Source organism: Flavobacterium sp. AC274 (genome assembly GCF_979258275.1).
The window spans coordinates 4,556,043-4,613,713 of sequence record NZ_OZ409852.1 but is presented as its reverse complement, the minus strand read 5'-3'; the positions used below and the strand labels follow the sequence as shown (position 1 = coordinate 4,613,713).

51 protein-coding genes and 5 pseudogenes (2 of these 56 cut by a window edge) are annotated in these 57,671 nt (G+C 32.6%); 26 read left to right on the top strand and 30 right to left on the bottom strand.

Annotated elements, in window-relative coordinates; all coding sequences use genetic code 11:
* Positions 1-18: the final stretch of an IMP dehydrogenase gene (gene guaB, locus ACZZZT_RS20945; protein ID WP_042566403.1), read on the top strand. The gene continues 1,455 nt to the left of window position 1, outside the view; only the last 18 of its 1,473 coding nucleotides appear in the window; its start codon lies beyond the left edge, outside the window; the stop codon is at positions 16-18.
* A gap of 61 nt (positions 19-79) precedes the next feature.
* Here guaB and ACZZZT_RS20940 read toward each other — a convergent pair whose 3' ends face one another.
* From ACZZZT_RS20940 to ACZZZT_RS20855, 18 genes are all read right to left on the bottom strand, one after another.
* Positions 80-583 (bottom strand): hypothetical protein, encoded by a 504-nt coding sequence (locus ACZZZT_RS20940; protein ID WP_042566402.1) that lies wholly within the window; start codon positions 581-583, stop codon positions 80-82.
* 77 nt (positions 584-660) lie between these two features.
* Positions 661-957 (bottom strand): helix-hairpin-helix domain-containing protein, encoded by a 297-nt coding sequence (locus tag ACZZZT_RS20935; protein ID WP_463461794.1) that lies wholly within the window; start codon positions 955-957, stop codon positions 661-663.
* Positions 958-1,079: 122 nt separating this feature from the next.
* On the bottom strand, positions 1,080-1,556 hold the full coding sequence (locus tag ACZZZT_RS20930; RefSeq protein WP_463462476.1) for a L,D-transpeptidase: 477 nt from the start codon (positions 1,554-1,556) through the stop codon (positions 1,080-1,082).
* Positions 1,557-2,104: 548 nt separating this feature from the next.
* Positions 2,105-3,079, bottom strand: coding sequence for an acyltransferase family protein (locus ACZZZT_RS20925; RefSeq protein ID WP_463461793.1), 975 nt, complete (start codon positions 3,077-3,079; stop codon positions 2,105-2,107).
* 45 nt (positions 3,080-3,124) lie between these two features.
* Positions 3,125-3,706 (bottom strand): NUDIX domain-containing protein, encoded by a 582-nt coding sequence (locus tag ACZZZT_RS20920; RefSeq protein WP_302095189.1) that lies wholly within the window; start codon positions 3,704-3,706, stop codon positions 3,125-3,127.
* Positions 3,707-3,759: 53 nt separating this feature from the next.
* The gene (locus ACZZZT_RS20915; RefSeq protein ID WP_042566398.1) at positions 3,760-5,031 is read right to left on the bottom strand and encodes an adenylosuccinate synthase; all 1,272 of its coding nucleotides are present in this window, start codon (positions 5,029-5,031) and stop codon (positions 3,760-3,762) included.
* 94 nt (positions 5,032-5,125) lie between these two features.
* Positions 5,126-5,584 carry a Fur family transcriptional regulator gene (locus ACZZZT_RS20910; protein WP_029268726.1) on the bottom strand — a complete coding sequence of 153 codons (459 nt, stop codon included), beginning with the start codon at positions 5,582-5,584 and terminating at the stop codon, positions 5,126-5,128.
* Positions 5,585-5,768: 184 nt separating this feature from the next.
* Positions 5,769-6,119: a hypothetical protein gene (locus tag ACZZZT_RS20905; RefSeq protein WP_463461792.1), complete on the bottom strand. Its 351-nt coding sequence runs from the start codon at positions 6,117-6,119 to the stop codon at positions 5,769-5,771.
* A gap of 52 nt (positions 6,120-6,171) precedes the next feature.
* The gene (locus ACZZZT_RS20900) at positions 6,172-6,309 is read right to left on the bottom strand and encodes a hypothetical protein (RefSeq protein WP_463461791.1); all 138 of its coding nucleotides are present in this window, start codon (positions 6,307-6,309) and stop codon (positions 6,172-6,174) included.
* A 24-nt stretch (positions 6,310-6,333) separates the two neighbouring features.
* Positions 6,334-8,556, bottom strand: a complete 2,223-nt coding sequence (locus tag ACZZZT_RS20895) for a RelA/SpoT family protein (protein ID WP_042566397.1) — start codon at positions 8,554-8,556, stop codon at positions 6,334-6,336.
* A gap of 306 nt (positions 8,557-8,862) precedes the next feature.
* Complete coding sequence (locus ACZZZT_RS20890; RefSeq protein WP_073393118.1) at positions 8,863-9,651, bottom strand: TrmH family RNA methyltransferase; 789 nt, start codon at positions 9,649-9,651, stop codon at positions 8,863-8,865.
* Between the two features lie 174 nt (positions 9,652-9,825).
* Positions 9,826-10,911 (bottom strand): phosphoglyceromutase, encoded by a 1,086-nt coding sequence (locus tag ACZZZT_RS20885; RefSeq protein WP_463461790.1) that lies wholly within the window; start codon positions 10,909-10,911, stop codon positions 9,826-9,828.
* A gap of 128 nt (positions 10,912-11,039) precedes the next feature.
* Positions 11,040-12,371 carry a DUF58 domain-containing protein gene (locus tag ACZZZT_RS20880; RefSeq protein ID WP_302095196.1) on the bottom strand — a complete coding sequence of 444 codons (1,332 nt, stop codon included), beginning with the start codon at positions 12,369-12,371 and terminating at the stop codon, positions 11,040-11,042.
* A 133-nt stretch (positions 12,372-12,504) separates the two neighbouring features.
* The gene (locus ACZZZT_RS20875) at positions 12,505-13,518 is read right to left on the bottom strand and encodes an AAA family ATPase (protein WP_042566444.1); all 1,014 of its coding nucleotides are present in this window, start codon (positions 13,516-13,518) and stop codon (positions 12,505-12,507) included.
* A 106-nt stretch (positions 13,519-13,624) separates the two neighbouring features.
* Positions 13,625-14,833, bottom strand: coding sequence for a DUF4350 domain-containing protein (locus ACZZZT_RS20870; protein WP_463461789.1), 1,209 nt, complete (start codon positions 14,831-14,833; stop codon positions 13,625-13,627).
* On the bottom strand, positions 14,826-15,455 hold the full coding sequence (locus ACZZZT_RS20865; RefSeq protein WP_463461788.1) for a DUF4129 domain-containing protein: 630 nt from the start codon (positions 15,453-15,455) through the stop codon (positions 14,826-14,828). The genes ACZZZT_RS20870 and ACZZZT_RS20865 overlap by 8 nt, the downstream gene beginning before the upstream one ends.
* Entirely contained in the window at positions 15,406-15,597 is a 192-nt protein-coding gene (locus ACZZZT_RS20860; protein WP_463461787.1) for a hypothetical protein, read from the bottom strand. Before ACZZZT_RS20860 ends, ACZZZT_RS20865 begins: the two co-directional genes overlap by 50 nt.
* A 13-nt stretch (positions 15,598-15,610) precedes the next feature.
* Positions 15,611-16,591: a stage II sporulation protein M gene (locus ACZZZT_RS20855; RefSeq protein ID WP_463461786.1), complete on the bottom strand. Its 981-nt coding sequence runs from the start codon at positions 16,589-16,591 to the stop codon at positions 15,611-15,613.
* Between the two features lie 20 nt (positions 16,592-16,611).
* Between ACZZZT_RS20855 and ACZZZT_RS20850 the strand changes: the two genes are divergently transcribed.
* The 8 genes and pseudogenes from ACZZZT_RS20850 (at position 16,612) to ACZZZT_RS20815 (ending at position 24,095) form a co-directional block, all read left to right on the top strand.
* On the top strand, positions 16,612-17,355 hold the full coding sequence (locus ACZZZT_RS20850; protein ID WP_073393130.1) for an RDD family protein: 744 nt from the start codon (positions 16,612-16,614) through the stop codon (positions 17,353-17,355).
* A gap of 100 nt (positions 17,356-17,455) precedes the next feature.
* Entirely contained in the window at positions 17,456-18,304 is an 849-nt protein-coding gene (locus tag ACZZZT_RS20845) for a hypothetical protein (protein ID WP_463461785.1), read from the top strand.
* A gap of 83 nt (positions 18,305-18,387) precedes the next feature.
* Positions 18,388-18,990, top strand: a complete 603-nt coding sequence (locus tag ACZZZT_RS20840) for a trimeric intracellular cation channel family protein (RefSeq protein WP_073393134.1) — start codon at positions 18,388-18,390, stop codon at positions 18,988-18,990.
* A gap of 109 nt (positions 18,991-19,099) precedes the next feature.
* On the top strand, positions 19,100-20,077 hold the full coding sequence (locus ACZZZT_RS20835) for a GNAT family N-acetyltransferase (RefSeq protein WP_463461784.1): 978 nt from the start codon (positions 19,100-19,102) through the stop codon (positions 20,075-20,077).
* A gap of 15 nt (positions 20,078-20,092) precedes the next feature.
* Positions 20,093-21,259 carry a DegT/DnrJ/EryC1/StrS family aminotransferase gene (locus ACZZZT_RS20830; RefSeq protein ID WP_463461783.1) on the top strand — a complete coding sequence of 389 codons (1,167 nt, stop codon included), beginning with the start codon at positions 20,093-20,095 and terminating at the stop codon, positions 21,257-21,259.
* A gap of 332 nt (positions 21,260-21,591) precedes the next feature.
* Entirely contained in the window at positions 21,592-22,596 is a 1,005-nt protein-coding gene (locus ACZZZT_RS20825; RefSeq protein WP_463461782.1) for a CDP-glycerol glycerophosphotransferase family protein, read from the top strand.
* A gap of 55 nt (positions 22,597-22,651) precedes the next feature.
* A pseudogene (locus tag ACZZZT_RS20820) lies at positions 22,652-23,556 on the top strand (lipopolysaccharide biosynthesis protein).
* Positions 23,553-24,095 carry a hypothetical protein gene (locus tag ACZZZT_RS20815; RefSeq protein ID WP_463461781.1) on the top strand — a complete coding sequence of 181 codons (543 nt, stop codon included), beginning with the start codon at positions 23,553-23,555 and terminating at the stop codon, positions 24,093-24,095. The pseudogene ACZZZT_RS20820 and the gene ACZZZT_RS20815 overlap by 4 nt, the downstream one beginning before the upstream one ends.
* Before the next feature lie 90 nt (positions 24,096-24,185).
* Here ACZZZT_RS20815 and ACZZZT_RS20810 read toward each other — a convergent pair whose 3' ends face one another.
* Both ACZZZT_RS20810 and ACZZZT_RS20805 read right to left on the bottom strand, forming a co-directional pair.
* Positions 24,186-24,509 carry a hypothetical protein gene (locus ACZZZT_RS20810; protein ID WP_463461780.1) on the bottom strand — a complete coding sequence of 108 codons (324 nt, stop codon included), beginning with the start codon at positions 24,507-24,509 and terminating at the stop codon, positions 24,186-24,188.
* Entirely contained in the window at positions 24,478-25,071 is a 594-nt protein-coding gene (locus ACZZZT_RS20805) for a glycosyltransferase family 2 protein (protein ID WP_463461779.1), read from the bottom strand. Before ACZZZT_RS20805 ends, ACZZZT_RS20810 begins: the two co-directional genes overlap by 32 nt.
* A gap of 173 nt (positions 25,072-25,244) precedes the next feature.
* Between ACZZZT_RS20805 and ACZZZT_RS20800 the strand changes: the two genes are divergently transcribed.
* Together ACZZZT_RS20800 and ACZZZT_RS20795 are read left to right on the top strand one after the other, a co-directional pair.
* A complete protein-coding gene (locus ACZZZT_RS20800) occupies positions 25,245-25,859 on the top strand; it encodes a glycosyltransferase (RefSeq protein WP_463461778.1) in 615 nt (204 codons plus the stop codon).
* Between the two features lie 215 nt (positions 25,860-26,074).
* Entirely contained in the window at positions 26,075-26,488 is a 414-nt protein-coding gene (locus tag ACZZZT_RS20795) for a sugar 3,4-ketoisomerase (protein ID WP_042566378.1), read from the top strand.
* On the opposite strand, the gene ACZZZT_RS20790 is transcribed toward ACZZZT_RS20795, so the two are convergent.
* The 4 genes from ACZZZT_RS20790 to ACZZZT_RS20775 all read right to left on the bottom strand — a co-directional run bounded on the left by ACZZZT_RS20790 (position 26,475) and on the right by ACZZZT_RS20775 (position 28,949).
* Entirely contained in the window at positions 26,475-27,407 is a 933-nt protein-coding gene (locus tag ACZZZT_RS20790; RefSeq protein ID WP_463461777.1) for a glycosyltransferase family 2 protein, read from the bottom strand. The genes ACZZZT_RS20795 and ACZZZT_RS20790 overlap by 14 nt on opposite strands.
* 188 nt (positions 27,408-27,595) lie before the next feature.
* Complete coding sequence (locus ACZZZT_RS20785; RefSeq protein WP_463461776.1) at positions 27,596-28,018, bottom strand: hypothetical protein; 423 nt, start codon at positions 28,016-28,018, stop codon at positions 27,596-27,598.
* 17 nt (positions 28,019-28,035) lie between these two features.
* Positions 28,036-28,266 carry a glycosyltransferase gene (locus ACZZZT_RS20780; RefSeq protein WP_463461775.1) on the bottom strand — a complete coding sequence of 77 codons (231 nt, stop codon included), beginning with the start codon at positions 28,264-28,266 and terminating at the stop codon, positions 28,036-28,038.
* Positions 28,266-28,949: a cell division ATP-binding protein FtsE gene (locus tag ACZZZT_RS20775; protein ID WP_042566438.1), complete on the bottom strand. Its 684-nt coding sequence runs from the start codon at positions 28,947-28,949 to the stop codon at positions 28,266-28,268. Before ACZZZT_RS20775 ends, ACZZZT_RS20780 begins: the two co-directional genes overlap by 1 nt.
* A 368-nt stretch (positions 28,950-29,317) precedes the next feature.
* On the opposite strand from ACZZZT_RS20775, the pseudogene ACZZZT_RS20770 reads away from it, so the two are divergent.
* The 10 genes and pseudogenes from ACZZZT_RS20770 (at position 29,318) to ACZZZT_RS20725 (ending at position 46,982) form a co-directional block, all read left to right on the top strand.
* Positions 29,318-32,331 (top strand): annotated as a pseudogene (locus ACZZZT_RS20770) (tetratricopeptide repeat protein).
* 121 nt (positions 32,332-32,452) lie between these two features.
* Complete coding sequence (locus tag ACZZZT_RS20765; RefSeq protein ID WP_463461774.1) at positions 32,453-33,316, top strand: PhzF family phenazine biosynthesis protein; 864 nt, start codon at positions 32,453-32,455, stop codon at positions 33,314-33,316.
* A 189-nt stretch (positions 33,317-33,505) separates the two neighbouring features.
* A complete protein-coding gene (locus ACZZZT_RS20760; RefSeq protein ID WP_463461773.1) occupies positions 33,506-35,260 on the top strand; it encodes a TonB-dependent receptor in 1,755 nt (584 codons plus the stop codon).
* 142 nt (positions 35,261-35,402) lie between these two features.
* The gene (locus ACZZZT_RS20755) at positions 35,403-35,852 is read left to right on the top strand and encodes a hypothetical protein (RefSeq protein WP_463461772.1); all 450 of its coding nucleotides are present in this window, start codon (positions 35,403-35,405) and stop codon (positions 35,850-35,852) included.
* A 403-nt stretch (positions 35,853-36,255) separates the two neighbouring features.
* Positions 36,256-37,933: pseudogene (asnB, locus tag ACZZZT_RS20750) on the top strand (asparagine synthase B).
* A 236-nt stretch (positions 37,934-38,169) separates the two neighbouring features.
* Complete coding sequence (asnB, locus tag ACZZZT_RS20745) at positions 38,170-39,786, top strand: asparagine synthase B (RefSeq protein WP_463461771.1); 1,617 nt, start codon at positions 38,170-38,172, stop codon at positions 39,784-39,786.
* Between the two features lie 313 nt (positions 39,787-40,099).
* Positions 40,100-42,039 (top strand): annotated as a pseudogene (gyrB, locus tag ACZZZT_RS20740) (DNA topoisomerase (ATP-hydrolyzing) subunit B).
* A 111-nt stretch (positions 42,040-42,150) separates the two neighbouring features.
* Positions 42,151-43,086 (top strand): malate dehydrogenase, encoded by a 936-nt coding sequence (mdh, locus tag ACZZZT_RS20735; RefSeq protein WP_073393161.1) that lies wholly within the window; start codon positions 42,151-42,153, stop codon positions 43,084-43,086.
* Positions 43,087-43,313: 227 nt separating this feature from the next.
* A pseudogene (gene secDF, locus ACZZZT_RS20730) lies at positions 43,314-46,285 on the top strand (protein translocase subunit SecDF).
* 85 nt (positions 46,286-46,370) lie between these two features.
* On the top strand, positions 46,371-46,982 hold the full coding sequence (locus ACZZZT_RS20725) for an acyloxyacyl hydrolase (RefSeq protein ID WP_463461770.1): 612 nt from the start codon (positions 46,371-46,373) through the stop codon (positions 46,980-46,982).
* 51 nt (positions 46,983-47,033) lie between these two features.
* On the opposite strand, the gene lgt is transcribed toward ACZZZT_RS20725, so the two are convergent.
* The 6 genes from lgt to ACZZZT_RS20695 form a co-directional block, all read right to left on the bottom strand.
* A complete protein-coding gene (lgt, locus tag ACZZZT_RS20720) occupies positions 47,034-47,966 on the bottom strand; it encodes a prolipoprotein diacylglyceryl transferase (protein ID WP_463461769.1) in 933 nt (310 codons plus the stop codon).
* A 65-nt stretch (positions 47,967-48,031) separates the two neighbouring features.
* Complete coding sequence (yidD, locus tag ACZZZT_RS20715) at positions 48,032-48,271, bottom strand: membrane protein insertion efficiency factor YidD (protein ID WP_463461768.1); 240 nt, start codon at positions 48,269-48,271, stop codon at positions 48,032-48,034.
* Between the two features lie 22 nt (positions 48,272-48,293).
* Positions 48,294-49,772 (bottom strand): cysteine--tRNA ligase, encoded by a 1,479-nt coding sequence (gene cysS, locus ACZZZT_RS20710; RefSeq protein WP_302095222.1) that lies wholly within the window; start codon positions 49,770-49,772, stop codon positions 48,294-48,296.
* Between the two features lie 79 nt (positions 49,773-49,851).
* Positions 49,852-50,217, bottom strand: a complete 366-nt coding sequence (locus ACZZZT_RS20705) for a four helix bundle protein (protein WP_463461767.1) — start codon at positions 50,215-50,217, stop codon at positions 49,852-49,854.
* Positions 50,218-50,303: 86 nt separating this feature from the next.
* Complete coding sequence (folE, locus tag ACZZZT_RS20700) at positions 50,304-50,975, bottom strand: GTP cyclohydrolase I FolE (RefSeq protein WP_042566362.1); 672 nt, start codon at positions 50,973-50,975, stop codon at positions 50,304-50,306.
* Positions 50,976-51,176: 201 nt separating this feature from the next.
* On the bottom strand, positions 51,177-52,376 hold the full coding sequence (locus ACZZZT_RS20695) for a pyridoxal phosphate-dependent aminotransferase (protein WP_463461766.1): 1,200 nt from the start codon (positions 52,374-52,376) through the stop codon (positions 51,177-51,179).
* 121 nt (positions 52,377-52,497) lie between these two features.
* Here ACZZZT_RS20695 and ACZZZT_RS20690 point away from each other — a divergent pair, with 121 nt between their 5' ends.
* From ACZZZT_RS20690 to ACZZZT_RS20670, 5 genes are all read left to right on the top strand, one after another.
* Positions 52,498-53,538 carry a pepsin/retropepsin-like aspartic protease family protein gene (locus tag ACZZZT_RS20690; protein ID WP_463461765.1) on the top strand — a complete coding sequence of 347 codons (1,041 nt, stop codon included), beginning with the start codon at positions 52,498-52,500 and terminating at the stop codon, positions 53,536-53,538.
* A gap of 5 nt (positions 53,539-53,543) precedes the next feature.
* Complete coding sequence (locus tag ACZZZT_RS20685) at positions 53,544-53,822, top strand: PDZ domain-containing protein (RefSeq protein ID WP_463461764.1); 279 nt, start codon at positions 53,544-53,546, stop codon at positions 53,820-53,822.
* A 132-nt stretch (positions 53,823-53,954) separates the two neighbouring features.
* Positions 53,955-56,588 carry a T9SS type B sorting domain-containing protein gene (locus ACZZZT_RS20680; RefSeq protein WP_463461763.1) on the top strand — a complete coding sequence of 878 codons (2,634 nt, stop codon included), beginning with the start codon at positions 53,955-53,957 and terminating at the stop codon, positions 56,586-56,588.
* A 28-nt stretch (positions 56,589-56,616) separates the two neighbouring features.
* A complete protein-coding gene (locus tag ACZZZT_RS20675) occupies positions 56,617-57,552 on the top strand; it encodes a PorP/SprF family type IX secretion system membrane protein (protein ID WP_463461762.1) in 936 nt (311 codons plus the stop codon).
* Between the two features lie 10 nt (positions 57,553-57,562).
* Positions 57,563-57,671: the 5' portion of a carboxypeptidase regulatory-like domain-containing protein gene (locus ACZZZT_RS20670; protein WP_463461761.1), read on the top strand. It continues 1,943 nt past the right edge of the window; 109 of the gene's 2,052 nt are visible here — the first part of the coding sequence; its start codon is at positions 57,563-57,565; the stop codon falls past the right edge of the window.

Here is a 57,671-nt window from a genome sequence, read left to right as displayed (position 1 = left end):
CCGAATTATTCAAGATAATTTTCAGCTTTCACTATAAAACAAAAGGCATAAGATTTAATTCTTATGCCTTTTTTGATTTTTATTGAATAATCGAAATCCCATTATTCAATTCATCAATTATACCTTGATTTGGTTCTATCGCTTCGGCCTGAGCGCCGTACTGCATTTGGATAGAACCACCTTTTCCGTTGTAGATAAAACCTTGGTATTTGTACAAAATATCATTGTAATCTAACTCACACTCAAAGTAATTAACGGTAATATCGTTTATTTTCTTTTTATAGATTTTCAGGTTTTTGATCTTTCCGAACTCTTTGTATTCATCCTGAATAGTACTTTTGAGATTTTTATCAGTAATAAAATAATCATATTCAATAAAGTACGCGTTTACTAAATTATACTTGTCATGAAATTGTGCATCCCAGTCTATAGAATCTGTATTTTTAATCCAATGATCAGGATTGTATTTAATTTGATAAATCTCTTTACGACTTGTATAAGTTTCTAGTTTTGAATTCTTTTTTGTTTGCCCTATCGAAATAAAACCCGATAGTAAAAATAGGAAAAGTAGATTTTTTGACATGTGATATTTAAATTTTGGCTAATAATATGAAACGAAAGTAGCAAATAAAAATTACTTACTGTAAAATATTTAATAGATTAATTTTCTTTAAAACTAAGTTTGTTTTTCTCTAATTCGGCTATTAGTTTTGGAATCGAACTTGCTCCAATTCCGTGTAAAGCCAGGATTTCGGCTTTAGAATAGTTGGATAAATCAAGAGCTGTTTTTATGTTTTTACTTTCTAATGCACGTCTTGCAGGTGCCGAAAGAAGCGACAATAGTCCTGTTTCGGGTTTGCGTTCTGCTTCACAAACAGGACAAGTAGGACAGTCACTCGTTTTAAAATATTGATGCCCTTTTTTGCAAATTTTATTATTTTTTGATGCTACAGTCATTTTAGATTTATCTTATAGCTAAATTATGAAAATTTAAAAATAGTTTAGACTTGCGGGAAATAAAAAAGCTAACACAATTTTTAAAATTGCATTAGCTTTTTCTGTGTAGAAATATATAATTTTTAAGGCGAAACAGCTTCTTCTCCTGCTCTTACTTTTTGATTATCTAGTATTTTTTGAATAAAAGGCTGTGTTTCTTTTTCAATATCAGATTCAGAAATATCTAATGCTTTTGGATCGTTAACTAATTCATACCAAGGTTTTGGACCGTCAAAATTATAGCTTCCAAAAACAATAACAGGAGTTCCTTTTACTTTTACGTTCTCTTTATCTTTCAAAACCCATTCATCTGCCCATTTATATAAATATTTTGCATCTTTTTCGAGCAATCGCAAACAAGAATGAGAGGCAGGATATCCCGGTAATTCATACTGATGAAAACCAACTCCGAGTTTATTCTCGATATTAAAATTCCATTTTAAATCCCATTCGTCGTTAAAAGTACTCGTTGTTTGTTCTGCTTTCCAATTGGTAAAAAATAATCCGGTTGGTGTTGGATCTTTTTTCTTCCCATATTTGTTGGACCGGTATAAACTAATTCTCCATTTTCGTAAGCAGCAAATGTTTGCGTTGGATAAGAAAAAATCAACACTTTTTCAACCTCTTCTAAACTCGAAACGTGAATAGGAAACGGAAGATAATAAGGCAAATCTCCACTAAAATCTGATGGAATCACAACAGAGTCCATTTTAGCAAAATTGGCTTTGTCAGTTCTGTTTATGGCGTATGCAATATCTAATTTAGTCGAATCACTTTTATTAGCCTCAAGCCATCCTTTTGTTTTTTCAAAATGAAAACTAACAGATGACGCAGGTTTTTTATATTCAATTTTTTTATGTGGTTTTGCTTCTTCCTCAGTTGTTCTTGTGGTTTTGCTTTCCTTACAAGAAACTATTAAGGTTAAAATTAATAGAAGCAAAATATTTGATGTGTAATATAACTTTCTCATAATTGGGATTTTTTAGTAGAGTAAAGTTATTTTTTTTACAGCTTAAACGAATTACAGAATTTTTGGAATTGTTTATTTTATTAACATTTTACTTTTTATAGATCTGAAGTGCATATAATTTTAAAATCATTAAACACATTACATTCCGAATATATACTTTTTAAAAAAATTAACCTTGACTAATATTTTATATAAAATTATAAATAGAACTTCAAGAATAGTAGTTATGAGATAAAATTTAATTAAAGATTGCGTTCCTACTAAATACTTGGAAATTAAGATTGGTAAAACATGCCATAGATAGATACCCAAAGAGTTTATTCCTAACCATTGAATCGATTTAGATTCAAATAAGGAATCTGTCAGGGCTAGTTTTAAGCAAAGATTCAAAATTAAAAGATTTAATAGAAAGAAATTTAGAATTGATAATATCACACTATCATAAAAAAATAAATAAACAACAAGGCCTAGAAAAATAAAAGGGGTTATAATTTCAATTAATCTTAATTTTTTTATAGTTTTATTTCTATAACTAATTCCAATAAGAAAAAATATATAAAAATAAGGTCTGAAGGTATATATGAGAATTGAAAATATTCTATTCAAAAAAGGGATTTGTGTATAGATTGAGGAATACTTATATAAAATAAAGAAGGTTATCGATATCAAAAGGCCTAAAATCAATATAATATTATAATTTGTGAAAAGTTTTTTAAAAAGCCATGTTAGTAGTATCCAGCTTAAAAAACCAGGAATAAACCATAAATGATAGAAGGGATAAATGATAGAATTTTTAAATTTTGCAATAGAAAATAAATTCGTTCCTAAAATGCAAGATATTATATAGTAAGATATTAAAGCAATAATCCATGGTAGTATTATTCTTAAAAAGTATTTTTTGAAGAGATCGTACAGATTTAATTCTGAAATTGTATTAATGTTTAGGAGGTATCCGGTTATTCCAATAAAAAGAGGCATATGAAAACTATAAATTAGAGTTCGCCAAATTGATTCACTTAATGCTCCCTGAATTATGTGGCCTATTATTACTAAAATAATTAATATACCTTTTAATAAATCAATATTTTTAATTCTTGTATTTTTTTCTCTCACTATAATGAGTTTTTTATTGCGGTTAAGTTAAGTATGTAAGTATATTTAAATCAGCCCTTTTATTTTTGCATGCTGCAACAACATAATAGTTTTAGCATCAGTAATCTCACCAGATTCAAACATCGCATAAGCTTCATCAAACGTATATTCCAGAACTTCGATATTTTCCTGTTCAGCATCTAATCCGCCACCATCGTTTACTTTCATAGTTTCATCGTATTCACCAACAAATAAATATAAAATTTCTGTTACAGATCCCGGCGACATATAAGTTTCAATAACTTTTTGAACTTTGCTTAAGCGATAACCCGTTTCTTCTTCCGTTTCACGAATAACTGCTTCTTCAGCATTGTCCTGATCTAAAAGTCCGGCGCAAACTTCAATCATCATTCCAGTTTTATTTCCGTTAAGGTAAGTTGGCAAACGAAATTGTCTCGTTAGAATTACGGTTTTTTTCTCGGTATTATATAATAAAATAGCAGCGCCATTTCCTCGGTCATAAACTTCACGAATATGCGATTCTACATTGCCATCTTTCTTTTGATAATCAAAAGTTACTTTGTTCAATACATACCAATTGTCTGATAATAACTTAGTTTCAGTAATTTTAATTTCTGGATTTTTCATGTGTGAAATATTTTGTATAAAAAAACGCTCTGGTATCAGAGCGTTTAGATGTATTATTTTGTTATTGTTTGCTTTCTGTCTGGTCCAACAGATACAATCTTGATTGGTACACCAACTTCTGCTTCAATAAACTCGATATATTCTTTTAGCTCGATTGGTAATTGATCATAAGTAGTCAATCCTGTTAAATCAGCTTGCCATCCTTTAAATTCTTTATAAATCGGAGTAACATTTTCAGGCTCGATGTTGTAAGGAAAGTGAGAAATGATTTGTCCTTTATAGTTGTATTCAGTACAAACTTTTAAAGTTTCCAAACCAGAAAGTACATCACCTTTCATCATCATCAATTGCGTAACTCCATTTACTTGTACAGCATATTTTAAAGCCACTAAGTCTAACCATCCGCAACGTCTTTGTCTTCCTGTAACAGATCCAAATTCGTTACCAACTCTTGCCATTGTAGCACCAACCTCGTCAAAAAGTTCAGTTGGGAAAGGTCCGCTACCAACACGGGTAACATACGCTTTAAAAATTCCGTAAACTTCTTTGATTTTGTTAGGAGCAATTCCTAAACCAGTACAAGCTCCTGCAGCAGTAGTATTTGATGAAGTTACAAAAGGATAAGTTCCAAAGTCAACATCTAATAAAGACCCCTGAGCTCCTTCGCATAAAATAGATTTACCTGCTTTTTGAGCCTGGTACATATATTCTTCACTGTCAATAAAATCTAATTTTTTTAATTCTTCAATAGCTTCAAAAAACTCTTTTTCAAGTTCAGCTAAGTTATATTGAATCGCTACATCGTAAAAAGCAATCATTGCCTCATGTTTATCAGCTAATGCTCTGTAACGTTCTTTGAAATCTTCTAATTCAATATCTCCAACACGCAAACCGTTTCTACCGGTTTTGTCCATATAAGTTGGGCCAATTCCTTTTAATGTAGAACCAATTTTTGCTTTTCCTTTTGATGCCTCAGATGCTGCATCTAATAAACGGTGCGTTGGTAAAATTAAGTGTGCTTTTCTTGAAATGATCAATTTGTTTTTGATGTCAAGGTTAAATTTCTCTAAACCTTCAATTTCTTTTTGAAAAACTACAGGATCAATTACAACCCCGTTTCCGATGATATTTACTGAATTTTTATGAAAAATTCCAGAAGGAATGGTTCTTAAAACGTGCTTAATTCCGTCAAATTCTAATGTATGTCCTGCGTTTGGTCCTCCTTGAAAACGTGCAATAATATCATAATTTGAGGTAAGAACGTCAACAATTTTTCCTTTACCTTCATCTCCCCATTGTAATCCTAGTAATAAATCTACGGTCATTCTGTTTTAATTTGCGTTGAGGCAATCTAAGTCGCCCTACTGATTAATGTAGTTAATTTTCTTTTTTTATTTTTATAAATAATTCCTTTCCGGATTATTGTTTTTGCTTTTTGTTTCCGTAGAAATAAAGTGAATGATTCGTGATTTCGATATCAAATATTTCTTCGATTGTTTTTTTGATGGTTTGAATTCTTGGATCACAAAATTCGATTACTTCGCCAGAATCAGTCATGATAATATGATCGTGCTGTTTGTCGAAATATGATTTTTCGTAGTAAGCCTGATTTTGCCCAAATTGATGTTTTCTAACCAATGCGCAGTCTAACAATAACTCGATCGTGTTGTATAAAGTTGCTCTACTCACACGATAGTTTTTGTTTTTCATTTTGATATAAAGGTTTTCTATATCAAAATGCTCTTCGCTATCGTAAATTTCCTGAAGTATAGCATAGCGCTCAGGAGTTTTGCGATGCCCTTTTTGCTCAAGATACATTGTAAAAACGTTTTTTACAATTTCTTGATTTCTAGTGTTGTCAGTTGAAATGAGTGTCATATCCGGCAAAGATAATTTTTTATTTTTAATGAATAAAAGTTTCGGGTTTAAAGTTTAACGTTCAAATCTATATTCAATTATGTATATCACATTAAATACAAGGTTTTACAACGATAAATTTTAGAAAGTTCACAAGAACATAATTAACATAATTATTTTAATTTATGATAAAACTAACAAATTTTTAGTTGGTTTTAGACATGTACATGAACCAGTTCCATTCCCAGGTTTTTCCTTTATCATCAGACATTGCCTGACTCCAAACCGGATTGTTTTCATCTCGTGCATCCCATCGAAATACCTGAATTACATTTTTTCCTTCAAATACATCTTTCGAGAAAAAATGCCCAACTTTATTTTCAAAAGAGCCCACAACAGGTTTGTCTAAAGTTCCTGAATTTGAATCAGCCCAATAAATGCTCCATAATTTTGTTTTCGGATTAAAAAGACGAACTGTCATTCCTTCAAAAGGTTCTCCGTCAAAAGTGGCAAGGAAATTATCGATATTTCCAATTCCGTTTAAAATCTTGTACATTTCCTGGGTCGAAGGGAATTCAATCCATTCGTTAGAATTCGCGAATCTTTTTTTAATTTTTTATTTCTAATAACAGATTTTCCCTGAAAAAATCAAAATCATCTTTGGATGAAGATTCAGAAGCGACTATTATAAGTTCTCCGTTTTCATCAAAATTGATTTCAGGAATTTCTATAGAATCTGTTTTCATAATATTTTTTTTAAAAGAAGAAATCTAGGTTCTGTATTCGCGAGTGACTTTATCAACACCATCTACCTTTTTAATAGCGTTAATCATTTTTTTCAAAATGGTATTATTTTTCACAATAACCGCAATCTGACCGTGAAAAATTCCCGCGTCAGTACTCAGCGAAATACTTTGAATATTAACGCTCATATTGTTCGAAATCACTTTTGTTAACTGATTCGTAAGTCCCAAAACATCCATTCCTGTAATGTTGATAATGGCTTTGAATTCTTCCTGAGAAGAGTCAATCCATTTGGCACTCATAATACGATATGCATAATTAGATTGCATTCCAATAGCATTCGGACAATCTTTTTTATGCACTTTGATTCCTTCATTAATGGTTACAAATCCAAAAACATCGTCACCTGGAATTGGATTACAGCATTGCGAAAGTTTGTAATCAAGTTTGTCATGCTCCGTTCCAAAAACCAGCATGTCATAATTACTGCTAATTACCGGTTTATGAATGTCTTCGGCGGCAGTTGTATCTTTATTTCGTTTAATTTTATTTTTAAAGAAATTGATAATCGTATTGCCTTTTTGCGCAGCATAATCTTTTAATTGCTGATTTTCGATAGCACCAATTCCAACTCTGTAAAATAAATCTAAACTTGTTTTAAGTTTAAAAAAGTTTACCAATTCATTGATAACCTGTTCGCTGATTGTTATTTTTAGATGTTTAAGTTTTCGCGTAAGCAGTTCTTTTCCTTCTTCGGCAATTTTTTTAGTATTCTCATTAAGAACGTTTTTAATCTTATTTTTTGCTCTCGAAGTTGTAACATATTCCAACCAGTTTACAGTTGGTTTTTGGTTGGCCGAAGTAATAACTTCAACCTGATCACCACTTTTTAGTTCATGATTTAAGGGAACAAGACGCCCGTTTACACGTGTTCCTCTGGTTTTAATTCCAATTTCAGAGTGAATACTAAAAGCAAAATCCAGCGAAGTTGCCCCTTTTGGAAGCGATTTAATTTCTCCTTTTGGCGTAAAAACAAAGATTTCTTTTGAATATAAATTCATTTTAAAATCTTCAACAAAATCTACCGCATTCGTTTCCTGATTTTCAAGAGCCTCGCGAAGTAAATTCAGCCAGACATCCAAACCACTTTCTTCGGTTGCTCCGTTTTTGTATTTATAATGAGCAGCGTAACCTTTTTCGGCAATTTCATCCATACGTTCGCTTCGAACCTGAACTTCGACCCAGCGGCCTTTTGGTCCCATAACGGTAATGTGCAAAGCTTCGTAACCGGTTGATTTTGGAGATGAAATCCAGTCGCGTAAACGGCTCGGACTCGGTCTGTAATGATCTGTTACGATCGAATAAATTTTCCAGGCCACAAATTTTTCGTCATGTGGGTCTGCTTTATAGACAATTCTAAGGGCAAATTTGTCATACACTTCATCAAAACTTACATTTTGAGCGCGCATTTTTCTACGAATAGAATAAATAGATTTCGGACGGCCTTTTATGATATAATCAATCTCTTCCTTATCCAAAGATTTTTTCAAAACATCCGAAATATCCTTGATATAAGCATCCTGTTCTTCTTTTGTTTCCCTGATTTTGCTTACGATATCATCATAAACAGCAGGTTCAGTGTATTTTAAGCCAAGATCTTCCAGCTTGGTTTTAATATTGTAAAGTCCCAAACGATGGGCGAGAGGAGCATAAATATATAAAGTTTCAGAAGCTATTTTGGTTTGTTTGTATTCCGCCATTGAATCCATGGTTTGCATATTATGCAAACGGTCGGCCAATTTGATTAGAATAACACGCACATCATCGTTCAAAGTCAGAATCATTTTCCTGAAATTTTCGGCCTGCATCGATGCATTCAAATCCTTTTGAACCATCGAAATTTTAGTCAGACCTTCAACCAATTGTGCCACTTTTGGGTTGAATAAACGTTCAATATCTTCAACCGTCATGGGGGTATCTTCAACAACATCGTGCAATAAAGCCGCAGCAATAGAGGTCGCTCCCAGACCAATTTCTGAGGCAACAATTTTTGCAACTGCAATAGGATGAAAGATATACGCTTCTCCAGATTTACGTCGCTGCTCTTTGTGTGCATCAACTGCAACATCAAAAGCTTTTCGAATAAGTTTTTTGTCAGTTGGGCTTAAAGTTTGGTAGCTAATTCGGAGTAATTCTTTGTATTCCTGCGCAATTGCTTTGTTTTCTTTTTCAATATCTATTTCTATCATAACGGCATAGTTCAAGTACTAAAAATAAGAATAAGTTCCAACATACACAAGGGAATGGAGTGTAGATTTATGATATTGGATTTTAGATTTTTAGCACGTTAAAGGGCTTCAATTCAACTCATTCTGACATATTAAATTAAATTCGAAGAATTTAATTTAATAAAATCTAAAATCTAAAATCTAAAATCTAAAATCTAAAATCTAAAATCTAAAATCTAAAATCTAAAATCTAAAATCTAAAATCTAAAATCTAAAATCTAAAATCTAAAATCTAAAATCTAAAATCTAAAATCTAAAATCTAAAATCTAAAACCCTCTCTGACGTTTCGCTTCAAAAATTAAAATCGCAGCAGCAACAGAAACATTCATGCTGTCAATTTCTCCCTGCATCGGTATTATGATGTTTTGTGTAGCGGCATCACGCCATTCCTGCGTTAATCCGGTTGCTTCGGTACCTACAACTAAAGCGGTTGGAGTTGTGAAATTTTGAGTGTGATATGAAGTTGAGTTCTGTAAAGTAGCGCAATAAAAATCAATCTTTTTTTCTTTTAAAAAAGCAATAATTTCGGCTGTAGTTCCCGTTGCAATTTGATTGGTAAACAAACAGCCAACGCTTGAACGGACAATATTCGGATTGTATAAATCGCTTTTTGGATTTGCAATTAAAACAGCATCCAGATTTGCAGCATCGGCAGTTCGCAAAAGTGCGCCGATATTTCCAGGTTTTTCCGGTGCTTCAGCTACTAAAATTAATGGATTTGCTGATAATTTTAAATCCGATAATTGCATTGATTTGGTTTTGGCGATTGCTAAAACACCTTCGGTAGTATCACGGTAAGCCAGTTTTTGATAGACTTCTTTATTGATTTCTATCATTTGAATTGGTGAATTTACCAATTTATTGATTTCATTTTCAGAAACCAATTCCGGTAAAAATAAAACCGTTTCTATTTCGTAACCGCCTTTTATAGCCAATGAAATTTCACGTAATCCTTCAATCAAAAAAGTTCCGGTTTGTTTGCGGGCTTTTGCTTTTTCCTGCAGTAAAACAAGTGATTTTATAAACGGATTTTGAATTGATGTGATTTGTTTCATTTTTTTTAAGGCTCAAAGTTGCAAAGGGGCAAAGGTACAGAGGTTTTTTCTTCCTGCAAGGTTTTCGAAACCTTGTAGGTTTTTAATAGGATGGAGGAAAAAAACAGCCACGAATTCACGAATTAGATTTCGTTTTTTTGTAATAAAAATTCGTGAATTCGTGGCTAAAAAAACTTATTTTTCAAAAACTTCTTTAACTTCATTAGCAACAGGATGTTCTGCAGTAAAAGTATATCCCATAATTTTTGCAATTGTCTGAGCGAATTGTTTTTGGTAGAATTGAGCATCTGTTTTGATTTCGCCTTTTGAAGCAATTTCAGGACCAATTGCAGCAAACCAAATTTGAGAGGCACCCGCAATTTTATCACCATGACTTGTCCATTCAGATTTTACTTTGTCGCCGCGACCGTGATCTACAGTGATTAGTAAAGTCGTTTTGTTTTTATATTGCGGATCGTTTTGTACAAAAGTCCAGATTTCCTTAATCCATTTATCCACTTGGTTTGCAGCATCGAGATACGATCTGTAATGTCCGTGATGCGCCCATTCATCGGTTTCACCATAGGAAATATAAAGCACTTTTGGTTTGTTGGTTTTAAGTTCGTTCAGCGCTTCATAATGTGTAAAAACATCCAGACATTCATCTTCATGAAAAGGCTTAAACGAATTGTAGCGCATTTCATTCAGTAATTTTTGAATTTCAGTTGGCTTATTTCCACCCACTTTATCAAACGCAGAAATTACAGGAAAACCACTTCTTTTTTCGTTCAAAATTCGATCAAAAGCATCCCAGGCTCCAAAAGCTGCAACCTTACCTTTAATTTTAGATTGCTGGTTTAAGAACTCCAAAATATTCACATTCGGATTTGGTTTGTAATCGTTGGAATTGACTGCAATGTCTACATTTCCCGTAAAAATTTCACTATAACCGGGATAACTAAACCAATATGGATTTGTAACATCAACTTTATTTCCCAGATCACGATTGCCGTAAATTTGACCTTTCACAGCAATTTCAGACCATAAAAAAGGCATTATTTTCTGACGGCGTTCTTTAAAATCTGTACTTCCATATTTTTTATAAATGTAAGTACTGTCGTCCTGATTGAATCTTTTATCATTGGCAATTTCAGCATCCATTCCTTTAAAAACTTCCTGCCATCTAAAACCATCTGTGGTAATAATAATGATGTTTTCTGTTTTTTGTGCGTGCGATAAAAAGCCAAATAAAATGATGAGAATAGAAAATGCTTTTTTCATATGTTTTGGGTTATGAAGGTTCAGAGAAACAAAGATTCAAAGATTTTTGCTTATTCTTACATTTAGAATATGAAATTCACAGCTTAGTAATACTCATTTTACATTTTCACAACATAACATTCACATTTTTATAAAATCCCTCTCGCCTTAATTTCCAAATATTTATTGATCGCATCCAAAGTTAAATTCTCAGGCTGTGTTAAAACCGAATGAATTCCGTATTTTTTCAATTCGTTGGCGATTAAGCGCTTTTCAAACATAAATTTTTCAGCGATTACTTTGTCATAAACTTCCTGAATTGTGTTGGTTTTTTTATTGATGATTTCGTTTAGTTCCGTATTGCTAAAGAAAACAACAACCAATAAATGACTTTTTGCAATTCCTTTTAAGTAAGGCATTTGGCGATTTAAACCATCCATTGTTTCAAAATTGGTATACAGAATAATCAAACTTCTTTGGTTGATATTCTTTTTGATATCAACATACAAACGGCTGTAATCACTTTCAAAAAAGTCTGTTTTGATGTTGTATAAAGTTTCGAGGATTTTTTGCATTTGCGAACCTCTTTTTTCGGCAAAAACTCTGTTTTCGACTTTTTTCGAGAAAGCAAAAATTCCGGCTTTGTCTTGTTTTTTCAGAATCACATTTGCCAGAACCAACGTCGAGTTTATCGCATAATCAAGCAAACTCAAACCATTAAAAGGCATTTGCATCACGCGGCCTTTGTCAATTGCCAAATAAACCGATTGTGATTTTTCGTCCTGAAACTGGTTCACCATCAAGGCATTTTTCTTCGCTGTGGCTTTCCAGTTTAAAGTTCGAAGATCATCGCCCTGAACATATTCTTTAATTTGTTCAAATTCCATTGTGTGACCAATTCGGCGAATTTTCTTGATTCCGTATTGGTATAAATTATTTGAAAAAGCCAATAAATCGTATTTTCTTAACTGAATATAAGACGGATACGTTGGCACCATTTTATCTTTATCAAAAGTAAATCGTCTTGAAATCAGTTTTAAAGGTGAAGAAACATAGATATTTAAATTTCCAAAGTAATATTCTCCACGTTCTGTCGGGCGCAAATCGTATCCAATTTTATCCTGACCGGAAGCTTTTATATTCCTAATTATTTTGAAATCGCGTACCTGAAACTGAAACGGAATTTCGTCAATAATTTTAATCGAAATTGGAAAAGTATAATGGTTTTTGATCGAAATACTAACGGGATTTAAATCTCCATTCGAAAGTTTTTCAGGCGTTTCCCTTGAAGCTTCAATTCCGGTTTTGGCCAGATATAAAATTAAAAGATCAAGTGCCAGAAAAGTAATTAATACCAAAATAATAAACCAGACTCCGTTGTATAAATTCGGAAAAATAAAAGCACAAACAAACAATCCTATAATGCCCAAAAGCACATAGAAAAAGAAGTTATTGAGATATAGACTTTTTATGAATTTCAAGATTTTATAGTTTCAGGTTTAAAGTTTCAAGTTTCAAGTTTCAAGTTTTCCTGCAAGGTTTTCAAAACCTTGTAGGTATAGTAGTTATAAAAGCAATACCTACAAGGTTTTGAAAACCTTGCAGGACGTAAAACTACCTCGGAATTTCTACTGTTTCAATAATCTGTTTGATAATTTCAGCGCTTGTAATTCCTTCCATTTCACGTTCGGGAGCCACAATAACACGGTGTTGTAAAACCGGAGTTGAAGCTTCTTTAATATCTTCGGGAGTTACAAAATCACGACCACGAATAGCCGCAAAACCTTTGGCAGCGTTTAAAATTGCGATCGATGCACGAGGCGAAGCTCCTAAATATAAAAAGGCATTTTCTCTGGTGTTTACTACAATTCTTGCAATATATTCCAACAGATTTTGTTCTACCCTGATTTGTTTGATTAAAGCCTGATATCCTTTTATTTCCTGTGCAGAAAGTATGGTTTTTATTGCTTCTAATTTTCCATGATCCTGCAATAAATGCTCTCTTTGAATAATCAGGATTTCTTCGTCTAATTTTGGATAATCAATCGTTATTTTGAATAAAAAACGATCTAATTGGGCTTCCGGCAAACGATACGTTCCTTCCTGCTCAATTGGGTTTTGTGTAGCAATTACCAAAAACGGGGTTTCCAGCTGATATGCAGAACCATCAATTGTAATCTGGCGCTCTTCCATTACTTCAAAAAGGGCGGCTTGGGTTTTGGCAGGCGCACGGTTGATCTCGTCAATTAAAATTAGATTCGAAAAAATTGGTCCTTGTTTGAATTCAAATTCTGAACTTTTTAAATTAAAAATCGAAGTTCCCAAGATATCCGAAGGCATTAAATCCGGCGTAAACTGAATTCGGCTAAAACCAATATTTAATGTTTTGGATAATAATTTTGCCGTAATCGTTTTTGCAACTCCCGGAACACCTTCAAGCAAAACGTGTCCGTTTGATAAAATGGCAACCAAAAGCTGGTCGATCATTTTGTGTTGACCCACAATAACAGTTTCAAGCTCTTTTTTGATGCTGTTAACATGCTCTAAAAGTGGAGCAAGGTTTATTCTTGTTTCAAAATTCACGTTTTCGTTTGTGATTTCTGTTTCTGGTGTATTAAAATCGTCCATGTTTTGGTCTTTTTCTTTTGGGTTTATTTTTTTTGCCACAGATTAAATGATTTCACAGATTTTAAAATCATTTTAATGCTTAAATCTGTGGCAAAATATTTTTTATTTAATGTAAAACTTTCTCGATTGCATTATTAATTCTGATTAAATCTTCCTCGAGACTTCCGTGATAACTTTTTCGATGTTCGTTGATTAAAAATACCAATTCGCGAATATCATTTTCATCTTTTCCTGATTTATGATGCAATTTATTAATGAAATCGTCATCTAGTTTTGTTGTATCGATTAAATATTCATTTCGAATTCTTTCGAGGAAATAAATGATTTTTTTATCGATTATATTGTCGTGATCGCCTTCCTGATAATATAAATTCCCGATGGTTTTTGTAAAATCAAGCGTTAAATTAGGCAACGGTTTTACTATCGGAACAATTCTTTGTTTGCGTTTGGCATTAAAAATAATAAAAATCAAAATTCCGATTAAAAATAAATACCATGCCCATTTTAATGCCGGCTGACTCATTATATAACGCAAAGGAGAATCTGAAATAGATTCATTATTTTGCCCCTTTGTGTACCAGTAAACATTTCCTTTTGGAACATACGAAAGTACACTTTCTGCATACTCATAGTGGTCTTTTTTTAATAAATGATAATTTGTAAAAGCCACAGGTTTTGTGTGCAGGTAAAAATAACCATTGATATAAGGCACTTTTATAAAATCAATTTGCTTTTTATTTTTATTTCCCTGATATCCCAAAACTGTTGTCGATAAAGTATCAATTTTCGAAAAATAATAGTTTCCCATTTCTTCTTCTCCTATCGTATATTTTTTCGGATTTAGTTTTTTATTGGCTAACCAAACCGAATTCATTTTTTCGTTTGGAAAACTAGTATTGATTTCAATTTTTAAACTGTCTAATAATGATTTTGGGAAATTTTTCATGCTCAAAAAAGCATTATTTCCGTGTGAAACAAAATAGAAAAGTTCTGTAATCGACTGATCGTCTATTTGACCGTATTCTGAAATATTAAAAAAGGTGCCTTTTATTTTGTATTTTCCTGCAGTTGTATCAGGAACATATTTTGAATCTAAAAACTCATAAGGTGTTACGGCAGAAACTCTTTCAATCTTCTGATTTTTTAAAAGGCCATTTATTTCTTTGTCAAAAACATACAACCCAAACGGAATTTTATCATTGACAGAATAGGTTGGTCGCCAATCGATTGGTTTTTGCTTATCGTGATCTGCTATTAAAATTATGACGAAAACTAAAATCAAAATAGCAATATAAATTTTAATGGATTTACTCATTGCTAAATGTTTTTAAAGATTTCTTAAATCGGTTTTCGGCTTTTATAAAAGTGGTTTCATCGATTTCAAATTCGCCATACCAAATATGGTTGTATAAATAAGATAAATACATGAATTCTTCTCTGTGTGCGGGTTTTTGAAGCTCGTACAAATAATCAGAATTTGTTTTTTCGATATCCCATTCTATATAATGATTTTGCGCCATGACCTTCAAAAGCCAAAGATAATAATAGCGGACAGCGATTCTTTTTTCTCCGGCTGCAATACTTTCTTTAATTAATTTTTCGAAATCAAGAAGATGAATATTCTTTTCGACATCAGAATAATAGATTGTTTTTTTGTGTGCATTTTTTCCAAAAATCCATTGCCCTTCTTTGGCTATTATCGCTTTTACAATCAAATAGATTACAAAAATGATAACTAAAGCGGCGATGACTTTCAATAAAATAGCAACAAAATTTAGTGATGCTTCCGGATTACTAAAAGTGAACAATCTTCTAAAAATACTGGCGAGCCATTCTTTAAAATAGTCCCAGGCACCTTTTTCGGGTGCTTTATATTCGTAAACGAAATCAACGTCTTTGTATTTTTTTGAAATCTTGTTTGAAGTTTTTCGCTTCAATAGTATCTGAATCTAGATGAATATCTTTTTCGGTATATTTTACAGATTCGACTTTTGGCGGATCAACCGTAGCCGAAGAATCCTGCGCCTGCGAAATGCTGCAATAAAATAGAAAAGATAAAACGAAGAAAAATTTGTTCATTACTGGTTCCTTATTAATTCAATTTGGCAGATAGCGGTTGTGTTTTTTTGTATACAATAAAAGGATAAACCAAATAATAAAATGAGATGATGCCAAGTGTAACCAGAATGATTAAACTGCTTAACCAATTGGGCATATCAATAGAATATCGGGTAATAAAACCTTCAAGAAATCCGGCACTAATTGTGAATGGAAATGTACTCAGGAATATTTTGAAACTGTTTTTGAAACCTATTTTAAATGAATTGATTCTCGAAAAAGTCTTTGGAAAAAGGATTGAAGCTCCTAAAATAAACCCGGCTGCTGTTTCGATAACGATGGCAAAAATTTCCATAGAACCGTGAATCCAGATTCCGCGAACGCTTTTCCAGAAAACATTCTGGTCGTAAAAAAAGTATTGAAAAGCACCCAGCATAATACAGTTTTGCAGGGAAATATAAAAAGTTCCCAGTCCGCCAAAAATACCATAAATGTAGCATTTTGCGCCCACATATAAGTTGTTCATGGTAATGCCAACAAAACTTCCCCAATTGCTTCCGGAACCATAAACAGCCATTGGATCTCCTTTTTTGATGTTTTCCAAAGTCATGTTTACATATCCATCACCTAAAATTAAGCGAACGAAATTTTGATCGTAGCGGGCTGAAATCACACCAATACCAACTGTTATAAAAAACAGAACAAAAGCATACATTAAATATCTTCTGTAATCATATACCAAAAGCGGAACTTCGGTTTTAAAAAACTCAACAAATCTGTTTTTTTCGGATCGTTTGGTTTTGTAAATCTTCTGGTAAATCTGCGAAGCAAGATGATTTAAGTAAATTACGGTTTTGCTTTTTGGATAATAAGTTTGGGCATACGATAAGTCATTCATCATTTGAATGTACAAATTAGCTAACTCATCAGGATTTTTTTTAGCTTTACCAAAAATAGCTAGCTCAAATTCCAGCCATTTTTCTTTATTTTGTTTTATGAAGGCGACTTCTCTCATTGTAGGCTAAAATATAAAATATGTCAGAATTATCAATAAATACAACACAAAATGTTAAAATAAATTTTAAAGCAGCATCAGCGGGCGAGCGAATAGGGTCTCATTTCATTGATTTTGGTATTAAAATAGCTTATGTAATTGTGATTTGGAGCATCGTTTTTTACTGGCTTCAATTAGACAGATTGTTGGATAGTTTAGATTCATGGTCCAGAATGACCATTCTTTTACTTTTATATTTTCCTGTTATCATTTATTCGATCACTTTAGAAAGCATTTTTGAAGGACAAACCATTGGTAAAAAAATAGTCAAGATAAAAGTCGTTAAAATTGATGGTTATCAGGCAGGTTTTGGGGATTATTTAATGCGCTGGTTTTTTAGGCTTATCGATCTTAGTCTGTTTTTTGGAATTATTGCCTTGGTAACAGTCATAATAAGTAAAAAAGGACAACGTTTAGGAGATATGGTTGCGGGTACGGCCGTTATTACTTTAAAAAATAAAATTAATATTAGCCATACCATTCTCGAAGAAATAGGTGAGGCTTATGTACCAACGTATCCTTTGGTTATAAAATTGACTGATAATGATATGAGAATCATTAAAGAAACATTTTTAAAAGCAGATCTTAAAGATGATTATGAAACAATTGTTAAACTGGTTTCTAAAATTGAAAGTGTAACGGGAATTAAAAACCAATCAGGAAATTCGAAAGATTTTCTTCGTACAATTTTAAAAGATTATAATTTTTATACGCAAAATATGTAATTAAGTAATTTAATTTAAATGATTTAAGTAGGAAGTTTTCTTAACTTTGTTTGTAAGTAAAACATTAATATTTTATTATTTGACTTAAATTAGAAATACTATGAAATTACAAAAAGCTTTGACAATTATAGTTCTGTTGCTTATTCCGTTTGTTAATTTTGCACAAGGAACAAAAAAACTGGATAAAATTATAAAAAGAGATTATCAGATTATAGAATGCACAATTGCAAAAATATCCGATAAAACCGTAGAATATTCTTTGCCGGGAGAAACAGTACAAATTTCGCTTGATGTTTCTCAAGTCGCCAGAATTGAATTTGCCAGCGGTCGTTCTCAAACTTTTGATGTAACGCCTGAAAATACGACTCAAACATCTACAAATCAAAATATCGTTGCCCAGGAAATTAAACCCAATACAATTGCAGTTTTACCAATTCCGTATATAAATTCAGATACCCAACAAAGCTCTGAAGATATGGCGAAATTTGCCCAAAACGATATGTACAATAAGTTATTAGACAAGTCAGCCAATATTTTTCCACTGACTGTTCAGGATTTAAGAACGACGAATAGTTTGTTGCACAAAGCCGGAATTGATCATAATAATATTGATGAAACACCGATTGAAGATCTTCAAAAAATTCTGGGTGTCGACAATATAGTGGCGGCGAAAATCTCGTACACAATGTCATCTAGCTCAACAGCTTCGACTTACGGAAGCGGAAGTACAACGGTGAGCAACAATGATAAAAAAGTAAAGTCTACAGATTATTCGACTACAACTGCCAATACACAAATGTATTATTACTACAACGTGTATTTTGATATGTACAAAAACGGCACAAAAATTTACTCACAAACGCGTCAGCCTTTTCTTAAACTGAAAGACAGCTGGATCGATTCAGTTTCTTATTTATTAAAAAGAAGTCCGATTTACGTAAAAAAATAAAATTTTGTAAGAAGAAAGAAGTAAGAAGAAAGTAAAGAAAACCTTTGTACCTTTGGGCCTCTGAACCTTTGAACCTCAAAAAAATGTTCCATTTATTAGATATTATTGGTACAATGGCCTTTGCCATGTCTGGCGCTTTAACGGCAATGCATAAAAAACTGGATCCGTTTGGTGTTTTTATTATTGCTTTTGTGACAGCAGTTGGCGGCGGAACGCTTCGTGATGTTTTAATAGGAAGAACTCCGGTAGGCTGGATGCTGAATTTGCAATATGTTTATGTCATTATTTTAGGTTTTGGTCTTGCGATTCTTTTTAGAAAAAAGTTTGATAAACTGCGTACTTCCTTATTTTTATTTGATACAATTGGTCTTGGTGTTTTTACTTTAATTGGTCTTGAAAGAGGAATTATGACAGGTTTACATCCTGTGATTTGTATTGCTTTAGGAACAATGACAGCTTGTTTTGGCGGTGTAATCAGGGATATTTTGTGTACAGAAATTCCAACTATTTTTAGAAGGGAAATTTATGCAACGATTTGTATTTTTGGAGGAATAGTGTTTTTTGGATTAAGAAAACTGAATTTAGAAGATGATGTTTTATATCTTGTAACTTCGGTTGTAATTATTACAGTACGATTAATGGCCGTAAAATTCAAATGGTATTTACCTGCATTTGATCATAAATAAGAAAAAACATGCCACAAATTTCACGAATCTTCACAAATTAATTCGAGTTAATTTGTGACCCGAGCGATAGCGAAAAGGCGAAGCAAATTAGTAGCAAAAAGAAAAAATATTGGCGACATATACCATAAAGAAATACGAACAAAACGATTGCAATACCTGGAATGAGTTTATTGCTCAGGCCAAAAATGCAACGTTTTTATTTCATCGTAATTTTATGGAATACCATCAGGATCGTTTTGAAGATTTTTCGCTTCTTGTTTTTGAAAAACATAAACTGGTGGCTGTTTTACCGGCAAATAAACAAGGAAATTCGGTGTATTCTCATCAGGGATTAACGTATGGAAATTTGGTTTACAAAGAAGAAACAAAACAGGCCTCGGTAATCGAAATTGTTCATGATATTTTATTTTTTCTGAATGAAAATAACATTCAAAAACTACATATAAAAACACTTCCGTCTATTTATCATCTTAAACCTTCTGATGAAATTTTATACAGTTTGTTTTTGGCAGAAGCCAAATTAATACGACGCGATTCACTTTCGGTTATTGATTTATTACAAGAAAATAAAATTTCGAAAATACGCAAGAGAGGTATTCAAAAAGCAGTTTCAAATCAGTTAATTATTAAGGAAGAAAATGATTTTGAATTATTTTGGAATGAAGTTTTAATTCCAAATTTAAAAACAAAACATAATGCAAAACCGGTTCATTCAGTAGAAGAGATGAATTCTTTAAAAGCTCTTTTTCCTCAAAATATTCATCAGTTTAATGTTTATTCAGAAGATAAAATTGTGGCCGGAACAACTATCTTTGAAACTAAAACCGTTGCACATTGTCAATATATCTCAAAAAATGAAAAGCATGAAAATTTGGGAAGTTTAGATTTTTTGTTTCAATATTTGATAAAAGAAAAATTTGCTAAAAAACGTTTTTTTGATTTTGGAATTTCAAATGAAAATCAGGGAAAAAACCTCAATGAAGGATTATCATACTGGAAAGAAAGTTTTGGCGCAAGTACAATAATTCATGATTTTTACGAAGTTGAAACTTCAAATTATAATAAGTTAAATGGTATTTTTGTTTAACCAATTAAAAATAGAATGATACCATTTCTTGATCTTAAAAAAGTAAATGAACCATACGAAGCTGCTTTTCAGGAAAAACTGAAATTGGTTTTAAGTAATGGCTGGTATATTTTAGGAAAAGAAGTTGAAACATTTGAGAAAGCTTTCGCCGAATATTGCCAAACCCAATATTGTATAGGAGTTGGGAATGGTTTTGATGCTTTAGTTTTAATTTTTAAAGGTTATATTCAATTAGGGAAATTGCAAAAAGGAGACGAAGTTATTGTTCCTGCAAATACTTATATTGCAAGTGTTTTGGCGATTTTGCAGACAGATTTAGTTCCGGTTTTGGTTGAGCCAAAATTAGAAACCTACAACATCAATCCTGATTTGATTAGGGAAAAAATCACTTCAAAAACAAAAGCAATTCTGGTTGTTCATTTATATGGTCAATTGGCTGAAATGGCTGAAATAAATAGAATTGCGGACCAAAATAATCTTTTAATAATAGAAGATGCAGCGCAATCTCATGGAGCGGCTGCAAATTCCAATAATTTTATCCCGAAGCATCGGGACCAAATTCCAAATGCATCGAATGTTACGCTGAGCGATCCCGAAGCTTCGGGAGAAGAGTCATCAGGTGCAAAAGCATATAGTTTTTATCCAGGGAAAAATTTAGGTTGTCTAGGCGATGGCGGAGCAATCACAACCAACGATTTAGAATTGGCAAAAGTGCTTTTTTCACTTCGAAATTATGGTTCTGAAAAAAAATATTACAACGAATATGTTGGCGTAAATTCAAGATTAGACGAGATTCAGGCTGCTTTTTTAAATTTAAAATTACCGAATTTAAATGCTGATAATGATAAACGCCGAAAGATTGCAAAGCGTTATTTAGCTGAAATTAAAAACGAAAAAATTATCCTGCCTTTTTGGGATTTTTCAGAAAATCACGTGTTTCATTTATTTGTTATTAGAACAGAAAATAGAGAAGAATTGCAAGAATATTTAAAGCAGAATAATATTCAAACTGTAATTCATTATCCAGTTCCTCCACATAAACAGAAAGCATTTCCGGAATGGAACAATTTGTCTTTTCCAATTACAGAGAAGATTCAAAATGAAGTTTTGAGTTTGCCGATTAGTCCTGTTTTGACAGAAAGGGAAGTTAGTTTTGTAATTGAAGTTTTAAATAGATATTAGTTTTGATTTGATAAAAAAATGAGAGAATTAAAATTAATTATTAAGAGATATGTACCTAAAAAAATATGGTTTTCGCTTATTAAGATTTATAATTTTACAAAGCTCAGAGCTTTATATGAATTATATTTGATAAAAAGCGCACCCAAAAAACATCAAAAAGCACTTCAAATTGTGAGAAAAAAAAGAAAGTAAAAGTTGCTTTCTTTTTAATTCATCAATCTGTTTGGAAATATGATGTACTTTTTGATTTAATGTTGAAGCATCCCCGATTTGAACCCCAAATTTTTGTTTGTCCTGCCGTAAATTTTGGTATGGAAAATATGTTGTTTGAAATGAATAAATCATTTGAAGCATTTAAAAAGAAAGAATTCAACCCGATTAAAACCTATAATGAGGCAACAGGAGAATATTTAGATGTTAAAAAAACTTTTTCTCCGGATATAGTATTTTACACTAATCCTTACGAGGGTTTACAGGATTATAGATATTATATAACTCAGTTTTCAGATACTTTAACCTGCTATGTTCCTTATGCTATTATGATGGTTGATTTTGAGTTTATTTATAATTTAAAATTTCACAATCTTGTTTGGAGAATTTTTTCAGAAACACCTATTCACAAAGAAATAGCATCACAAAAACAAAAAACTAAAAGCCAAAATAGTGTTTTAACAGGTTATCCGGGATTTGATCAGTTATTAATCAATAAAAAACCTAATGATGCTGTTTGGAAAAATAAAAATCCTAATTTAAAAAAGATTATATGGGCACCACACCATTCAATGGACGAGTTAAATAAAGTGGCAAATTTTTTAGAATATTATGATTTCTTTTTTGAATTGGCCGATAAGTACAGTGATAAAATACAGATTGCATTTAAGCCGCATCATTTATTAAGAATTAAGTTAGAGCAAGAGTACTGGGGCAAGGAAAAAACAGATATTTATTATAATAAATGGGTAAAACTTGCAAATGGGCAATGTGAGAATGGAGATTATATTGATCTTTTTTTAACATCAGATGCATTGATTCACGATTGCGGTTCATTTATGGCTGAATATCTTATTACAGAAAAACCATCCCTTTTTATGGTTAGAAATGAATCTGTTATGGAACATTGGAATACTTTTGGTAAAAAAGTAATAGCGGTACATTATCAATCCCGAAATAAGGAACAATTGATAAATTTCATCGAAAATGTTGTATTGAACAAAAATGACTGGATGAAAGAGGAAAGAAATAATTTTGTACAAACTAATCTTATTCCAAAAAATAAATTAACTGCATCCGAAAATATATTGGAATATTTGGAGGATCAGATATTTAAAGTTATTTGATACGTAGTGATGAAAAATATGACCATTATAATTTGATCGAAAAAAATTTACATAAATGCAAAATACCTCTTTAAAATCAACTGCAACAAAAGGGATTCTTTGGTCAGCGGTGGACAAATTTGCAGTTCAGTTGGGGCAGTTTGTTGTAGGTATAGTGCTTGCCCGAATTTTGCTTCCTGAGGATTTTGGTTTAATAGGAATGTTGGTCATTTTTATAGCGATCTCCCAAACTTTTATTGAAAGCGGACTGGGAACAGGTTTAATTCAGCGTCAAGCCAGATCAGATGTTGACTTTTCCACTTTGTTTGTGTTTAATTTACTTGTAAGCGGTTTTTTTATTTAGTTCTGTTTTTCTCAGCACCTTTAATTTCTGCTTTTTTTGAGCAGCCCCGTTTAACAGACTTAACAAGGATTCTGAGTTTAAGTTTGTTTTTAAATGCTTTTGCAATAGTTCAACGAACAAAACTTACAATTCTGATTGATTTCAAATCCATAGCAAAAAGCAATGTAATTGGAATGGTCGCGGGAGGTTTATGTGGCATAATGGCTGCTGTAAATGGATTTGGAGTTTGGTCATTAGTAATTCAAATGCTTATGAGTTCTTTGGCTTCGTCAATGTCTTTATGGTTTTTAAGTAATTGGAGACCTTCCATTGCTTTTTCTCAAAAATCTTTTAAATCTTTATTTGGCTATGGTTCAAGGCTTTTAATGGCCGGATTGTATGCTCAATTGCTAAATAATGTTTATAATATTTGTTTAGGAAAATTTTATTCTACCGCTTCATTAGGATATTATACAAGAGCGAAGAGCATGGCGGATGTATCTGCGGGTACAATTGGAAGTATATTGCAGCAAGCTACATTTCCAATACTAACATCGGTTCAACACGATAAAGAGAAATTAGCTTCTATTTGTAGCAGAATGATTCGTATGTCAGCTTTTTTATCATTCCCCTTATGACTCTTATAGCTTTACTTGCTACGCCAATTGTAACTCTATTACTTACTAATAAATGGATTTCTCTAATTCCACTTTTACAATGGCTCGTTTTTTCACGTGTTTTTCTGCCTATAAGTGTAATGAATTTGAATTTATTAAATGCTGCTGGACGACCTGATTTATACCTGAAAGTTGATTTGTCTAAACTGCCTATAACTGTGATAGCAATGATAATTACAATTCCTTTAGGGATAAAAGCCATAGTAATTGGACATGTTATTACTTCGGCTCTGTTTTTTGTTATGAATACCTATTTTCCAGGAAAACTTTATGGTTATGGTCTAATACGTCAATTAAAGGATATGTTACCGTTTTTGATAGCCACAATAGGAATGGCAATCTCGGTATTTGTTATGTCTTGCTTTATAGATAATTTAGTATTTCAGTTATTTTTTGGAGGTATCCTTGGATTGACAACTTATTTATTCCTTTGCTGGTTGTTAAAGTTAGAGGAACTAAAAGAGGTTTGGCAATTATTTTTGAAGCTTAAGAAAGAATAACATTCTAACAAATTGAATTTTAAGAAATAACCTCGTTTTCAAAATGTTCGGGAATTGTAAATGATTTTTAAAACAGAAAATGTAATGAATTTAGGAAAACCTCAATCTTAGTTCTAAAGGAATATATTTAATAAACAACCAAATGTCAAATGTTTTATAAGCTTTCGTCATTTCATAATGCAGCCTTTTTAATAATGCTTTATTTTCGATTTTGGTCTTATTTAAGGCGATAGCTTTCTTAATAACAAGATAGCTGGAATGATTTATTTTTCTGGTTCTTCGATTAAATTTTTTATAAAACTGATTTCCTAATGAATTTTCTACTTCTCTTTTTTGAACTAAAACAGCATCAATAAATTCAAAGTTATAATTTCTGGAAGTTCTAATCCAAAGATCTAAATCTTCGTAAGCCAAATTTTCGTCGTAGCCTTTTAATTCTTCCAGAACATCTCGTTTTACCATCGAAGAAACAGAACAGATCATACTGCTTTGATTTAACATTGATAAATAAATATCCCCCGATGCCGGCTTTATTAATGCTTTTTTCAACACCCACTTTATAATAATAACGAAGATGATTATTATTTTCTGATATTACTTCTGTATTTCCATAAACAATTGCTAATTTTTTCTGTTTAGAATTTAAAAATGCATTTACTTGTGTCTCCACGCAATTTGACAGTAAAATATCGTCAGCAGCTAAATCAATTATATAATCACCTTTGGTAAATTGAAGTGCTTTATTAAAAGTTTTGGTATTTCCTAAATTACTTTCGTTTACAATAAATTTGATATTAGGATGCTCTTCCAGCCAATTTTTAATTGTTTTTTCAGAGCCATCAGTACTACAATCATCGGCAATAATAAGTTCGATGTTTCCATAACTTTGACTCAAAACTGAATTCAAAGCTTCAATTACAAAATTTTCATGATTGTAACACAAACAAATAATACTGACTAAAGGTAGGTTTTGCATAATAATCATCAAAAGTTGAAATGGAATTTCTGATTGAAAAGATCAAAAATAAAAATATTATACTGGTTTATGATACTATTTTATTTATTCTAATATTAAGCTTTAGTAAAAATTAAAAGAGATGTTTTTAAAATATACTCTTTTTCGTTTAGTATTTTTACTTTTGTTTGAATATGAAACATACAGAGGGCAGCTTTTTTAAGGATACAGACGTCGAAATTTTAATTTCTACAATGAATAGAGATTCATTAGATTTTTTGTTGCCGATGTTTCCGTTTTTGCATTTCTCTAATTTTACAATCTTAATTATTAATCAAACCACGAGCGAAAAAGTTTTAACTTCTGATTATTCAAATGTCAGAGTTGTAAATTCGTTGGAGAGAGGTTTGTCTAAAAGTCGAAATTTAGCTTTTGAAAATGCTATTGGAAAAATTCTTGTAATAGCAGATGATGACGTAATATATCAGGAAGAATTTCTTAACAAAATAATAACCGCTTACAATAAATTTCCACATGCAGCGGTAATAAATTTTTGTGCTATAAATTCAAGCGGAAATTTGATGAAGAACTATCCCCTTCACTCTCAAAATGATTTGAATACTTTTGATATTTTAAATACCAGCTCCATAGAGATAACGCTAAATAAATCAATTCTTAAGAAGGAAAAGATTCAGTTTGATGAAAATTTTGGATTAGGAGCTATTTTCGAAATGGGTGAAGAAGCTATTTTTCTGTTTGATTTTAAGAAAAAAACAAGAAGCTTTTGTTTGAACCTCAAATCATTGTAAAACATGATAACCTTACTTCTTCAGATAAAAAAGTATTCCTGAAAGATATTATATACAAGGTGCATTATTTACAAGAATTTTCAAAAGGAACTATATTTTTTGGATCTTTATTAAATTATTTTTTGACTTAAAGCAGCGTAAAATAGAATTTAGAAATATCAAAAATGCCCTAAAAAGTGCCAAAAAGGGACATCAAAAATTTGAAAGAATGCAATATGAAAACAAATAATAAAGGAGTTCAAATTATATCAATCCCAAAAATAGAAGAACGAAGAGGAAATCTGTCTGTGATAGAAAATGACACAATTCCTTTTGATATTAAAAGGGTATATTATTTATATGATGTGCCAACGGGATCAGAAAGGGGTGGGCATGCACATAAAAATCTTCAACAATTTTTGGTGGCTTTAAGCGGGAGTTTTGATGTTGTTTTAAATGATGGAAAAGAAGAACAAATCATTACCTTAAACAAACCATTTGAAGGCTTATTGATTAACTCAGGAATCTGGAGAGAACTTCGAAATTTTTCTTCAGGTTCAATTTGTTTAGTAGTTGCTTCAGAAGTTTATATCGAAGACGATTATATTAGAGACTTTGATGAGTTTATAAAGTATTCTAATTATAAATAGAAAAATTAAAACCTTGTTTTCTCAAAAACTTTTTTATTTTTAATAAAAAGATTAAAACAAACCTAGGTAAAAAGTATATTAATTTGGTTTTAAAAGGAATATTTTCTTTTAAAATATTTTTAAATAATTCTTTCGATTTTTTGTCATTCCCGGCAATTTTATATTGCAAGGCATATTCTAATCTGTAAGTATCAAGATATTTTTTCAGGCTTGGATTATTTTCTTCTTCTTGTTTGTAATCCTTAAAATCGTTCAATTTTTTGTCTAATATTGGAGTTTTTGAAAGACTGTCTTCAATATAATGTAAGTAAGATGCTGTAACTTTATTGCTTATCGCCACAGGATATTTTGATGCAATTCGAATCCACATATCGACATCTTGTCCGCTTGATATGGTGGGTTTAAAGTAACCTGTTTTTTCAAATATACCTTTAGGAATTGCAATTGAAGATGATGTAGCAATAGGATAAGGCAGGCTGGTTTCGAAATAATCTGGAATAATACCTTCATAATCTGCAGAAATTCCTTTAAAATTTGGAATGTCATTTTTTCCATTATTAAATACTAATTCATAACGTGAGGCAAAGATTCCAACATTTGGAAAATTTTGGATTAAGCCATTTAATATTTCTAAATGATTGGTCATCCACAAATCATCTGCATCCAAAAAAGCTATATATTCATATTTCGCTTTTTCAATTCCGAGATTTCGCGCTACAGATGCGCCTTGATTTTCTTGATTATAAAGCTGTATACGACTGTCGTTAAATCCTTTTACTTTTGTAACGCTATCATCTGTCGAACCATCATTTATTACAATAATTTCATAATCTGCAAAAGTTTGATTGAGAACACTTTTTAAAGTGTTTTCAATATAATAGGCTTTGTTGTACAACGGAATAACAATCGAAAAGGCCATAGGTTATTTTTTTAAAGTACAATAATAACCTAATTTATAAAGGTCGAACAAAAACAAAGAAGGTTTTTTTGAAAATAAATTCCGTTCAATTCTGGTTTGATTTTTCCTGAAAAGAAAAGCCGAAAATTGCGTTAATTTTAGTTTTCTCAAAAATTCAAATGAAGTTGTAATTTTGTTTTCTTCTTTCTTTATTTTTTTGAATCATAAAGAAACACAAGGTTTTCTAAAGCAATTTTTGTTTTATTTAGAAATGCTTTTGAAGTTTCTAAATTGAGATGAAAGGTTGGATTATCTATTTGAGAAAGCTTAAAATGACTGGCTTTCAAGACCGAGAAAAAAAGCAAATCTTCATAACCATATTTTGTAATGGATTCATCAAAAGGATATTGAAGAAACACTTCTTTTTTAATTATTAAATTAGAAGTCAAAATTGTCACCGTTTCTCTTTTATTACCATAAACCCAGCGCAAAAGCTGGTCGCTTTCCGGTTTTTTATCTTCATAAATAATTCCCCCAAAAAGGATATTATTTTTCAAATTTGAAATAGCATCAATATACTTTTTTACAAAATCATTTTGAGCTGGAAAAGTATCGCAATCTAAAATAAGCAACCAATTGTAAATTGCTTTTAGAGAAAGGGAATTAATGTTTTTCCTCGCCCCAAATTAGTTTCATTTACAAAAAACGAACAATTTGGAAGAAGATTAATTTCTTGGTTTAAAATGTTTTCAGAAGAGTTTGATGCGTCGTCCTGGCATAAAATTTCAAAATCAATTCCGTTAAAATTACATTGTTTTACTAACTCATTTACAAGAGGTAAAATATTATAATTATAAACCGGAATTAAAATAGAAAGCATTATACGCTACGTTGCACCACTTCAAAAATCCTTTCATCCTCGCATTTTAATGTTTTAGATGGAAATTTCATCAATAAGGCATAATCGTGTGTTGCCATAATAACCGTTTTACCGTTTGCGTTGATTTTTTTCAACACTTCAAGAACTTCAGAACTGGTTTGAGGATCAAGGTTTCCGGTTGGTTCATCGGCAAGGATAAATTCAGGATCGTTAAGCAAAGCTCTTGCAATCGCAACACGCTGTTGTTCACCGCCAGAAAGTTGGTGTGGCATTTTGTTCACAAAATCTTTCATTCCTACCTTGTCCAGAACTTCATCAATTTTATGTTCCATGGCTTCTTTTTCTGTCCAGCCGGTTGCTTTTAGAACAAAAAGCATATTATCTTTTACAGAACGGTCCGGAAGCAATTTAAAATCCTGAAACACGATTCCGATTTTACGTCTCAAATACGGAATTTCACTTTCTTTTAAAGTTGCCAAATCAAATTCAACAATATGACCTTCACCTTCTGTTAAAGGCAAATCTCCATACAAAGTTTTCATGAAACTACTTTTCCCTGAACCTGTTTTTCCGATAATGTAGATGAATTCGCCATGCTGAACATCTAAATTGATATGAGATAAAATTTTTCTTCCTTCCTGATATATAGTGACTTCCTTAAGAGATAGTACGGTTTGTGACATAATAAATTCAATTTTAATGGTAAAAGTAAGAAGATAACGGTTGGATTCAAAATAAATTTTAATCATTTGTCATGAAGGCCCAATAAAATAAAGATACGAAATAGAATCTAACCTGAGGCATAAAAGTACAGTTGACCTAAAGCTCCCCAAAAAAAATACAGAATAAAGATGCAGTTTTTAAGAAGTTACAAATAGGTTCTTTTTTTATTCCTTAGAAATGTTTATTTTAGAAAGTTTGAAAACCAATATTTTGTGACGTCACAAGCTTTAAAATAACAACTATTAAAAATTTTGTTCATAATAAAAGCCTGAAACGTTTCGTTATAAACGGTATAATATGATACATTTGAATACTAAATATAATTAAAATGCGTAAACTTTCCTGGTTCTTTTTACTCCAATTTGTCCTTTTTTCGACCATAGTTTCGGCACAAAAATCAGCTATATATACCTACGATTTAAAGGATTTTGACAAAGCACTGGCTTTATATAATGACAAACAATACGCTTCGGCACAACATATTTTTGAGTATGTAAAAAATCACGCCACGACTGAAGAAGTTCAGTCAGATTGTGCTTATTATATCGCAAATTGTGCCATTAGGACCAATCAGGCAAATGCCGATGAGTTGATGGAAAAATTCGTTGCAGATTACCCAACAAGTACCAAACAAAATCAGGCATATATAGAGGTTGCTCATTTTTTCTTCGAACAGGGAAATTACCCAAAAGCCCTGCAATGGTTTGACAGAGTGGATGAAAGTTATATGAGTAAATCTGATCAGGATAAATTTAATTTCCAGAAAGGATACAGTTATTTTAATGCTAAAAATAAAAAAGAAGCTACAACCTATTTTAATAAAGTCGTGAATTCACCGGAATTTGGTTCGCAAGCCAAATATTATTTAGGTTTTATGGCTTATGAAGGAGACGATTATAAAGAAGCTACCAAATATTTTGACGAAGTTTCAGGCGAAGAAAAATACAAAGAGAAACTTTCGTATTTTCAGGCTGATATGAATTTTAAATTAGGAAATTTTCAAAAAGCAATCGATTTGGGGCAGGCTGCGATGAGTAAATCGAATGAACTTGAAAAATCAGAACTAAATAAAATTATTGGAGAAAGTTATTTCAACCTAAAACAATACGGTAAAGCAATTCCGTATTTAGAGCAATACGCAGGCCGAAAAGGAAAATGGAATAATACCGATTTCTACCAATTAGGTTACGCCTATTACGAACAAAAAGAATATGAAAAAGCGATTTCTCAATTCAATAAAATTATTGAAGGAAAAGATTTCGTGGCACAAAATGCGTATTATCATTTAGGTTTGGCATATTTAAATACGGGCAAAAAGCAAGAAGCTTTAAATGCTTTTAAAAATGCTTCTGAAATGGATTTTAATGCACAAATTCAGGAAGATGCAGCTTTAAATTACGCTAAATTAAGTTATGAAATAGGAAATGCTTATCAAACCGTTCCAGGGATTTTACTTGATTTCTTAAAAAAATATCCAAATAACCCAAGCAGAGCCGAAGTAGAAAAATTATTAGTAGACTCTTATATTTCTTCTAAAAACTACAAAGAAGCTTTGGTTTTATTAGAGAAAAACAGAACACCTGAGAATAAATTAGCGTACCAAAAAGTGCTTTTTTACAGAGGTTTGGAATTGTATAATGAATCAGATTATTCAGAAGCATTAAAGATGTTTAATGGGGCTGTCAAAGAACAAAAAAATCCGGAATATACAGCTCGTGCAACTTTTTGGAAAGCTGAATGTGAATATCTTAAAGACGATTTTCAGGCGGCTTTAATGAGCTATAAACAATTTGCAGGTTTATCAGGAGCCAAAACTACAGATGAATACAAAAACATCAATTATAATATTGGATACACATATTTTAAATTGAAAGAATACGATCAGGCAGCCAATTCATTTCAGGCACAGATTGATAATTCAAAACAAGATAAAGTTCGCTTAAACGATTCTTATTTACGTTTGGGTGATTGCCGATTTGTAACTTCTAAATACAGTCAGGCGATGGAAGCTTACGCAAAAGCAATTGATGCGAAAGGTGTTGATGAGGATTATGCGCAGTTTCAAAAAGCGATTTCGTACGGATTTATGTCAAGAAATGATAAGAAAATCGACGAGCTGAATAATTTTCTTCAGATGTATAAAAAATCAGAATATCGTGATGATGTTTTGTTCGAATTGGCCAATACTTATGTAACAGACAAAAAGAACGATCAGGCAATTAAAACCTACGATCAGTTAATTTCTGAATATAAAAATGGTTCATTTACTTCAAAATCAATTTTAAGACAAGGCTTAATTTATTACAATTCAGATCGTGATGAACAGGCTTTGATAAAATTCAAAAAAGTAGCGGCAGAATTCCCAAAAACTCCGGAAGCTTTAGAAGCTGTTTCTACAGCAAGATTGATTTATGTAGATTCAGGAAAAGTAGATGAATACGCAACCTGGGTACGTACTTTAGATTTTGTTGCCGTAACGGATGTTGATTTGGATAACGATACTTACGAAGGTGCTTTTAAACAATACAGTCAAAACAACAGCAAACAGGCAATCGTTGGTTTTACAGGATATGTAACCAAATTTCCATCAGGAATGCACGCACTTGAAGCTAATTTTTATTTGGCACAATTGCTTTATGCAGAAGGTTCAGAAACAAAATCAGTTGCTAATTATCAATACGTAATTGGTCAGCCAAGAAATGAATTTACAGAACAGGCATTGACGAGATTATCTCAAATTTTCTTAAAAGCAAAAGATTGCGATAAATCGATTCCGGTTTTAGTGCGATTAGAAAATGAAGCAGACTATCCTCAAAATAAAAGTTTTGCTCAGGCAAATTTGATGAAGTGTTATTACGACAAAAAAGATTACGACAATTCTGTTATTTATGCTGATAAAGTATTGCAGAATGCAAAAGCAGATGCCAATGTAAAATCGGATGCGCAAATTATCGTAGCTCGTGCGGCAATGCAAACCGGCGACGAAGACAAAGCAAAAGCAGCTTACGCTAAATTATCGGCAACATCAAAAGGAGAATTAGCGGCAGAAGCGTTGTATTATGATGCTTATTTTAAAACCAAAGAAGGCAAATTTGACGCATCGAATGTTGCGGTTCAAAAACTGGCAAAAAACTATTCCGGTTACAAATATTACGGAGCCAAAAGTTTAGTCTTGATGGCGAAAAACTTCTACGGATTAAAAGACAGTTATCAGGCAACTTATATTTTGGATAACGTAATAAACAATTTTACAGATTATCCGGATGTGGTTGAAGAAGCAAAAGAGAATTAAGCGCGATCAAATTGGAAGAGTCTAAAACCAATTCGTCGATTACTAAGTAAGAAACAAGAGAATAGAAGCAAGAAAATAGAGCAAAGAAAATAGAATAAAGAAAATAGATATAAGTGCAAAGATTGGAAAGTCTATTCTCTATATTCTATTCTCTTAAAATCTTTTAAAAAAATGAGTTTACCTTTTTATATAGTGGATGTTTTTACAGATAAAAAATATGCCGGAAATCAGTTGGCTGTTTTTTTAGATGCCGGAAATTTGAGTTCGGAAGAAATGCAAAAGATTGCGCGCGAAATTAATTTTGCCGAAAGTACTTTTGTAACCAAGCTTGATAAAGAAAATAATAAGGCAGAAATTAAAATATTTACACCATCTCAGGAAATGCAGTTTGCGGGTCATCCGATCATTGGAACTTCATGGGTTTTGATCAATAAAATATTTGATAATTCTCCTGAAAGCATAACATTAAATGTTCCGATTGGACCAATTTCAATTCATCAGTCGAACGATTTGATTTGGTTAAAAGCTGCGCAGCCGAAATTTTGGGATATTTTTTCGAAAGAAGATTTCCCATCGTTCAGTAATCTGAAAAAAGAAGATTTTGAAAATCAGTTTCCAATTCAGGAAGTTACAACCGGAAGCGCCTTTGTCATGGTTGGATTAAGCAGTAAAAGAGCATTGGAAAATTTGATTTTAGACAAAGATAAAACAGATGAATGGCTGAAAAAGCATTGCAAAACAACACACAGAGGTTTGTATTTTTATTATTTGGAAGGCTCAAAATTGTTCAGCAGAATGCTTTGTATTGAATATAATCAGTTAGTTGAGGATGCAGCAACAGGAAGTGCAAGTACATGTCTTCAGGCTTTTCTTTTAAAATATCATAAACCTGAATTTGAATTAATCAATTATCAGGGAGATTATATCAACCGTCCGTCGCAAATTCATTTTAAAGGAAAATTAACCGAAAACGAATTTGATATTAAAATAGGAGGGAATGCCCAGTTTGTCGCAAAAGGGGAGTGGGAGGTTTAATTAAGAATATAGAATAAAGAGAATAGAATAAAGAAAATAGATTTTAGAATAAAGAACATAGAGAATAGAATATAGATTTAAAAATAAAAAAAAACAAAGAGTCGAAAGAATCAAGATGTAGGCAAAAGTCTATTTTCTTTATTCTTTTCTCTATACTCTCAAATCTCTATACTCTCAAAAAAAATAAATATGAAAATTAATTTCCAGAATAAAACTATCATTTTGATTTTGCTGTTTGTTTTTCAGCTTTCGTTTGCACAAAAGAAAGAAGAAACCATTGGTACTGAAACTGTAAATGTGGTAAAACCTTATTCGCCAACAATATCAGATGCTTTTAAAGTAAAAGAAACACCATCGTTGGACGACTCGGGGAATCAGGCAAAAGAAACTATAAAATATAGTATATTATCAGTTCCTGTAGCGTCAACATTTACACCATCAAAGGGAAAAGCAGCCGGTGTTGATAAATCAAAACAAGAACGTTTATTTAATAATTATGCGACTTTGGGTGTTGGAAATTATGGTACATTAAATGCTGAATTATTCGTTACACAGGATTTGGGAAATAACGATTATGTTGCGGGAATGTTTCGTCATCACTCATCGCAAGGCGGAATTAAAGATGTGTTTTTGAATGATGAATTTTATGATACAGCATTAAATGTGGGTTACGGACAAAACAATCGCGATATGTCATGGAATATTGATTTAGGATATCAAAATCAAGTTTACAATTGGTATGGTTTGCCGGTCGATTTTGGCTCAACTTTATTGCCACAAGATCGTTTTATTTTAATAGATAAAATTAATCCTAATCATTCCTATAATACTATTTCTTTAGGAGGAAATATTGATTTTACAGATGGAATTTTTAGTAAAGTTGCTACGAGATTTACACATTTCTCTGATAGTTTTTCTTCTTCAGAAAATCGTTTTTACGTAAAACCGACTTTTAAAGTTGATGTTATGGATCAGTCAATTAACACTAATGTTATTATTGATCACGTAAGCGGAAGTTTTGAGAATAATTATTTTCAAAATAGCGGACAGCCTATAAAATACAGTCTTACTAATTTTGGAGTTGAACCAAGTTTTGTTGTGAATGAAAATGACTGGACTTTAGAATTGGGAGCGGGATTATATTATGGATTAGATTCTGAAAACAGCGGAAACAAGTTTTATATCTATCCAAAAGTAAATGCTTCGTATAAATTGGTTGGAGATTTAATGATTTTTTACACGGGAGTAAATGGTGGTTTAAATCAAAATTCATATGCTGATTTTGTTAACGAAAATCCGTTTTTGTCACCAACTTTAAACATGAGACCATCAAGTACGCAATACAATGTTTTTGCAGGTTTAAAAGGTAAATTAGCAAATAATGTAAGCTATAATTTGACAGGGTCCTACTTGAATGAAAAAGATAAAGCTTTGTTTAAAAGCAATGATTATACAGAAGATATTACAAATCAAAATTATGCTTACGGAAATTCGTTTGGAGTTATTTATGAAGACATCAGAACGTTTCGTTTTTACGGAGAATTAAAAGCTGATTTCTCTGAAAACGTGACTTTCGGAATCAACGGAACTTTTAATAGTTATAAAACTGATGGACAATTAGAAGCATGGAATTTACCAACTATGAAGTTAAGTTCTAGCCTGGATGTAAATATTACAAAACAATGGTACGCTGGTTTAAATGTTTTTTATGTGGGAGAACGTAAGGACATGCAATCTAACTTAGATTTAGCTACAGAACCAACTGTAATTTCTTTAAAAAGTTATTTTGATGCCAATGCACATTTGGGATATAAATTCAGCGATCGTTTGACTTTCTTCTTAAAATTAAATAATATCGGAAATCAGGCTTACGAAAAATGGCTGAATTATCCTGTTCAGGGATTCCAGGTTTTAGGCGGAGCAAATTATAAATTCGACTTTTAGTTTTTGCCGCGAAGGCGCTAAGGCACGAAGTTTTTTTAAAGTTTTTTAGCCACGAATTCACGAATTAATTTAATATTATTTGTGAATTCGTGGCTTACTTTTTTACGATCTTTGCGACTTAGCGCCTTTGTGGCAAAATATTATGACATTTAAGCAAAAAATACATTCTTATTATTTACAAATGGTTCAGGATCGAATTGATGTTTTTAGGGACATGATTTCGGCTTTGACCGAAGATTCTAAAAACGATGCCAAAGGTTCTGCCGGCGATAAGCATGAAACGGCTTTGTCGATGATGCATATCGAACAGGAAAAACTGACCAATAAACTAAAAGAAGCTATAACTCAAAAAGCTATTTTAGATAAAATTGACGCTTCAAAAACAACTGAGAATATCATTTCCGGAAGTTTGGTTAAAGCAAACGGAATTCATTTGTATTTGAGTGTTGCACTTCCTAAAATTACAATTGACGGTATAAATGTAATTGCACTTTCTCCGCAATCTCCTTTGGGGGCACATTTAATGGGGAATAAAGTTGGGTTTCAATTTGAGATTAATAAAACGCATTATACTATTGAGAGTGTTTTGTAGATAAACTAGATTCTATAAGACCTTTGTCAAAGTTTTAAACTTTGACAAAGGTGCGCATGCACACAATCTTGTTATCCTTCGTTTCTCAGATGAAAAAACGTAAACAATAATTTCAGAACAACTGTGATTCGTTTTCTTAACAATCTTTCATCGTTTCTTAAACATCCGAAAGTATAATTCAAAAAATCATCAAAAACAGTAAATTTTATCGTTGTTTTACTTCAAAAATTAAAATTTTCAAGTTCGGAGCGTTTTTTTATACCAAAATTTTACATTTTATATGTAAAATTAAGTTTATGGTTTAAAATTATAACTAAAATAGGTATTTGTGTTTTTCAATTATAACCAATACCGCATCTTTGCCCTATCAAAATAAAATTTACAAATAAAAAAATATATAATTATGTGCGGAATCGTATGTGCCTTTGATCTAAAACAAAAAGCAGAAACCTTAAGACCTCAAGTATTAGAAATGTCTAAAATCATTCGTCACCGTGGACCAGACTGGAGCGGGATTTATAGCAATGAAAAAGCAATTCTTTCTCACGAGCGTTTGGCGATTGTTGATCCGGCTTCGGGAAAACAGCCTTTATTTACAGAAGATAAAAAATTGGTTTTGGCTGCAAATGGTGAAATATACAACCACAGAGAATTACGCAAACAATTTGAAGGAAAATATAACTTTCAGACTGAAAGTGACTGCGAAGTGATTTTAGCACTTTACCAGGAAAAAGGACCTCACTTTATTGATGAAATGAACGGAATCTTCGGATTTGCAATTTATGATGTTGAGAAAGATGAGTATTTTATTGCTCGTGATCATATGGGAATTATTCCATTATACATTGGGTGGGATCAGCATGGAACTTTTTACGTAGCTTCTGAATTAAAAGCTTTAGAAGGATATTGTACAAAAATCCAATTGTTTCCTCCGGGACATTATATGACGAGTAAAGATGGCGAATTTGTACAATGGTATAAAAGAGACTGGACAGAATATGATGCAGTAAAAGACAACGAAACAAGTATTCCTGCTATTAAAGAAGCTTTAGAAGCAGCGGTTCACGAGACAATTGATGAGTGATGTTCCTTACGGAGTTTTACTTTCTGGAGGTTTAGATTCGTCTATTACTTCGGCTGTAGCCAAAAAATTTGCGCAAAAACGTATTGAATCTGATGATACTACAGATGCCTGGTATCCACAATTGCACTCTTTTTCAGTTGGATTGGATGGTTCTCCTGATTTAGCTGCAGCTCAAATCGTTGCAAAACATATCGGAACAATTCACCACGAAATTAAATTTACAATTCAGGAAGGTTTAGATGCCGTTCGTGATGTAATTTACAACTTGGAGACTTATGATGTAACTACGGTAAGAGCTTCAACACCAATGTGGTTAATGGCGAGAGTTATTAAATCAATGGGAATTAAAATGGTGCTTTCGGGTGAAGGTGCAGATGAGTTGTTTGGAGGTTATTTATATTTCCACAAAGCACCGAACGCAAGAGAATTTCACGAAGAAAACGTTCGTAAATTAGGTAAATTACATATGTACGATTGTTTGCGTGCCAACAAAAGTCTGGCAGCTTGGGGAATCGAAGGGCGTGTGCCATTTTTAGATAAAGAATTTATGGATGTTGCCATGCGCATCAACCCACAAGATAAAATGATCAACAAAGAACATCCGATGGAAAAATGGGTTGTTCGTAAAGCTTTTGAAGACATGTTGCCTGAAAGTGTAGCATGGAGACAAAAAGAGCAATTTTCTGATGGAGTAGGATACAGCTGGATTGATACTTTGAAAGAAGTGGTAGCTAAAGAAGTTTCAGATGAACAATTGGCAAATGCGAAATATAAATTCCCGTTACAAACGCCAACTTCAAAAGAAGAATATTACTATCGTTCTATCTTTGCAGAACATTTCCCTAGTGATGCAGCTGCTTTATGCGTGCCACAGGAAGCAAGTGTTGCTTGTAGTACAAAAATTGCGTTGGAGTGGGATGAAGCTTTCAAAAATATGAACGATCCATCTGGTAGAGCGGTTGCAAGCGTGCATGACGACGCTTACGAAAAAGCTTAATCTTAATTACTTATATATTAGTTATTAGAAAAACGTTCTCAGTTTCTGAGGACGTTTTTCTTGTCTAAAAATGTTAATTTGTAATATTTCAATTACTTGAAGATAATTATTAGCAATTATTTAACTTTCTTTTTTATATTTGACATTCCCCAACAGAATATTTTAAATTTAGTTTTTTTTGCTAAAATAAACCTGCACCACTATTTAAAAAAATAAAGAATAAAAAATACAATCGTATGTCTGGAATATTGGCCGTTATAGGCAAAGGAAAAGACCCGCAACTCGTAAGAGAGCTTTCTAAAAGAATGTCGCATCGTGGGCCTGATGAAAGTGATTTTCAAATCCTGAAAAATGGGAGTATTATTTGTCATGAAAGTTTAGCGATTGTCGATTTACAATCGGGGAAACAGCCAATTCAGGGGACAAAAGATGCATGGGTAATTCATGATGGAGAAATTTATAATTATCAGGAACTGAAAAACGGAGTTCTGAAAGAGCATACGTTTAGAACAAAATCAGATTCTGAAGTTATTGTGCATTTATATGAAGAATTTGGATATGATTTTTGCAATAAATTAGATGGTGACTGGACTTTTGTAATTGTTGATGGAGACGATTATATTGCGGGAAGAGATCCTATGGGAGTAAAACCATTGTATTACGGTCTGGATGAAAGAGGAAGGATTTATTTTGCATCTGAAATGAAATCAATTGCAGATCAGTGCAAAACATTTTCAACTTTCCCTCCTGGGCATTATTATACACCTAAAAAAGGTTTTGTAAAATATTACCAGCCTGAATATGAGGATTATGAAAATGCAAATCAGGATCTGGATTTACAATTAATCAGAGAAAGCCTTACAGAGGCTGTTCGTAAACGTCTGATGAGTCAAATGCCTTATGGTGTCTTACTTTCCGGAGGTTTGGATTCTTCTTTGCTTTCTTCTATTGCTTCCAGATTATCAGCAGAAAATGGTAAAAAACTACAATCTTTTTCTATTGCTTTAAATGCTGATGCGCCAGATGCAAAAGCAGCCAGACAAGCAGCGGAGTTTTTAGGTACAGATCATCATGAAATTCACTTTACGGTTCAGCAAGGTGTTGAAATTCTGGAAAAAATAATCTGGAATATTGAGACTTATGATATTATTTCGGTACGGGCAAGTGTGCCAATGTTTTTGTTGTCAAAAGTAATTTCAGAAAAAGGTATAAAAGTGATTCTTTCGGGTGAAGGAGCTGATGAAATTTTTGGTGGACATTTGTATTTTAGAAATGCCCCATCTACAGAAGAATTTCAGAAAGAAACTATCGAAAGAGTTCAGAAATTATTTACTGCCGATTTGCTTCGTGCTGATAAATCAACAATGGCAAATGGTATAGAAACCAGAATTCCATTTTTAGACAAGGAGTTTTTGGATGCTACTATTCGAATTAAGCCCGAAGAAAAACAGCCTAAAACGTATGATGGTATCGAAAAATACATTTTAAGAAAAGCATTTGATACACCTGAAAATCCGTATTTGCCAGCAGAAATTTTATGGCGTCAAAAAGAGCAGTTTTCTGACGGAGTAGGATATAGCTGGATTGATGAATTGATCGAATATTGTGCAACTCAGGTTACAGATGCGCAATTAGAAGGCGCTGCTGCAGAATTTCCATACAATTCGCCAACAACAAAAGAAGCATATTTATATCGTTCTATCTTTCATAAATTTTACCCACAGATCAGTGCGGCACAAACCGTTAGAAAATGGATTCCGAAATGGCAGGAAAATCTTGATCCAAGCGGAAGAGCAAATGCGGCTCACGTAAAAGCTGATGTTGAAATTTCAAAATCAGGAATTACAATTTAAGATTAAATTCAAAAAAAAACAATAAATTTCAATACTGAAATTCCAAATTCTAAGTTGGAATCTATAAATATAAAATCCGAGATGATATTTAAAATCAGACTCGGATTTTTTTATTTCTAGCTTTTGGAATTTGGTCCCGATGCTTCGGGATAAAAAATTGGAATTTAAAACCGATAGTTCTATTTTTTATTGAGTTTTATTGATAATATGTTAATAACTTACGTGCTTTAAATGGGAATTTAACGGATATATAATTTGCGTTTTTATATATTTGCGTGTTAGACACTAATTACATTTTTTTAGAATAAATTATATGAGCGAAGAAATCAAGAAGAACAATTATTCAGCAGATAGTATTCAGGCATTAGAAGGAATGGAGCACGTAAGAATGCGTCCATCGATGTATATTGGAGATGTGGGAGTTCGAGGTCTGCATCATTTGGTTTATGAGGTTGTTGATAACTCTATTGATGAGGCGATGGGCGGACATTGTGATACCATTGGTGTTGCAATTAATGAAGATGGTTCGGTAACAGTTGAAGATAACGGTCGTGGTATTCCAGTTGATTTACATAAAAAAGAAGGTGTTTCGGCACTTGAGGTAGTAATGACTAAAATTGGTGCCGGAGGTAAATTCGATAAAGATTCTTATAAGGTTTCCGGAGGTTTACACGGTGTTGGGGTTTCTGTAGTAAATGCCCTTTCTGTTCATATGAAATCTACTGTTTTTAGAGACGGTAAAATCTACGAGCAGGAATACGAAAGAGGTAAAGCAATGTATCCGGTTAAACAAATCGGAGAAACAGATAAAAGAGGTACACGTCAGACTTTCTACCCTGATGATACGATCTTTACTCAAACTACAGAGTTTTCATATGATACTTTATCAGCTCGTATGCGTGAGCTTTCTTTCTTAAACAAAGGAATCACAATTACATTTACGGATAAAGAGAAGTAGATGAAAAAGGGGAGTTTAAAGTTGAAGTTTTTCATTCAGACGAAGGTCTAAAAGAATATATTCGTTATTTAGATGGTAACCGTGAGCCAATTATCTCACACGTTATCAGTATGGATCACGAAAAAGGTGAAATTCCTGTTGAAGTTGCCTTGATTTATAATACAAGTTATACAGAGAATATTTTTTCTTATGTAAATAATATCAACACACACGAAGGAGGAACGCATTTACAAGGTTTTAGAAGTGGTTTAACAAGAACCCTTAAAAAATACGCAGATGCATCCGGAATGTTGGATAAATTGAAATTCGAAATTGCGGGAGATGACTTCCGTGAAGGATTAACAGCTATTATTTCGGTAAAAGTACAAGAACCACAATTCGAAGGTCAGACAAAAACAAAACTTGGAAACAGAGAAGTAGTTTCTCCGGTTTCTCAGGCAGTTGGAGAAATGTTAGAGAATTATTTGGAAGAAAATCCAAATGATGCCCGTATCATTATCCAAAAAGTAATCTTGGCTGCTCAGGCACGTCATGCTGCAAAAAAAGCACGTGAAATGGTACAGCGTAAAACCGTTATGGGCGGTGGCGGATTGCCAGGAAAACTTTCAGATTGTTCTGAGCAGGATCCTGCAAGATGTGAAGTTTACCTTGTCGAGGGAGATTCGGCTGGTGGAACAGCAAAACAAGGTCGTGATCGTAACTTTCAGGCGATTTTACCATTACGTGGTAAGATTTTGAACGTAGAGAAAGCGATGCACCATAAAGTATTTGAAAACGAAGAGATTCGTAACATCTTTACCGCTCTTGGAGTTACCGTTGGTACTGCAGAAGACAGTAAAGCCTTAAATCTTGAAAAACTAAGATATCATAAAGTAATCATCATGTGTGATGCCGATGTCGATGGTAGTCACATTTCTACCTTAATATTAACGTTCTTCTTCCGTTTCATGAAAGAATTGATCGAAGAAGGTCACGTTTATATCGCAGCACCACCTTTATACTTAGTGAAAAAAGGAAACAAAAAAGAATACGCATGGAATGATGTTCAACGTGATCAGGCGAATGAAAGAATGGGAGGAAGTGCCGCTATTCAACGTTATAAAGGTCTTGGAGAGATGAACGCTGAGCAATTGTGGGAAACTACAATGGATCCGAGCTTCAGAACTTTACGTCAGGTAACAATTGATAGTTTGGCAGAAGCTGATAGGGTTTTCTCAATGTTGATGGGAGACGAAGTGCCACCACGTAGAGAATTTATCGAGAAAAATGCCGTTTACGCAAACATCGATGCCTAATAAATTTTAACACTACAGGATTCGTTTAATTGTTTAAATTTACTAAACAATTAAACGAATTGTTAGTTTATACAATAAACAAACAAATTAATAACCGATAAAGTATAAAATATGAAAGTTACCATTGTAGGAGCAGGAAATGTTGGAGCTACATGTGCTGATGTTATTTCTTATAGAGGAATTGCAAGCGAAGTAGTGTTGTTGGATATTAAAGAAGGTTTTGCCGAAGGGAAAGCGTTGGATATTATGCAATGTGCCACAAATACAGGTTTTAATACCAAAGTATCTGGTGTAACCAACGATTATTCTAAAACTGCCGGAAGTGATGTAGTGGTTATTACATCTGGAATTCCGAGAAAACCAGGAATGACTCGTGAAGAATTAATTGGTATCAATGCCGGAATTGTAAAAACAGTTGCCGAAAATGTACTAAAACATTCTCCAAATACAATAATAGTTGTGGTTTCGAATCCTATGGATACGATGACCTATTTAGCATTAAAATCTACAGGATTACCAAAAAATAGAATTATTGGTATGGGTGGAGCGTTAGACAGTTCACGTTTCAGAACGTATTTGTCTTTAGCTTTAGATAAACCTGCAAATGATATCTCTGCAATGGTTATTGGAGGACATGGTGATACTACTATGATTCCGTTAACGCGTTTGGCTTCTTATAACGGAATTCCGGTAACAGAATTTCTTTCAGAAGAAGTACTTCAAAAAGTTGCTGCAGACACAATGGTGGGTGGAGCAACGCTTACTGGTCTTTTAGGAACATCGGCCTGGTATGCTCCGGGAGCTTCGGTAGCTTACTTAGTAGACAGTATCTTAAATGATCAAAAGAAAATGATTGCTTGTTCTGTTTTCGTAGAAGGCGAGTACGGACAAAATGATATATGCATAGGAGTGCCTTGTATAATAGGTAAAAATGGAGTAGAAGAAATTTTAGATATCAATTTAAACGAGCAGGAGAAGGCTTTATTCGCTAAAAGTGCAGATGCAGTTAGAGGGATGAATGATGCTCTAAAATCGATTTTAGTATAAATATTTCCGTAAAAAAAGGAGAAGACTGCACTTTTGCAGTCTTTTTTTTAAGATTAATCAATAAATAAATTGGTTAATCTTTCCGTTAATTATATATTTGCTCGATTTAAAAAAAATGTGGTAATTCGTGATTTAGTTTTTTAGTTTTATAAAAATGATGTCAGGGCTTATTTTATGGTACTTTAAAACAAAAACAAACAATAAAACATAATTAATTTTTAGTAATAATGCAGAATAAAGGACTTATTAAATTTTTCGCAATTCTATTTGCATTGGTAAGTATTTACCAACTTTCGTTCACTTACGTGGCAAGTAATGTCAAAGGTGAAGCTAAAGCTTTTGCAGGAGATAATCCTGATAAAGAGCTAAAATATTTAGATTCTATTGGAAAAGAAAAAGTATTGAATCTTGGATTTACTGATTTTACTTATAATGAAGTAAAAAATAAGCAAATCAATAAAGGTCTTGACTTAGAAGGAGGAATCAACGTTATTCTTCAAATTTCTATTAAAGATGTTTTAAAAGGATTAGCAAACAATTCTAAAAATCCGATTTTTAATAAATCATTAGCTGACGCAACTGCAAATTTAGAAGGAAATAAAAGTTATTTGGATAAATTTTTTGAAGCTTTTGATGCAAATTCAAATGGTACTACAAAATTAGCTTCTCCAGAAATTTTTGCTAACAGAAACTTACAGGGAGAAGGCGGGATTGCTTTCGAAATGACGGATGCACAAGCACAAAAAGTAATTAGAAAAAAGTTGATGAGTCTATCGAAAGTGCTTACAAAGTATTAAGAGAGCGTATCGACAAATTTGGTGTAACACAGCCAAATATTCAAAAATTGGGTGCTACAGGAAGAATCTTAGTAGAGCTTCCAGGTGCTAAAGATGTTGATAGAATTAAAAAATTATTAGGTGGAAAAGCTCAGTTAGAGTTTTGGGAAACTTATAAAATAGAAGAAATCGGAAACTTTTTAGTAGCTGCAAACGAAGCTCTAAAAAAGACTGAGGTTAAAACTAAAGAGACTAAAACAGTTGCTAAAGATTCATTGAATGCTTTATTAACTGATACTAAAGATTCTACTGAAGCTAAAAAAGGAAACAACCCATTATTTGATAAAATTTTAGGACAAGGTGGAGGACCAGTTTTAGGTTACTTCGCTCCAAAAGATACAGCTGTTGTAAATGAATATTTCAAAAGAGCTGACATCAGAATTTTATTGGGCGCTGACCAACATTATGCAAAATTTGTTTGGAGTAAACCAACTACAATTAAAGATGCAAAACAAAAAGATGTTGAAGTTGTAGAATTATACGCTTTAAAAGGAAACAGAGACAATGTACCAGCTATGAACGGTGGTCTTGTAACTGATGCAAAAGATACATTTGACCAAATGGGTAAACCAGCTGTTTCTATGCAAATGAACAGTCAGGGAGCTAAAGTTTGGGAAGAATTAACAGGAAGAGCTTTTTCTCAAAAAAGTTACATTGCTATTGTTTTAGATAACATCGTTTATTCTGCTCCTGGAGTTACTAGTGGTCCAATCGCAGGAGGAAGATCAGAAATTACAGGTTCTTTTGATGTTGCAGAAACTAAAGATTTAGCAAACGTATTAAACGCAGGTAAATTACCGGCTTCTGCAGATATTATTCAATCAACAGTTGTAGGACCATCTTTAGGTCAGGCTGCAATTGATGCGGGTACAATTTCATCTGTATTAGGATTTTTATTAGTTTGTTTATGGATGGTATTCTATTATGGTAAAGCAGGTTGGTATGCTAACTTAGCATTATTATTAAACTTACTTTTCTTATTCGGAATTATGGCAAGTTTTGGTTTTGTACTTACATTACCAGGTATTGCAGGTATCGTATTAACATTAGGTACTGCGGTAGATGCCAACATTATTATATTTGAAAGAGCAAAAGAGGAATTACGTGAAGGTAAATCATTGGCAGAAGCTGTAGCAGCATCTTACGGATGGCATGGTGCAATGCGTTCTATCATTGATGCAAACGTTACGCACGTTTTAACCGGAGCTATTCTTTTCATCTTTGGTACAGGACCAATTAAAGGTTTCGCTTTAACTTTATTAATTGGTATCGTAACTTCAATGTTTACGTCAATTTTTATCGCAAGAATTTTCATCGATAGAAATATTGCAGGAAAAGGAGATTTAACTTTCTCTACAAACATTACTAAAAATTGGTTTACTAATTTCCACTTTGATTTTATCAAAATCAAAAAATTCACATACATTTTCTCTTCTATTGTAGTTGTAGTAAGTTTAACTTCTATCTTCTTCGTTAACGGATTAGATGAAGGTGTTGATTTTGTTGGAGGAAGAACATTCCAGGTTAAATTTGAAAAACCGGTTGACGCAACTGTAGTTTCAGATGAATTATCTGCTGCTTTCGGAACTCCGGTTGAAGCTAAAATTTTAGGGGATGACGATCAGTTAAAAATCACAACAAAATACAAAATCAAAGAAGATGGAGTAGCAGTTGATGAAGAAGTGAATCAAATATTATTTAAAGCATTAGCAAAATATTACCCAAATACTACTTACGATAAATTTATCAACTCATTTGATGGTAAAAAAGTAGGTGTATTGCAACAGTCTAAAGTTGGAGCTTCTATCTCTGAAGATATTAAAACGAACTCTTACTGGGCGGTTCTTGGTGCAATGGCAGCAATTTTCTTATACTTAATGGTGTCTTTCCGTAAATGGCAATATTCATTAGGTGCGATTGCAGCTGTAGCGCACGACGTTATCTTTGTATTAGGAATTTACTCTTTATGTTATAAATTCATGCCTTTCCACATGGAAATGGATCAGCACTTTATCGCTGCGATTCTTACCGTTATTGGTTACTCAATGAACGATACTGTAATTGTATTTGACAGAATTAGAGAGTTCATCATCGGAAACCGTAAAGGATCTTTTGAAGATATCGTAAATGCTTCTATTAACACTACATTATCAAGAACGTTGAATACATCATTAATGATGATCATTGTATTATTAACGATGTTTATCTTTGGTGGAGAATCTATCAGAGGATTTATCTTCGCGATGTTGGTTGGTATTGTTGTAGGAACTTATTCTTCATTATTTATCGCTACACCAGTATTGGTTGACACGATTTCTAAAGATGATAAACATACAATCGAAGACAAGCACAACAAAGCATAATTATTTGCTTATATTATATTAAAAAGATCCGGTGAAAGCCGGATCTTTTTTTTGTACTATATTTAAATAGTTTTAAAACACGTGTATGAATAAAAAACTACTCTATATTTTGGTATTTTTCTTTGCAATAAAGATGTCGGCTCAAGATGTAAAATCTAAGCTTGCCATTGGTTTTAATTATGGTTTCGGAAGCGAATTCAATAATAAAGATTACACTTTTACAAATCATTTTTATAAACTGCAATTGTATTATAAATTGAAGGAAACAAAACATTTTCAATGTGAAGTTTTAGTTCAGCCGGAAGTAAATTTTGGAAAACATCAATTGCTGAATTTTTATTTTGTAAAGCCGGAAGAACCGGATTATCTTGAAAAAAGAGAAAAGTATACACAGCTAAAAGAAGTTCACGAATATGTTTTAAATATTGGTTTTTTGGTCAGAAAACCAATTGGTAAAAAGTGCTCTTTTTATATTTTGGGCAGTATTGGTCCGATGATTACAGATACAGAGACAGAAAGAATGTCTGATGGTTTCGCTTTCGCGGATGTTCTGGCGGTTGGTTTTTCGTTAAACGTAAATAAATTTCAGTTTGATTTGCGACCGAGTGTAAGACACGTTTCGAATGCAGGTTTAGGTTCAGCAAACGCCGGATACAATACTAAGAATATAGAAGTTGGAATTTCATATTCATTATAAAAAAAATGCCCGATAACAGTTATCGGGCATTTTATATTTTGAAGCTGACTTTTAAGAAGCTGCTAACGGATTTCTTTGTGCTCTAATGACGAAGAAAAGACCAATAATGATAAAAGGTATACTTAGCCATTGTCCTGTAGAGAAATAGCCTAATTCGGCTTCAATTCCGCCTTGGCTTTCTTTTACAAATTCAACAATAAATCGTACTACGAATAATAAAACCAGAAACAATCCAAATAATAAACCTGATTTAAGTCTTGCATTTGTTTTCCAGTATAAGAAGTACAAAATGGCAAATACAAAAATATAGCAAAATCCTTCGTACAATTGTGTTGGGTGTTTTGCAGGAACCTGTGCCAATAAATCAGCAAATTTAGGATCAGTTGCAATTGCTGTATAAGCATCTTTAGGGTTTGCAATTTGAGTTGCGTTTACAGCTTCTGCTTTACTGAATTGATCGTGTAAAAAACGAATTCCAAATGAAGAAGTAGTTTCATGTCCGATAATTTCAGAATTGAAAAAATTTCCTAAACGAACAAATATTGCTCCACTTGCTACCGGAATTACGACGCGGTCTAAAATCCATAATAACGGGCGTTTTAAGATCATTTTGCTGTAATAATACATGGCAATAATAATAGCAATTGCAGCACCATGACTTGCTAGTCCCTGAAATCCTGTAAATTCAAATTTTGGTTCAAATTTAAAGGGTAAAAATATCTCAAGTAAATGATTTCTAAAATATTCCCAATCATAAAATAAAACATGACCCAAACGTGCGCCAATTAAAGTCGCTAAAACCGTCCATACAAAAAGAGAATCTAATTTATCTAGAGGTTCATTTTCGCGTTCGAAAATTTTCTTCATTAAAAACCATCCTAATCCAAAGGCGATTACGAACATTAAACTGTAATAACGAATCATAAAAAATCCTAAATCGATTCCTTCTGAAGGATTCCAAATGATATTTAAAGCTTGTGTCATATAATTATATTGTTTTTTGTATTGTAAAAATAAAACTTTAAAACAGAGTAAATCTTTATTTAAAGTTAATGTTTATGCGAGCATTTCTTTTCCGGAACCGGATCGTAACCTGTTTTTCCCCACGGATGACAGCTTAGGATACGTTTCATTCCCAGAAATCCTCCATAAAATAATCCGTGTGTTTGTAAAGCCTGAATCATATAGCTGGAACAGGTTGGTTCAAATCTGCAGCTTGCCGGTGTAAAAGGCGAAATGGCAGTTTGGTAAAAACGTACTAATAAAACAAATGGAGTAATTACTTTCATGATTTATTAGAAATTGAGTTTGTTATATTGAAAAACTGGTTCCTTCTTTTCCGTCTTTCAGCTGAATGCCTAAAGCAATCAACTGATCACGAATCTGATCTGAAAGTGCGAAGTTTTTATCGGCTCTGGCCTGATTCCTCATTCCGATAAGCATATTTACAACGCCTTCTAATTTGTCATTATTACTGTCAGTAGCTTTTTCATCACTTAAACCTAAAACATCGAACACAAAAGCATTCATTGCTGTTGTAAATGTTTTTAAATCTTCGGCAGAAATGGTTTCTTTTCCTTCTTTAAGTAAATTGACATAACGAACGGCCTCAAATAATTGTGCAATTAAAATTGGCGTGTTAAAATCATCGTTCATTGCATCGTAGCACAATTGTTTCCATGATGCAATATCTATAGAGCTTGTTGCGCCTGCATTAATATCTGTCAATGCATCAACCGCTTCCATCAATCTTTTATATCCTTTTTCTGCAGCAACTATAGCATCATCAGAAAAATCCAGAATACTTCTGTAATGCGCCTGTAACATGAAAAAACGTGTTACAGAGGCTGAAAAAGCTTTGCTTAGAATGTTGTTGTCTCCGCTTAAAATTTCACCTGGTAAAATATTATTTCCGGTTGATTTTGCCATTTTTTTACCATTTAAGGTAAGCATATTGGCATGCATCCAGTAATTTACCGGAGATTGGCCTGTACAAGCTTCGTTTTGAGCAATTTCACATTCGTGGTGTGGGAATTTTAAATCCATTCCACCTCCGTGAATGTCAAAATGATTTCCAAGATATTTGGTGCTCATTGCAGTACATTCTAAATGCCAGCCCGGAAAACCATCGCTCCACGGCGAAGGCCATCTCATGATATGTTCCGGTTCTGCCTTTTTCCAAAGTGCAAAATCCTGCGGGTTTCTTTTGTCTGACTGACCATCAAGATCACGGGTATTGGCCAGCATGTCTTCGATATTCCGACCGCTTAAAACGCCGTAATTGTTGGTTTCATTATATTTTACAACATCAAAATAAACAGATCCGTTGGCTTCATAGCCAATTCCGGTATCGATAATTTTTTTGATGATTTCGATTTGTTCAATAATATGCCCGGTTGCTGTTGGCTCAATACTTGGCGGTAAAAAATTAAATGATTTCAAAATATCATGAAAATCTACCGTGTAGCGTTGCACAACTTCCATAGGTTCAAGTTGCTCTAATCGTGCTTTTTTGGCAATTTTATCTTCGCCTTCATCAACATCATCTACAATATGACCAACATCAGTAATGTTTCGAACATAACGCACTTTATAATCCAGATGTAAAAAATATCGGAAAATAACGTCAAACGACATAAATGTTCTCACATTTCCTAAGTGTACATTGCTGTAAACGGTAGGTCCGCAAACATACATTCCAACATTTCCTTCATGAATTGGATTGAAATTTTCTTTTTCACCCGAAAGTGAATTGTATATTTTTAGAGGCTGTGTTGTATATAATGGCATATTTCTTTTTACTGTTTAATCGTTTAATTGTTGATTTATTTAATCGTGCAAAACGTTTAATGGATTTTTGTTAACTATGTTACTCTTTAGAAAGATAGTATTTTTTTAGACTATTTATCTGATTGCAAATTTTTTCAATTTTTTCTCTGCATCCCAGATATTCATTTTCTGATACATAATTTAAATCTTTTGAAATAATCAGGTGATTTAAAGTTTCCATTGCTGATGAATAGGAGATCGTTAAAAAATGAGCTTTATCTTTATTCGTATTTCTCGAGGTTCCTTCCGCAATATTTGTTGCAATTGAAGAGGAGCTTCTTTTTATTTGAGAAGTTATACCAAATAATTCATTTGATGGAAATTTACTAGTTAACTTATAAATATCCGAAATAAATATTCTGGAGTTTTGCCAAACCTCAAGTTTTTCAAAGGAAAAAATATACATTTTTTGCTGTTTAATTGTTGATTTGTTTAACCGTTTAATCGGAATTATACGAGGCGATTAAACAAATTAACGATTTACCGATTAAACTAAAATTGGGTTTCCAATTTAATATAATCTAAAAACTCTCTTTTAGTTTGAGGATCTTTAAATTTCCCACCAAATTCAGAAGTTACGGTACTGCTTTCGATGTCCTTAATTCCTCTTGAGTTTACACAAAGGTGTTTTGCATCGATAACGCAGGCAACATCTTCAGTTCCTAAAGCTTTTTGTAATTCCTGAACAATTTGCATCGTTAAACGCTCCTGAACCTGAGGTCTTTTTGCGTAATACTCTACAATTCGGTTCATTTTAGATAAACCAATAACTCTTCCGCTGGAAATATAAGCAACGTGAGCTCTACCGATAATCGGCAGTAAATGGTGTTCGCAAGTAGAATAAACAGTGATGTTTTTTTCTACAAGCATTTCGCCATATTTGTAATTATTATCAAAAGTAGAAGCTTTTGGTTGTTTTGCAGGATTTAAACCACCAAAAATCTCCTTTACAAACATTTTTGCTACTCGGTTTGGAGTACCTTTTATGCTGTCATCTGTCAAATCCATTCCAAGAGTCTGTAGAATGTTTTCAACATCTTTTTTTATTTTTTCTATTTTTTCATCATCAGTTAAATCAAAAGCATCCTGTCTCACAGGGTTTTTCGCATTACTACTAAAATGATTGTCTCCTATTTCGTCTAAAAAATCTTCGTTATTTGTCATTAAAAACTACTATTATAATGGGTATATCTTTTTAAGGCGGTAAAGATAATTAATAAAAAGGAAACATTTTCTATCGTTTTTACTATTTAATCATCCATTTTTGGATATAATTTAATTAAAGCAAAACCTGTATTTTTTAAATACAAAAGACAATAACAGTTAAGTTATTGCCTTTTTAATGGTTGTTGTTATGTTTAGTTGTTATTTTCTAGTATTATAAACCAAAAGCGCTTCTTTTAAAATATTTACAGCGGTAACTAAATCTTTTTTATTTAAAACATAAGCAATACGCACCTGATTTAATCCCATTCCCGGAGTAGAGTAAAATCCGGCTGCGGGAGCGACCATAACGGTTTCGCCGTTTAGATTGTAACTTTCTAAAAGCCATTGTGCAAAATCTTCTGAATTGTCAATTGGCAATTGAGCAATGCAGTAAAAAGCACCTTTTGGTTTGGTTACAATTACGCCTTCAATTTTGTTTAATTCCGTAATCAAAGTATCACGACGGCTTTTGTATTCTGCAATAACTTCGTCAAAATAACTTTGAGGTGTATCTATAGCGGCTTCACAAGCAATTTGCTCGATAGTAGGCGGACTTAAACGTGCCTGGGCAAATTTCATTACAGTTGCAAGAACCATTTTGTTTTTAGTAACCAAACAGCCAATTCTCGCGCCACACATACTGTAACGTTTTGAAACTGAATCGACCATAATAACGTTTTGATCTACATCTTCTAAATTCATAACAGAATAATGTACGTCATCTCCATCATACAAAAACTCACGATACACTTCGTCAGCAATTAAGTATAAGTCATATTTTTTGATTAAACCTGCAAGTTGTTTAATTTCAGTTTCTGAATATAAATATCCTGTTGGATTTCCCGGATTGCAAATTAGGATTGCTTTCGTTTTCGGAGTAATCAATTTTTCGACTTCTTCGATACTAGGCAAAGCAAATGCTGTTTCGATAGTCGAAACAAGAGGAACTACGGTTGCACTTGTTGATGATGCAAATGCATGATAATTAGCATAAAACGGTTCCGGAATAATGATTTCATCTCCTGGATCTGTAATTGTGGCCAGTGCAAAAAGTAAAGCTTCAGAACCACCGGTTGTTACAATGATGTCTTCTGGGTTAACATTTACATTTTGACGTTGGTAAAATTTAGCTAATTTTTTTCTATAACTTTCATATCCGGCAGACGGACTGTATTCTATAATACTTAAATCAATATTTTTTACCGCCTCGATGGCCACTTCGGGTGTCTTGATATCCGGTTGACCAATGTTTAAATGATACACTTTATGTCCTTTTTGTTTTGCAATATCTGCATAAGGAGCAAGTTTACGTATCGGTGATTCGGGCATGTTTCTGCCTTTGTTTGAAATTGTTGGCATGTGTTTAATTATTGAAGTGCAAATTTGCATTTTTTTTCGAATTTAACGTAAACATTAACGGCTCTTGTAAAAATGTAACAATAATCAATATATTTACTAATTTTATAATAAAATATTATCAATGAAAAAATATATTGTGTTGTTTTTTGGGCTTTTGTCAGTTTTATCGTTAAAAGCGCAAAGTGATTTTTTAATTGAAAACAATCGTAAAAAGGTTATTATTCCTTTTAAATTGATTAATAATCTTGTTTTTATTCCGATAAAAGTAAACGGCGTTGAATTGAACTTTTTGCTTGATTCAGGAGTCGAAGAAACCATTTTGTTTAGTATGGAAGAAATGCAGGAAGTAAGTTTTAATAACATAGAAAAAATAAAGCTGAGAGGTTTAGGTAGTGAAGAAGAAATAGAAGGATTAAAATCAACAAACAATATTCTGGAAACTCATGGCATAAAATCTAGCAATCATTTGGTTTATATTATTTTAGATCAGAGTTTTAACTTGTCTTCTCACATCGGTATTCCGGTAAACGGAATTATCGGACATAAATTTTTTAAAAATAATTTAGTCGAAATTAATTATCAAAAAAAGAAGGTTATCGTTCATTTAAATAACGAAGAAACAAGGCAAAAATTAGATAAAAAATTTAAAGCAGTTCCTATTACGATTGAAAGATCGAAACCTTATATTTATACAACAGCAGTTTCAAACGGTGAAGAAATACCCGCTAAATTGCTTATTGATATAGGAAATAGTGATGCATTCTGGATTTTTGAAAACAATAAAATAAAATTGCCAAAAAAGAATTTTCCTGATTTTTTAGGAAAAGGTTTTAGTGGTGATATTGAAGGACATCGGGCAAAACTGGAAAAATTTTCTATTGCCGATTTCGAATTTAAAAATCCAATTGTTTCTTTTCCGGATTCGACTTCTATTCGAAATGTAAAAATGGTGCCGGATCGTATTGGTTCTGTTGGCGGTGAAATTTTAAAACGATTTACTTTGGTTTTAGATTATGCAGACCGAAAATTATATCTTAAAAAAATACCAAATTTTATGAACCCTTTACCTATAATAAAAGCGGAATTACGATTCAGCATAATGGTTTACAATGGGTTCAGGAAACAGTTCATTTACAAACAGTACAAGTTGCATCATCAGTAAGTGAGTTGGAGGATAGAGAAAAAAATAATGATAATTTCAGATATAAATTTCTTTTGAAGCCAGTGTATGAAATCATAAATATTCGTAAAAATTCTGCGGCTGATAAATGTGGACTTCAAAAGGGAGATATAATAGTAAGTATCAATAAAATATTACCTTATAAATATTCTCTTCAACAAATAAATAATCTTTTAAAGTCTGAAGAGGATGCCTGGATTAATATGGAAATAGAGAGAAATAGTTTGATTTTAAAATTTCGATTCAGGCTGGAAGACGAATTATAATATTCGTATTAAAAGAGAAGTTAACGAGATTTTTTTGACCTTGCTCTTATTTTTTGACGAAATTAATAAGAAAATTAAGTTTTTTGATAAATTGGCGTAATATTTTTATTATGTTTATCAAAAATATAATTTATGGTCAAAAAATACGCTAATTTCTTACAAGTTTTCTTGTTTTTTGTTTTTTTATCATTTTTACCTATAACTTCATACGCTCAATGTGCAGGAAATGACGCATCATTGACAATTTGTGATTATGATAGCGCTGCAAATGCATCGGTTAATTTATATTCTTTATTAGGACCATCGGCGACTCCGGGTGGTACATGGTCTGATGATTATGATATGGGAGGATTGGATCCTGCAACTGGATTCTTAAATGTACATGCTATTTCCTATAGTGGTGTATTTAATTATACCTATACAGTAGATGGCATTGCAGGCTGTACAGATAATTCATCAACCGTTTATGTTACAATTGGCGGTTATACAGGGAAACCTTCTCAAACAATAATTTGTTCTGCATTAGGTACTTATAATCTTTTTCAGGCTTTTGATGGTAGATTTCTCAGTCCGTTGCTTAATGGAAAATGGCATGATAACAGGACTAATAAGGATATTGAGGAATCTGTTAATGTTAAGGAGTTAAGCGGACTTTACTCTTTTACTTACAGGATGGATGCTGAGGGTAGATGTGCAGCTCCACCTCAGGCAACCGTATTTGTAAAAGTTGTAAGAGCACCAGAAGCCGGAGATGCGAAACCTCCTTTATTGATTTGTAGCGATGCGATAACTAATTATACCAATTATGACTTGTATAATTTGCTTACAGGTGCAGATCCCAATGGTACTTGGACCGATATGGGACCTCGGCCAACCGGAGAATTAACTTTTGCCGGAGATCATTTTATAGACATTGAAAAAATTTACAACCGATTTGGAGCAGGTACCTATAATTTCAATTACAGCGTTCCATCTCCAGAGGCAGTTTGTAATGCTGATGATGAACAAATAACAATTATAATCGAAAGAAAACTGGATCTTACTGGTGCAACGCTTGTTGTTAGCCCAGATATATGCGAAACAGAAATTCCAACGGCAACGTATACTGCCAGACTTACAAAAGGACCGGCTGCGATTCCAAATGGAACTTATAACGTGATATTTAGTGTTTCAGGACCAAATGGTGGTATAGAAACGGTTACAGCAAATTTTACCAACGGAATTCTTCTTTTTCCAATTAAATCAGATTATTTTAAACAGGTTGGAGATTTTACAGTAACAATAATTGATGTATTTGCCCAGAATAGCAAAAGAGCCTGCACCAATGTTACTAATAATTTATCAGATATACTTCACATATATCCAATACCAGATCTGACAGGAGCAAAAATTGATCAAATAAAAACGTGTCAAAATAGTGACGCTGTAGCAGTAATATCAAATGCAGTAAAAATCATTGACGGTATTTATGACCTTCGTTATAATATTTCCGGAGCCAATACTGCCAATTTCCAAACAGTACGAGTTACGTTTACAGGCGGCGTGGCAAGTTTTACAATTCCGGATATTTTAAATTCACGAAGCGGAAACGGTGTAATTACAATTACCAATATTACCCATGTAATATCACTATGTACAAATACGGCAAATTTAAAGGGAAATATTGTTATAAATCCGTTACCGAATATTGCCAATTTGAGAATACAAATTGCTAATGTTTGTTTTGGAGATGCGGTTTCGGCTTCAGTTTCAGGATTAGGAAATTTAACAGACGTAACATTATCCTATACGCTTTCCGGAAGTAATACATCGACAGTTCAGACTGTTGTGTTAACTCCAACGGGTGGAAATGCTTCTTTTGTAATTCCTTCCGCATTACTTTTAAATACAGGAACCACAACTGCAACAGTTACAAATTTAACAAATAACTCCACCACATGTGGAATTAATATAAGTGGTGTTGCCGATCCGTTTACTATAAACCCGATTCCTGTGGCTCCAACCGCTATTAATCAGGAATTTTGTAAAATTGATGGTGCGACAATTGCTAATTTACAGCCAAATGGAGCACAATATAAATGGTATGATTCAGCGATATCAACAACACCATTTGCAGATACTTATGTTTTACAGTCAGGCAATTATTGGGTAAAAGTAACAGCTTCAGATTGTACATCAGAGCCTAGCATGATAACAGTTACCATAAATGATACACCCGCTCCGGTCTTAAATACAGACGGACAGAATTTTTGCGGATTAAATACTCCAACCGTTGCAGATTTATCTAACAACACCAATGTTCCTGCAACAATAGTTTGGTACGATGCGCCGAACAACGGAAATTTATTGCCGTCAACAACTGCTTTAACAGAACAGGGAAGATATTATGGTTTTAATTTTTCGGACACAAGTGATTGTTTTTCTTATGATTATCTTGAAGTAACGGTTACACTAACAGATTGTGATGATGTGCCGAATGACTTTTTTATTCCTGACGGATTTTCTCCAAACGGAGACGGTGTAAACGACACTTATGTCATTCCGAATATTGAATTTTTATATCCAAATTATACAATTGAAATTTTTAACAGATACGGAAACGGAATGTATAAAGGCTTTAATGGTAAACCGGGATGGGATGGTTTAAATTATGAAAGAGAAGGAATTGGCAGCGGAATGGCGCCAAACGGAGTCTATTTTTATATTCTCAATTTTAATAAAGATAACAGACCTCCTAAACAAGGCCGCCTTTATTTAAATCGCTAATTCCTTTACCTTATTAATATAAAATTCAATGAAAAAAATCATAATTTTTATAAGTTTTTTCTTTTATATAACGTCAATATCCGCACAGCAGGATCCTGAATACACACATTATATGTACAATATGAGTGTAGTAAATCCTGCATATGCATCTGGAATGCCGGCAATGTTAAATCTAGGCGGATTATACAGAACACAATGGGTGGGTGCAGTTGGCGCTCCAAAAACATTTACCTTTTTTGGTCACACAGCCATAAATGATAAAGTCGAAGTAGGTTTGTCATTAATATCTGATGATATTGGCGACGGGGCAAAAAAGGAAAATAATGTCTATGCAGATTTTGCCTATGTACTTAATTTAGGAGGACAAAACAGACTTTCATTAGGTTTAAAAGCAGGATTTTCATCTATTCAGACAAATTTTAATGGTTTTGTTTTGCAAAGTGGCGATACCTCAACAGATTTGGCTTTCGCCGAAAATGTAAACGTAACCAAACCAAATATTGGAGTAGGAGCTTACTTTTTCAGAAACAATTTTTATGTGGGATTGTCAGCGCCAAACTTATTAAATACGAAACATATCGAAGAAAAATCAGGAATAAACGCCTTCGGATCAGAAGATATTCATACATTTTTAACCGCCGGATATGTGTTTCAAATCAATGACAAGGTGAAGTTAAAACCAGCCTTTATGACCAAATATGTTACTGGCGCACCACTTTCTATAGATATTACGGCCAATGTTTTGTATAATAATAAATTTGAACTTGGTGCCGCGTATAGAATCGATGATGCCATAAGCGGCTTAGTAAATATTAACGTTACGCCGTCTCTTAGAGTTGGTTATGCATACGATTATACACTTTCAAATTTAGGACAGTTTAATTCAGGAACACACGAAATTATGCTGCTTTTTGATCTGGATTTATTAGGAAAAGGATTTGATAAATCACCTAGATTCTTTTAAAATGAAAAATATGAAAAAACTACTCGTTATTATATTCGTATTTTTAATACAGTTTGTAAATGCACAAGATCAGGAATTGATTAGAGCTAAACGGTTTTTTGATAAAACCTATTATAGTC

Excerpts from the sequence above, each read along its gene's own strand:
- ACZZZT_RS20940 (WP_042566402.1), bottom strand. The coding sequence starts at position 583 with ATGTCAAAAAATCTACTTTTCCTATTTTTACTATCGGGTTTTATTTCG.
- ACZZZT_RS20935 (WP_463461794.1), bottom strand. The coding sequence starts at position 957 with ATGACTGTAGCATCAAAAAATAATAAAATTTGCAAAAAAGGGCATCAA.
- ACZZZT_RS20920 (WP_302095189.1), bottom strand. The coding sequence starts at position 3,706 with ATGAAAAATCCAGAAATTAAAATTACTGAAACTAAGTTATTATCAGAC.
- ACZZZT_RS20915 (WP_042566398.1), bottom strand. The coding sequence starts at position 5,031 with ATGACCGTAGATTTATTACTAGGATTACAATGGGGAGATGAAGGTAAA.
- ACZZZT_RS20910 (WP_029268726.1), bottom strand. The coding sequence starts at position 5,584 with ATGACACTCATTTCAACTGACAACACTAGAAATCAAGAAATTGTAAAA.
- ACZZZT_RS20905 (WP_463461792.1), bottom strand. The coding sequence starts at position 6,119 with ATGTACAAGATTTTAAACGGAATTGGAAATATCGATAATTTCCTTGCC.
- ACZZZT_RS20900 (WP_463461791.1), bottom strand. The coding sequence starts at position 6,309 with ATGAAAACAGATTCTATAGAAATTCCTGAAATCAATTTTGATGAAAAC.
- ACZZZT_RS20895 (WP_042566397.1), bottom strand. The coding sequence starts at position 8,556 with ATGATAGAAATAGATATTGAAAAAGAAAACAAAGCAATTGCGCAGGAA.
- ACZZZT_RS20890 (WP_073393118.1), bottom strand. The coding sequence starts at position 9,651 with ATGAAACAAATCACATCAATTCAAAATCCGTTTATAAAATCACTTGTT.
- ACZZZT_RS20885 (WP_463461790.1), bottom strand. The coding sequence starts at position 10,911 with ATGAAAAAAGCATTTTCTATTCTCATCATTTTATTTGGCTTTTTATCG.
- ACZZZT_RS20875 (WP_042566444.1), bottom strand. The coding sequence starts at position 13,518 with ATGGACGATTTTAATACACCAGAAACAGAAATCACAAACGAAAACGTG.
- ACZZZT_RS20870 (WP_463461789.1), bottom strand. The coding sequence starts at position 14,833 with ATGAGTAAATCCATTAAAATTTATATTGCTATTTTGATTTTAGTTTTC.
- ACZZZT_RS20860 (WP_463461787.1), bottom strand. The coding sequence starts at position 15,597 with ATGAACAAATTTTTCTTCGTTTTATCTTTTCTATTTTATTGCAGCATT.
- ACZZZT_RS20855 (WP_463461786.1), bottom strand. The coding sequence starts at position 16,591 with ATGAGAGAAGTCGCCTTCATAAAACAAAATAAAGAAAAATGGCTGGAA.
- ACZZZT_RS20850 (WP_073393130.1), top strand. The coding sequence starts at position 16,612 with ATGTCAGAATTATCAATAAATACAACACAAAATGTTAAAATAAATTTT.
- ACZZZT_RS20845 (WP_463461785.1), top strand. The coding sequence starts at position 17,456 with ATGAAATTACAAAAAGCTTTGACAATTATAGTTCTGTTGCTTATTCCG.
- ACZZZT_RS20840 (WP_073393134.1), top strand. The coding sequence starts at position 18,388 with ATGTTCCATTTATTAGATATTATTGGTACAATGGCCTTTGCCATGTCT.
- ACZZZT_RS20830 (WP_463461783.1), top strand. The coding sequence starts at position 20,093 with ATGATACCATTTCTTGATCTTAAAAAAGTAAATGAACCATACGAAGCT.
- ACZZZT_RS20825 (WP_463461782.1), top strand. The coding sequence starts at position 21,592 with ATGAATAAATCATTTGAAGCATTTAAAAAGAAAGAATTCAACCCGATT.
- ACZZZT_RS20815 (WP_463461781.1), top strand. The coding sequence starts at position 23,553 with ATGACTCTTATAGCTTTACTTGCTACGCCAATTGTAACTCTATTACTT.
- ACZZZT_RS20805 (WP_463461779.1), bottom strand. The coding sequence starts at position 25,071 with ATGCAAAACCTACCTTTAGTCAGTATTATTTGTTTGTGTTACAATCAT.
- ACZZZT_RS20800 (WP_463461778.1), top strand. The coding sequence starts at position 25,245 with ATGAAACATACAGAGGGCAGCTTTTTTAAGGATACAGACGTCGAAATT.
- ACZZZT_RS20795 (WP_042566378.1), top strand. The coding sequence starts at position 26,075 with ATGAAAACAAATAATAAAGGAGTTCAAATTATATCAATCCCAAAAATA.
- ACZZZT_RS20790 (WP_463461777.1), bottom strand. The coding sequence starts at position 27,407 with ATGGCCTTTTCGATTGTTATTCCGTTGTACAACAAAGCCTATTATATT.
- ACZZZT_RS20780 (WP_463461775.1), bottom strand. The coding sequence starts at position 28,266 with ATGCTTTCTATTTTAATTCCGGTTTATAATTATAATATTTTACCTCTT.
- ACZZZT_RS20775 (WP_042566438.1), bottom strand. The coding sequence starts at position 28,949 with ATGTCACAAACCGTACTATCTCTTAAGGAAGTCACTATATATCAGGAA.
- ACZZZT_RS20765 (WP_463461774.1), top strand. The coding sequence starts at position 32,453 with ATGAGTTTACCTTTTTATATAGTGGATGTTTTTACAGATAAAAAATAT.
- ACZZZT_RS20760 (WP_463461773.1), top strand. The coding sequence starts at position 33,506 with ATGAAAATTAATTTCCAGAATAAAACTATCATTTTGATTTTGCTGTTT.
- ACZZZT_RS20755 (WP_463461772.1), top strand. The coding sequence starts at position 35,403 with ATGACATTTAAGCAAAAAATACATTCTTATTATTTACAAATGGTTCAG.
- asnB (WP_463461771.1), top strand. The coding sequence starts at position 38,170 with ATGTCTGGAATATTGGCCGTTATAGGCAAAGGAAAAGACCCGCAACTC.
- mdh (WP_073393161.1), top strand. The coding sequence starts at position 42,151 with ATGAAAGTTACCATTGTAGGAGCAGGAAATGTTGGAGCTACATGTGCT.
- ACZZZT_RS20725 (WP_463461770.1), top strand. The coding sequence starts at position 46,371 with ATGAATAAAAAACTACTCTATATTTTGGTATTTTTCTTTGCAATAAAG.
- lgt (WP_463461769.1), bottom strand. The coding sequence starts at position 47,966 with ATGACACAAGCTTTAAATATCATTTGGAATCCTTCAGAAGGAATCGAT.
- yidD (WP_463461768.1), bottom strand. The coding sequence starts at position 48,271 with ATGAAAGTAATTACTCCATTTGTTTTATTAGTACGTTTTTACCAAACT.
- cysS (WP_302095222.1), bottom strand. The coding sequence starts at position 49,772 with ATGCCATTATATACAACACAGCCTCTAAAAATATACAATTCACTTTCG.
- ACZZZT_RS20705 (WP_463461767.1), bottom strand. The coding sequence starts at position 50,217 with ATGTATATTTTTTCCTTTGAAAAACTTGAGGTTTGGCAAAACTCCAGA.
- folE (WP_042566362.1), bottom strand. The coding sequence starts at position 50,975 with ATGACAAATAACGAAGATTTTTTAGACGAAATAGGAGACAATCATTTT.
- ACZZZT_RS20695 (WP_463461766.1), bottom strand. The coding sequence starts at position 52,376 with ATGCCAACAATTTCAAACAAAGGCAGAAACATGCCCGAATCACCGATA.
- ACZZZT_RS20690 (WP_463461765.1), top strand. The coding sequence starts at position 52,498 with ATGAAAAAATATATTGTGTTGTTTTTTGGGCTTTTGTCAGTTTTATCG.
- ACZZZT_RS20680 (WP_463461763.1), top strand. The coding sequence starts at position 53,955 with ATGGTCAAAAAATACGCTAATTTCTTACAAGTTTTCTTGTTTTTTGTT.
- ACZZZT_RS20675 (WP_463461762.1), top strand. The coding sequence starts at position 56,617 with ATGAAAAAAATCATAATTTTTATAAGTTTTTTCTTTTATATAACGTCA.